Here is a 57671-nt window from a genome sequence, read left to right on the forward strand (position 1 = left end):
CTGAAGCGGTTGCGGACCACGTTGCGCCACGCGTACGAGAACGTCGGCCACTACCGGGCCGCGTTCGACAACGCCGGGGTGCACCCGGACGACTGCCGTACGCTCGCCGATCTCGCCCGCTTCCCTTTCACGGTCAAGGCGGACCTGCGGGACAACTACCCCTTCGGCATGTTCGCCGTCCCCGAGGAGCGTGTGCGCAGGATCCACGCGTCCAGCGGGACGACGGGCCGTCCGACCGTCGTCGGCTACACCGAGCAGGACCTCGACACCTGGGCGGACGTCGTCGCCCGCTCGATCCGGGCGGCCGGCGGCCGTCCCGGCCAGAAGGTCCATGTGGCGTACGGATACGGGCTGTTCACCGGCGGACTCGGCGCGCACTACGGAGCGGAACGGCTCGGCTGCACGGTCATTCCCGCCTCCGGCGGCATGACGTCCCGTCAGGTCCAGCTGATCCAGGACTTCCGGCCCGAGATCATCATGGTCACTCCGTCGTACATGCTGACGCTCCTCGACGAGTTCGAGCGGCAGGGCGTCGATCCGCGGACGACCTCCCTGAAGGTCGGGATATTCGGTGCCGAGCCCTGGACGGAGGAGATGCGGCGCGAGATCGAGGAGCGGTTCGCGATCGACGCGGTCGACATCTACGGCCTGTCGGAGGTGATGGGGCCCGGTGTCGCACAGGAGTGCGTGGAGACCAAGGACGGGCTGCACATCTGGGAGGACCACTTCTATCCCGAGGTCGTCGACCCGTTCACCGGTGAGGTGGTGCCGGACGGCGAGGAGGGCGAACTGGTCTTCACCTCGCTCACCAAGGAGGCCATGCCGGTGATCCGCTACCGGACGAGGGACCTGACCCGGCTGCTGCCGGGCACGGCCCGGGTGTTCCGGCGGATGCAGAAGGTGACCGGGCGCAGCGACGATCTGGTGATCCTGCGCGGGGTGAATCTCTTCCCGACCCAGATCGAGGAGATCGTGCTGCGCACACCGGGGGTGGCACCGCACTTCCAGCTGCGGCTGACCCGCGAGGGCCGCCTCGACGCGCTGACGGTGCGGGCGGAGGCCCGCGCGGGGGCCACGCCGGAGCAGCGGATGGCCGCCGCGGAGTCGATCACGGCGGCCGTCAAGGACGGGATCGGGGTGTCGGTCGGGGTAGAGATCGTCGACCCCGAGACGCTGGAGAGGTCCCTGGGCAAGTTCAAGCGGATCGTGGACGAGCGCGGCGGCCGGTAGCCTCCCCGCCCGGCTCGTGCCGGGCGGGGCCCGTTCGCTCCGGTCGGGCGCCTGCGCGGGGCCCGGACCGCCGGTCCCCCAAGGGCTGTCCGTAGTCCCTGGCGGGCGCGCGACGACAGCTGCGGCACCTTGCCGCGTTGTCGGAACGCCCGAATACATCCAGTAGTCGGGCGTCCCTCCGCCGTGCGATGCACCGCATCCGACGCCGCACGCCGATCCACCAGGGACTACGGACAGCCCTTACGCGAACCGTTCGCGCAGCTCCCGCTTGAGGATCTTTCCGCTCGCGTTGCGGGGCAGTTCGTCCACGAAGAGGACCTGCTTCGGGGCCTTGAAGTGTGCGAGCCGCTCGCGGGCGTGGTCGATGAGCTCGGCCTGCGTCGCCTCGCCGCGCAGGACGACCACGGCGGTGACCGCCTCGATCCAGCGGTCGTCGGGCAGGCCGACGACCGCGGCCTCGGCGACGGCGGGATGGGTGTAGAGGGCGTCCTCGACCTGCCGGGAGGCGACGAGGACGCCGCCGGAGTTGATGACGTCCTTCACCCGGTCGACGACGGTGAAGAATCCCTCCGTGTCGCGCACGGCGAGATCCCCGGAGTGGAACCAGCCGTCGCGGAAGGCCTCCGCGGTCTCCTCGGGCTTGTTCCAGTAGCCCTCGCACAACTGGGGCGAGCGGTAGACCACTTCACCGGCCGTGCCGTCGGGAAGCTCCGCGCCGTCCTCGTCGACGACCCGGGCCTCGACGAAGAGGACGGGCCTGCCGCAGGAGTCCATCCGGCCCTCGTGCTCGTCCGGTCCGAGCACGGTGGCGAGCGGGCCGATCTCGCTCTGCCCGAAGCAGTTGTAGAAGGCGAGCGCGGGCAGCCGCTCCCGGAGCCGTTCCAGTACGGGCACGGGCATGATCGACGCGCCGTAGTACGCCTTGCGCAGCCCGCCGAGTTCGCGGGTGGCGAGGCCGGGGTGCCGGGAGGTGCCGACCCAGACGGTCGGCGGGGCGAAGAGGCTGTCGGCCTGCCCCGCCTCGACGAGTTCGAAGATCCGGTTCGCATCGGGTGCGTCCAGGACGATGTTCTGTGCGCCGACCGCGAGGCAGGGCAGCAGGAACACGTGCATCTGCGCGGAGTGGTAGAGCGGCAGTGAGTGGACCGGCCGGTCGGTGGCCCGCAGATCGAGCGCCGTGATCGCGCTGACGTACTCGTGGACGAGCGCGCCGTGGGTCATCATCGCGCCCTTGGGGAGTGCGGTGGTGCCCGAGGTGTAGAGCAGCTGGACGAGGTCTCCGGCCTCTGGTTCGCGCTCCGGGGTGAAGGGGCGGGGCGTGGCGGTGGCGTCGAGGAGGGAGTCCGGTGCGTCGCGCAGCGGGCGTACGGAGAACGCGGCCGGAATACGGCCGGCGAGGTCCGGGTCGGTGAGGACGAGGCTGCTGCCGGACTGTTCGAGGATGTAGGCGAGATCGTCGCCGGTGAGGTTCTGGTTGACCGGCACGTGGACCAGGGCCGCGCGGGCGCAGGCGAGGAAGCCGATCAGATACGCGTCGGAGTTGTGCGCGTAGCAGGCGACCCGGTCGCCGGGGCGCAGCCCGTGCTCGCCCGTGAGGAACGCCGCCGCGGTACTGACGGCCGCGTCGAGTTCCGCGTACGTCCAGGACCTCTCCGCGTACCGCAGGGCGGTGCGCTCGGGGGTGCGCCGGGCGCTTCGGGCCACGACACCGTCGACTGTGCTGCTCCGTACACCTGTCATGGCGTGATCCTGTGCGGCCGGAACCCGGTGGTCAAGGGGCCGGGTCCCGGTCGTGATGCCGGCAGGGGTGCGGGGTGCCGGCGGGGTGCGGGGGCCGGGGGTTCGTTCACGCGCTGCGGGTGCGGGTGGCGAGCAGGGCGGCGAGGGCGCAGGGCACGAGCAGCAGCCCGAAGGCAGAGCCGTAGCCTGCGTGGTCCGCCACGCCGGCTCCCAGGCAGGCGTTGAACACGGCGGAGGCGATGCCCAGAACCGTTATCTGGCCCAGGTTCTGGTTGGTCTGCATCGCGCTGCTGGCGTAACCCTGCCGGCCGGACGGGGCGTGGGAGAGCGACAGCACCGTGAGGGACGGCGAGAGCAGGCCCATGCCGACGGCGGCGGCGACCATGGCCGACGCGGCGGTGAACGCGGGCAGCGCGGGAAGCGTCCCGACGGCGGCGACGGCGACCGCGGCGGACAGCACCAGCGCACCGGCCACGACCAGGTGGTGCCGGGGGCGGCGCTCCAGCAGGCGGCCCTGGACCCAGGAGGAGGCGGCCCAGGCGACGGCGGCCCCCGTGAAGGCCAGACCGATCGAGACGGGAGGCACGCCCCGCTCCGTCACGAGCAGCAGCGGCACGAGTGCCTCCAGTGTGAAGAACACCCCCGAGCCCATGCCGCACAGCAGCACCGTGGCCGGCAGGCCGCGCGCGGCACGCCAGGTGCCCGGCGGCAGCAGCCGTGGCGCGCACACCACCAGCAGGGCGAGCCCTCCCCCCGCGAACAGCAGGTGGCGCGGGTCCCAGCCCGAGACGCCGTACTGCCCCGACGCCGCGCCCACGCTCACCGCCGTCGCGATCAGCAGCGCGGGACGGGGCGGCCCGTCTCCCGACGGTGCGGGGGCCACCGGCCTGAAACGCCCGCGCAGCACAGCCACCACGGCCAGCGCCGGCAGCACGGTCAGCGCGGCCAGACCGAGGAACACCGCCCGCCAGGACCACCATTCGGCCACCACGCCCGCCAGTGGCGGACCGACCAGCGACGGAACGACCCAGCAGGCACTCATCAGCGCCAGGACGCGCGGCCGCAGCCGGTCGGGGTAGGCCTGCCCGATGGCGGTGTTGATCGACACCGCCACCATCCCGCTCGCGAGTCCGTCCAGGAAGCGGCCGGCCGCCAATTGCCAGATGGAGGTGCTGGCGGCCGAGACCAGCAGGGTGACCACCGCCAGCACCATGCCCGCCGCCAGTGGGCGGTGCGCCCCGGAACGGTCCGCCCAATGGCCGCCCAGTACCCCTCCCAGCAGGCCGGCGGCCACGAAGCACCCCGCCACCAGCGGGAAGAGCGACACCCCGCCCAGGTCCCGTGCGGCCGTCGGCAGAGTGGGCACCACGGCCAGTGCGGCGAGCCCGGTCAGGAACATCACCGCGGCAAAACTGGCGGTCGCGGCCGCATACGTTCCCGAGAACAGTCCCCCGGCGGAATCGGAACGCACCGGCGGACGGTCGGCCGTCGCCGCCGAGTCGCCGGAGACGGACGCGGCCGGCCGCGTGGATGTCGCGGGCGAGCCGCTGGACGGGCGCTTGGGGGCATCGGTCACGAGCGCACAAGGTAGGTGGAGTCCGCATCTGCCCGCCACTTGTTTTCTCGGGCCGACTCGCGAGACCCCGGCGCGGGCCGACGGAGCGTCAGAGCCCCGCGGAGGTGGGGGTGCCGAGGTTGCCCAGGGGGCGGTCCCGGTGGGTGATCAGCTCCGTCAGGGTGTCGGCCCAGCGGGCGAGCAGGAGGTCCAGGCGGGTCTGGCGCACCAGGCGTCCCGGTGCGGTGGCGCGCAGCCGAAAACGCCCCTCGGTTCCGGTCAGCGAGCAGTGGACCGCGTCCGCCACCAGGCAGGTCCACGACTGGAGGAGCCAGCCGTCCGGCACCGCGGGCGGGCCAGGGTAGTCGTACACGAACGCCGGGTGGGGCGGCGCGGGGCGGTCCTGGAGGTGGCGGTGCTCCCGGTGCGGGCGGGCCAGTGCCTGCGCCCCCGTGACGGACGGGCCGAGGTCGAGTGGGTCGGCGACGAGGCGCGGTTGTGACCGGGCCGCGGTGGTGTCCGCGCCGGTGGCGCCGTTGTCGGTCAGAATCGCGAGGCCGCCGCCGGGGCGGAGGTCCGGGGCGCGGAGCATCACGTGCAGGGCGGCGTGGGCGGCGTGGGCGGCCTCGGCGGGTGAGCGGATGACGCCGTGCGCGCAGAGCCCGGACGGCAGGCGGTACGTGGCCGACACCACGGGCGCGGGGGACGGTATCCGGGGAATCAGGGCGTTGCCGCCGGCCGTCCCGGCAGGTGGCGTGGACGGGGCAGGGCGGGGCCGGTGCCGCGGTCCGCCGGGCAGCCGTCGGGCGATGTCCGCCAGCAGGCGGGTGACCGCCGCCGGTCCGGCCGTGTCGACGCTGCCCGCGATGCGCAGCTCCGGGCCGTCCCAGGGCACGCTGAGCTCGGCCCGCAGCCCGCCCGCCGCCAGCCCCCAGTCCCCGCAGGTGGTGCGGTGCCACTCGGCCGCTGCCGGGGGCGCGGACGGGGCGTGGACGGCTCGCACGGCTTCGCGCACGGCATCGCGCAGGTCGGCGGGGCGTGCGGCGGGTATGTGCACCCGGGCCTGCGAGGAGCGGGGGTTTCCGGGAGGTGTGGCGGTGTCGGTCATGGGCGGCGCTCCTCGGTGCGGGGTGGTCGTGTCATCGGTGCCGGACCGCGAGGTCGCTGTCGTGGCCCACCTGGTCCCCGACGCGGATCGGTCCGCCGTGGACGATTTCGGCGCGCAGTCCGCCCCGGTGGAGGAGACCGCGCACCAGGCCGGGGCGGGTCAGCTGTTCGAGCCGGGCACAGGGTTCGCTCAGCCGAAGCCCGCGGAGCGTGACCCCGCCGACCTGGAACTCGGTTCCCACCAGCGGATTGAGCCGTATGCCCCGGCATACGACGTTGCGCCTGCACTGCGCGGGGGTCAGCTCGATGCCGGTGTCCCGGGCGAGGGCCTGAAGTGCTTCGAGCTCGATCAGGGTGATGTCGCAGACCCCGGACGCGCGGCCGGTGCCCCGCTGTCCGGGACGCGGCCCGGCCCCTGCCCAGTAGTTGCGGTCACCCTCCAGTCCGCGCCCCGCGACGGCGCGGGCCTGCGTGACGGGAAACGTGGCGGCACCGGCGACGGGAGCCAGGTGCAGGGAGACGACCTGTCCGTGTTCCACGATGTGACCTCCGGCCGGGAGCCCTGGCGTACTACGGGGTGTGCTCCGCGACGGCCGGAGCCGGCGGAACCAGGAAGTTGTCGTGGATCGCCCGGAGCGAGCGGAAGCGGTCCACGTCCAGTTCCTCCAGGGGGAGCTCGCGGCCGACGAGGTCCTCCAGCATCAGGATGAACTCCATGAAGCCGAGGGAGTCGACGAGCCGGTTCTCGATCAGGTCGAGATCGGCCGGGATCTCCCCGGCCTCCGGATTCCTGGCCCGCAACCAGTCGGTCACCGGCTTGAGCGCTTCTTCCATGGCCCACCTTCCGTGGATGTCTCGCGGGACTGGCCGGCCGCCTCGTACGTGCGGCGGAATTGCTCGACGACGGCGGCGGCCGGGTGCTGCCCGGCGACCCGGGAACAGGACCGGCCGCAGTACATGGCCATCTCCTCGACACGGCCCACCGTCGCGGCCACCGGAACGGCCGCGCTGTAGCGGGGGACGGGCAGCCGGCTGCCGCCCGCCCGGGTCGTCGCGATGAAGGTCGCGGGGCGGCGGGGTGCCTTCCCGGTCAGGGAGTTCCGCAGTACGCGATGCGGCCGGCCGGGCCAGCCGATGTCGAATCGCGTGGTGACGACGGTGTCGTCCGCCGACGCGTCGGCCACGCGCTGCTTGTAGTACGGATGGGCGGCGGACTCCGCCGTGGGGACGAACAGGGTTCCCGCCATGGCTCCGTCCGCGCCCCGGGCCAGCATCCGCGCCAGATCAGCACCGGTCGCGACGCCGCCCGCCACCGCCAGCACGGCGTCGGAGTACCGGGCGCGGGTCTCGTGCAGCAAACGCGCGGAGGGCAGTTCACCGAGAAGGTGCCCGCCCGCCCCGGTGCCCTGGAGGACGAGGACACCCGCCCCCAGTCGGAGGGCCGCGTCGGCGTCGTGGAGCGTGCCGACCTGGATCACCAGTACGCGGCCCGACCGTACGACGTCGTGTGCCGCCCCGGCGTCCGGCAGTCCGAAGCTGGTGACGAAGGCGCGCGCGGGCAGTTCCTCCAGGGCGGCGCGGAGCTGGGCCCGGCAGAGGGCCGGGCCGCTCACCTCGGGGATGACGTTCACCGCGAAGGGGCGGGAGGTCGACGCCACCACGGCGCGTACCAGCTCCCGCGTCCGTTCCGGAGGCTCCTTGTACAGCGCGAGGGCTCCTCCGGCCCCGGCCCGGGAGACCGCGGCACACAGTTCGGGCCCCGCGATGCCTCCCATGCCCGCCTGGAGCAGCGGGAGTTCGAGGCCGAGGACGGACTGGAGGCGGTTCATTCCTCCTCGCCGGCCTTCCGTACGGCCGCCGCCGCGGCCCCGAGGTCGCCCTCGAAGCGTTCGTTCAGCACATGTATCCAGCGTTCCAGCCCGAACGCGACACAGCCGGTGAACGCGGGCTTCCCCGCGTGGGCGATGGAGCGGCGTTCCCCGAAGAAGTTCCGGTGGTTGTTCATCGAGGCCACGGCGGTGCCGTCGGTGTGGACGTACTCGTCCTTGACCGGGGCGAGCAGTTGCATGACGGTGCGCGCGCCCTCCTTCTCGAAGAAGGGATCGGTCGCCGGCTGCCGGGAGAGGGACAGGCCGAGACCGGCGGCGAAGGCGGCGAGCCGCGCATGGTGGTGCCCGAGGTGGTCACGGACCTGCTCGGCGGAGCCGATGCAGATGATCTCCCGCATGGTGAAGCCCCAGAGTCTGCGCAGTCCGTCGTAGTGGTCCTCGTGACGGAAGCACCGGGCGGCCGTGGTCACCCGCAGAGGGGTTTCCGTCATGGTTCCGGAGAAGTGCAGAAAGCAGCCGTAGCAGGCGGCGGAGGGCAGCAGGTGTCCGGCGTCCGCGAGATCCCCCGCGGGCACGGGGCCACCGGCCCTCCCGCGGCTGTGGGCATCGAGGCGGTCGGGCCGGATGCGGGAGACGGGGCTGCCCAGGTGGGGGAAGTTGCGGAAGTAGTCGAGGGTGCGGAGGTCGTCGGCGGCGAGCAGGGGCGGGAACGTCATCCGTACGGCGCCCGCCCGGGTCCCCCAGCCGGTGAACACCTCGTCCAGGGTGTGCAGCAGCACGGTCGCGGGCTCCCCGAAGGAGGCGAGTCCGTCGCGCACGGTCCAGGGGCCGGTGCCTGCCGCGGATTCAGTACCCGGCATCGAGTACTCCGATCCGGGTGAGGAAGTCCGTCGTCTTGTGCAGCACCCGGGCGTGGGCGGCCTGCCGCGCGGGGTGGGCGAGCAGCCGCTGCCGGAGCGCGTAGCCGTCCGCGATCCCCGCGTCGCGGTAGACGGCGGGGTTGTAGAACGACTCCATGCTCGTGGTGATGTAGCGGCCGACGTAGCTGCCCGTCTCGCGGCGGGTCCGTTCGTCGATGCCGGCCTGCGCGAGCCGGTCCCACAGCAGTTGCACCAGTCGGCGTCCGAAGGCGATGTGGCGGGATTCGTCCTGGTGGTGGAGGCGGTTGAGGTGGCGGATCGTCGTGTGCAGCCGTTCGTCGGCCGCGAGCCGGACGTTGTAGTGGTCGACGATCTGCTCGAAGACCAGGATCCGGACGAACACCAGGAAGTTCTCGACCGCCGCGTCCCGCGGGGTCTCGGGCAGTTTCAGCTTCTTGTCGGGGTAGATCCTGCCGGCGTACTTGAGGCAGAACGTGGCGAAGAACCACATGTGGTCGTTCTCCTCGCCGACGAAGTGGTGGAAGAACTCCGAAGGAGTCTCGAAGCCGGGCGTGTGGATCCGCCGCATGACCTCGATGAGCAGTTCCCTGATGCCGTGCACGTTCAGGCTGTAGAAGTGGACGCTCTCCCACCGGCTCAGGGCGCGCAGTTGCTCCGGGCTCAGGGTCTCCATCGCTTCGGTGCCGTGGACCGTCAGCAGTTCCGGCGACATCCAGAAGTCGTCGGTGGGAATCGTCCGGGGCCAGTCGAAGGTGGTGTACGGGTTGTAGTAGTCGGCCGTCGCCTTGTCGGAGAGCCGCTCCAGGAGTGCGCGGAACTCGGCTGTGTCGCCGGAAGCGGGGGCATGCGTGTCGTGTCCCTGCCGGGTCAGGCCCTCCACCGGATCTCCTCCAGCAGCGCCTTGTGGAGTTCGGGGGTGGAGGCGGCCACGCAGGAGCGCTGGTTGTCGACGCCCAGGTCGGTCAGCGCGGTCTCCCCGAGCGGCTCGCCGTAGCCGTCGGTGATGACGGCGCCTGCCTTCTCGGCGAGGAAGACCGCCGCCGCGATGTCGTAGGGGAACAGGTGGAGCACGCTTCCGTTGCCGACCCGCTCGAACTCGGGGAGGAGCGCGGGGTCGTCGCGGAGCAGCCGGTTGCCGATGTCGACATAGGCGTCGAGCTGACCGGTGAGGAGCCGGGAGATGGAGTACGTGGCGCTGTTGAAGACGAACACGCCGCCGGTGTTGGCGGAGCGGTCGATGAGGTGGCCGTAGGCGTCGGTCATCAGCCGTGCGGGATGACCGTTGAATTCGAGGGACCAGAACATCCGGGAGAGGTCGGTGGTCGTGGTCAGGGACGGTACGGGGTGCGTGTAGCCGTGGGCGGTCACCGCGTCCGAGCCGCGCTCCCCGTAGAGGTAGGCCCCTGTCCTCATCTCCATGAGCAGCGCGTGTTCCACGTCCGCGATGCGGGGGCGGTCGGACAGCCGGGCCACGGCCACGGAAACGGTGGCCGATTCGAGTCCGGCGACGGCGGGCCTGGTGCCGTCGATGGGGTCGACGACGAGCAGGTATTCGGGTGCGGCACCGTGGAATTGCAGCCCCCGGTCCTCGGAGTAGACGGCGACCGGTACGCCGCCGTCGACGACGTGCTTCCAGACGGCGGCCTCCGCCACGTCGTCGAGGCCGAACTGCGCGTCGCCACCGGGCGAATGGCCTCGTACAAGCCGGCTGTCGAGCCGGTTCTGTGCGGCCAGCACCGCGCCGCGCACCGCTGAGGCGAGCTGTACGACGTAGTCCTTCATGCTGTCTCCGTGGTGAAGAGTGCGTCGAGCCGGTCGCAGAGCAGGTCGGCTTCGGCCCGGGTGATGACGAGCGGCGGCCGGATCTTGATGACGTTGCCGCGGCCGTAGCGCGAGGTCCGCAGGATCAGGCCGTGCTCCATCCCCCGCCGTGCCAGGGCCTGGGCCCGGTCGCTGTGGGGGCGGCCGTCCTCGTCACCGATTTCGATGCCGATCATCAGGCCGAGTCCGCGCACGTCCACGATGGACGGATGAGCCGCGGCGAGGGCCCGTAGCCGGTCCATGATGTGCGCACCCACCTCGCGTACGTTCTCCAGGAAGCCGGGGCGGCCGATGACGTCGAGGGTCGTCGCCGCGGCTGCCGCCGCCAGGGTGTTGCCGCCGTACGTGAAGGAGTGGTGGTCGCTGCTGAGCCCGGACATCCGTTCGTCGGCGACGATGGCGGCGACCTGGGCGCCGGAGCCGCCGAGCCCCTTGCCGGTGGTCAGGATGTCGGGCCGGACGCCGTAGTGTTCGGCGGCGAACATCCGGCCGACCCGGCCGATGCCGGTCTGTATCTCGTCGAAGATCAGCGCGATGCCCCGCTCGTCGCAGAGGGTGCGCAGCGCGGCGAGGTACCCGTCGGGCGGCACGATGTTCCCGCCGCTGCCCGAGACCGGTTCGACGACGACACAGGCGACGCTGCCCGAACTGGCGTGGTCGAGGAAGTCGTTGATCCGCTCGACGCAGAGCAGTCCGCAGCTGTCGGGGGTCTGCCGGTAGAAGCAGCGCAGGCAGTAGGGGTCGGGGACCTGGAGCACGCCGGGCATCAGATGCGGGAACGGAGCCTTGCGGAAGGATTCGCCCGACATGGTGGTCGTCATCATGGTCTGGCCGTGATGGCTGCGGAAGAGCGTGATGACATCGCGCCGTCCGGTGCTGATCTGGGCCATCTTGACCGCGCCCTCATTGGCGGTGGATCCGCCCGAGACCTTGAGGTGCACCTTGGTGAGGTTCTCGGGAGTGACCTCGACCAGGCGTCGCACCAGGTCGTTGACCGGCTCGGTCTGGAACGTCGACGTCGCGTGCACCAGCCGTTCGATCTGGTCGCGCATCGCCTTGACCACTTCGGGGTGGCTGTAGCCGAGGCTGAGGTTGAAGGTGCCGGACGCGCAGTCGATGTACTGATTCCCGTCCGCGTCGTACAGATAGATCCCTTCGCCGTGATCCATCAAGTAGTCACTGACCGGGTAATAGATCAAATTCTGGGCGTGCGTCAAGTCGACCATGTCTCTCCCGCTGCTCACGACGTGGCATTTCGACGTGCCCTGCACGGGATCTTCGGCGGGGGCAGCTCCGTCCGTACAGAACGGCCCCCGCACATCAGGGTTCCCGCGCGAGGGAATCCCTGTGCCAGAATTTCAGATGTCCAGCACGAAGGTGAACGCGGCGTCCCAGCCGTCCTCGGTCCGGCGGACATCCATCAGGCACTCCGGCCGGAAATATTTGTCCAGGTGATTGCGCCGTTCGTCCGGGAAGTACAACATCGTGGTCAGCACCTCGCCGCCCGGGGGCTGCACCTTGACGTGCACGTGGCGCGTGCGGCCCGGGTACATGGCGGGCAGCACGGTCCGCAGCCGCCAGTTCCCGTCGCTGTCGGCGAACAGGTGGCCCCGGAGCCGGAACCCCTCCTCGTCGTAGACGCCCTCGTCCCCGACCTGCCAGAAGTCAAGGAGCGCGCCGCCGACGGGCTTGCCCTCGGGGGTGACGATGCTGCCGTGGAGCAGCATCGGCGTACCGTCTTCCACATCGCCCCTGAAGTCGGGCTTGTAGGGGGTGTCGGGCTTGTAGAAGGGCCCTTCCGTCTGCTCGGGAGTGGGCGGCGTCCCATTGCACCTGACCGTCGGCGTCGGCGTCAGCCTCCCGTCACCGGATTCCAGAAATGCTTCCCCGGAAGCGGGGCGTGAGACACTTTCCGGCCTCGTGTTCTCCACAGCGAAATTCTCCCTTGTTCAAGGATCTTTCGGCTCACGGAAGCATAACGGCCCGACTTTGCACTGAACAGAATGTATCGGCCTGTTGAGGAGTCTTTATCGGCCAAGAACATCAAGGATTCGGATGACGATCTTCGTATTCCCGGATACGGAATTACCCCTGGCATAGGCGGTAGCGTCCGCATCGCTTCATCGCGTGGTTTCCCGCATCTGAAGCCGGCCGGTCCCCGTGAAATCCGGCGCAGGCCCGTGCGAATCCGTGAACGTTCGTGAAGGTCCGCGGACTCAGGCGGTAGGGTGCGTCGCCGGTCCTGGTTCGTCCGACAGGTGGCGGAGCAGCACCGTCCGTGCCTGGGCGAAGCAGTCGGCGTCCGGCGGCGCGGTGAGCATGTCCGCCAGGGTGAACAGGTCCAAGGTCCGGCTGAGTTCGCGCCAGTCGCGCGGCAGCGGACCGCCCGTGTCCCTGTAGCCGGAGACGAACCCGTCCACGAATGCGGGCGGATACAGATGGGCGAAGCGCAGCATGTTGCCGATGTCGTAGAGGGGCGAGCCGCTGAACGCCTGCTCCCAGTCGAGCACGGCCGCCACGTCCCACCGGCCGCTCTCCCGCGTGACCAGCACGTTCTTGGGGTTGAAATCGCAGTGGACCAGTCGGCTCTGTCCGCTCACTTCGGCGACCCGGGGCCCGGTCCGCGCGGCGAGTCCGCGCAGCGCGTCGGCCTCGTCGGGCGTCAGGGCGTTGCCGTCGCCGCTGGTGGCCAGGCATCGCTCGACGAACCCGGGCAGGTCGGCGGTCTCGTCACCACCCGGGGCCGGTACGAGGGTGGTGTCGTGGAAGGAACCCGGCCGGGGCAGCCGTACCGCGGCGATCCGGGCCAGGACCCCGCCCACCGCGGCGCCGAGTTCGGACGCGTCGGCCGCGGTCGGCCGCTCGGCGAGCGCCCGGCCGAGCGGAATGCCGTCGGTGAAGCGGTAGACCAGCGTGGGCCTGCCCGTGGCCGTCCCGAACGGATCGGACGCGACGACGTCGACCACCGGTACGGTCGGCGCCGCCCGCTCCAGGACCGCTCTCTCCACGGCGCAGGTGTTGCGGCGCATCCTGGTTTCGCTGGAGAGGTAGCGGCGCAGGACGTACCGCTCCCCCTGCCGTGTCGTCACCAGACGCATGTCGTTGGTGAACCCGCCGGGCAGCGGGCTCACCTCCGACAGGCTCAGGCCGGGCAACGCCCGTTCCGTCAGCCACGCACGGGTCGGGGCGTCGAGACGGACCTGGTCACCGATCGTCATGACCGCGAGCCTTCCCGTTCGCGGCTCCGCTCATTCGGGCTGCGCCGCCATTGGCGGTGCGTCCGCGCTCGTGCCGTCCGCGGACGGTCGCGCCGCCGCGCCGCCGGCCGCGCGCCGCGCCTCCTCGGCGGCCCGCTCGGCCAGCACCAGGCCGCCCGCCGGTCCGGCGAGCCGGCCGAGGGCGGCGGGGACCACGAAGTCGTCGGCGGCGTGCTCCGGCAGACCCGGGTAGCCGGCCAGTGACCGGGTGAGTTCGGCCCGCAGCAGGGGGAACAGTCCGGGCAGTACGGCCATCCCTCCCCCGATCACGATACGTTCGGGCGCGGTGGTGTAGATGATGTCGCGCAGGCCGGAGGCGAGATAGGCCGCCTCCAGGTGCAGGGCGCGGCGGAGCGTTTCGCCGCTCAGCTCCTGGGCCAGTCGCCCCCAGCGGGCGGCGACGGCCTCGCCGCCCGCCATGCCTTCCCAGCAGTCCCCGTGGAAGGGGCAGGATCCCGGGAAGTCGTCCCCCGGTACGCGGGGGACGCTCAGATGCCCCATCTCCGTGTGGACCAGGCCGTTGATGACGCGTCCGCCGATCACCGCGCCACCGCCGATGCCGGTACCGACCGTCAGGTACACATAGGTGTCCCGGTCCCGCGCGGCGCCCCAGCGGCCCTCGCCGAGCGCCGCGCCGTTGACATCGGTGTCGATGCCGACCGGCACGCCGAGCGCCGCCGCGACCGTCCCCGCGACGTCCACCCCGGTCCATCCCGGCTTCGGCGTCGCTGCGAGGCGGCCGTACGCGGGATGCGAGCGGCGCAGTTCGAGCGGGCCGAACGACGCGATGCCCACGGCGTCCAACGGCCCCTTCACCGCGGCCTCCTCGAAGAAGGCGACCGCCCTGGCCAGTGTCGGCTCCGGATCCCCCGTGGGGAAGCGGATCTCGTCCTCGATCCGGTCGGGCGTCGATCCCACCAGGCAGACGAACTTCGTCCCGCCGGACTCGATCGACCCCAGCCGCGGCCCGTTCACGCGCCCACCGGCCAGCCGTCGGCGCCGGCCGGGCCGGTGTCGGAGCGGATGACGACCTTCATGGCGTCGTACCGGCCGCCCGCCCCCTCACGGCCGACTCCGCCCAGCGCGCCGAGCGCGTCCTCGTACGCCTCCAGCGGGAATTCGTGCGTCACCAGGCGCTCCAGTCCCAGACCGCCCGCGAGGTCGACGGCCACGGGGAAGGTGTCTCCCCGGAAGTCACCGGCTCCGATCAGCCGGATCCCGCGATTGGTCAGCTGGAGCGGCCGCAGCGGCACGCTGTAGCTGTCGTCGAAGCCCATGAGCACCACCCGTCCACCGTCGTCGACCAGGCGCAGGGCATCGTCCAGGCCGCTCCCCGTGGTGTCGAACACGACGCCGGGCCGTTCGCCGCCCGCCGCCTTCACGAGGGCCTCGGCCGCGTCCGTTCGGGACACGTCCACCACATGCGTGAACAGGTCGCGTGCGCGGGACAGCCGGTAGTCGTCCGTCTCTGCCACCGTGACGCACCGCGCGGTCCGGGCGGCCACCAGGGCGACGAGCATGCCGATCGGTCCCGCGCCCAGCACGGTCACGGTGTCGTCGACCGTCAGCCCGGCCGCCCGCACGTTGTTGAGGACGCAGGCGAGCGGTTCGATGAGCACCGCACCGCGGAAGGGCATCCCGTCGGGAACGCGCCGTACGAACCGCTCCGGCAGCACCACACCGTCGGCGTACGTCCCGTCACGGTCCACGCCGACCTCCGTCCCGGCCTTGTTCCGGCAGAAGTTCGTCGCCCCGCGCATGCAGGGCACACACCAGCCGCAGTACAGGGTCGGGTTGACCACCACCCGGTCCCCCACCGCGAGCGACCGCACCCCGGCGCCCACCTCCTGGACCAGACCGACCGATTCGTGGCCGAGCACCACGCCCGGCCGGGCCGGGAAGCGGCCGAGCAGAATCTTGCGGTCGGTCCCGCAGATCCCGGTGCCTACGACCTTCACCACCACGTCGTCGTCGGCACCGACGCGTGGCGCCGGACGCTCTTGGAGCTCGACGGAACCGGGGCCCAGGTAGACGAGTGCGCGCACAGGTACCTCCCTATCGGTGTCGCGGCAGCGCCCGCTGCCGACGCCGTGCAAGGCGAAGCTGTGTTCGGTCATCGACGTTAACCCAGGGGCCCCTGCTGGGAAACAGTGCTTCTGAGCCGTTGAACGCACCATGGGGACGGCGCTCTCAGGGCCCCGGCCGGAACAACTCACAGAGGCCCGCGGCCGGGACGACGCTCACAGGGCCAATGCCGGGACGGTCGCCGGAACCACCGCGAACGCGCTGCCCGCGGCGGCGGTCGGGGCTCTGGCGCGGCGCGGAGGGAAGGGCGGCCGTGGACGGCGTCCCCGTCGGCCGGGGCCGCGGGCGGCGACCGCGGGGCGGGTGTCACAGGGCCCGTCGTCGCCCTTCCCAGTACGGGTCGCGCAGCCGGCGTTTGTACAGCTTGCCGTTGGGATCACGGGGCATCTCCGCGATGAAGTCGATGCTCCTGGGACGCTTGTACCCGGCGAGACGGTCTTCGCAGTGGTGCAGGATCGCGGCGGCGAGCGCGTCCCCCGCCTCGTGCCCCGGGGCCGGTTCGACGACCGCCTTGACCTCCTCGCCCCAGTCGGTGTGCGGAATGCCGAAGACCGCCGCGTCGGCGACCGCGGGGTGGCCGAGGAGAGCACCCTCGATCTCGGCGGGGTAGATGTTGACGCCACCGGAGATGATCATGTCGATCTTGCGGTCGCGGAGGAAGAGGCAGCCCTCCTCGTCGAGGATGCCGAGGTCGCCGACGGTGAAGAAGTCACCGATGCGGTTCTTCCTCGTCTTGGTCTCGTCCTTGTGGTAACTGAAGCCGCCGGTGTTCATCTTCATGTAGACGGTGCCGAGTTCGCCGGGCGGCAGGCGGTTGCCGTCGTCGTCGAAGACGGCGAGTTCACTGATCGGCCAGGCCCTGCCCACGGTGCCCGGCTTCGCCAGCCAGTCCTCGGCGGTGGCGAAGGCGCCGCCGCCCTCGCTGGCCGCGTAGTACTCCTCGACGCACCTCCCCCACCAGTCGATCATGGCCCGTTTGACGTGGTCGGGGCAGGGGGCCGCGCCGTGGATGGCGTGGCGCATGGCTGTGACGTCGTATGCCTCCTTCACTTCGCCGGGAAGGGCGAGGAGGCGGTGGAACTGGGTCGGAACCATGTGCGTGTGGGTGCAGCGGTGGGTGTCGATGAGCCGCAGCATCTCCTCGGGCGTCCACTTGTCCATGAGGACCAGGGGGTGCCCGATGTGCAGGGACGCACCCGCGAACTGGAGGACGGCCGTGTGGTAGAGCGGCGAGCAGACCAGATGGACGTTGCCGTCGAAGGGCCTGATGCCGAAGATGGCGAGGAATCCGCCGAGATGGCTCTCCTCGGGGGGTTTGCCGGAGAGCGGCCGCCGGATGCCGCGCGGCCTGCCCGTGGTGCCGGAGGTGTAGTTCATGACCCAGCCGAGGGTGCGGTCCTCGGGGGGTTCGCCGGACTGTCCTTCGAGCAGTTCGGCGTACGGGCGGAAGCCGTCGACCGCGCCCACGGCGTAGCGGTGGGCGGCCGGGAGCTTCGCCTCGTCGGCGGCCGCGGTCGCCGCCTGCGCGAACCGCTCGTGGGCGATGAGCACCTTGGCGCCGGAGTCCGAGACGATCCAGGCGATCTCGGGGCCGACGAAGTGGTGGTTGACCGGTACGAGATAGAACCCCGCCTGGGTGGCCGCGAGGTAGGCGGTGAAGAACTCGGGACCGTTGGGCAGGACGACCGCGAAGGCGTCCCCCCGCCGGAGCCCGGCGGCGCGCAGCCCGTGGACCAGGCGGTTGGCCGCGGCGTGCAGCCGGCCCGCCGTCCAGCTCTCGCCGTCGGGTGCGGTCAGGACCGTACGGCCGGGGTCGGCCGCGGCCTGGGCCCAGAAGCCGTTGGGCTGCCGGTTCATGAGGCGCTCCGTCCGGCGATGCGGTCGATCCGGTCCACGGCACGCTCGAAGCCGCGGGTCAGGTCGTCGAATACGGCCTGCACGCTGCGCTCGGTGTTCATCCGGCCGACGATCTGTCCGACGGGGGTGCCGAGCAGCGCGCCGGTCTCGTACTTCTGTATGCGGGACACGGCGTCGGCCACCAGCAGCCCCTGGAGCGGCATGGGCAGGGTGCCGGGCCCCGACGGGTCGTCCCACGCGTCGGTCCATGCGGTACGGAGCTGGCGTGCGGGTTTACCGGTCAGCGCGCGGGAGCGGACGGTGTCGCCGGAGCCCGCGGCAAGGAGCTTGCGGGTCAGCGCGCGGGAGTGCAGGTCGGCCTCCTCCGTCGTCAGCCAGAGGGAGCCGAGCCATACGCCCTGGGCGCCGAGGGCGAGCCCGGCGGCGATCTGCTCGCCGCTGCCGATGCCGCCGGCGGCGAGGACGGGGAGCGGTCCCACCGCATCGACCACGTCCGGGACCAGGACCATGGAGGCGATCTCACCGGTGTGGCCGCCGGCCTCGTACCCCTGGGCGACGACGATGTCGATGCCCGCGTCCGCGTGGTGGCGGGCGTGCTTGGCGCTTCCGGCGAGAGCGGCCACGAGGACGTCCTGGTCGTGGGCGCGCCGGACGACGTCCGCGGGCGGTGAGCCGAGGGCGTTGGCGAGGAGTCCGATGGGGTGCTCGAAGGCGACGTCGAGCTGGTTGCGCGCGACTTCCTCCATCCATCCGGTGATGCGCCAGCCGGACGCCTCGCCCTCGGCGAGTTCCGGTACGCCGTGCTCGGCCAGGGTGTCCTGGACGAACCGGCGGTGTCCGGCCGGGATCATCGCCTCGACGTCGGCCTCGGTCACCCCTTCCACCTTCTTCGCGGGCATCACGACGTCGAGGCCGTACGGCTTGCCGCCGGCGTGCTCCTGCATCCAGTCGAGGTCACGCGCCAGGTCGTCCGGGGCGGTGTAGCGGACCGCGCCGAGTACGCCGAACCCGCCCGCCCGGGAGATGGCGGCGGCCACCGCGGGGAACGGCGTGAAGCCGAAGATGGCGTGCTCGACCCCAAGTTTCTTGCTCAGCTCCGTCTCCATGGGCCGCAGGATGCCGCAGTCGGATCTGCGAGGGAAGAGATTTTCTGATGCAGTGTCAGATTCTTTGTGACGCCGGGGGCCTCCGCGACGGCAGAGGTGACAGTAATCTCTGCCCCGGAAAGAAGTTTCACCTTCGGGCACTAATTCGAAAGTTTCTTTCACTCGACAGGGAACGGCAGGAAGGGGCTCCGCATGACCGAGGACGCGGCCGGGAGAGGGATCAGCCGACGCAGGCTGGGCGGTGGGATGCTGGCCCTGGGCGGAGCACTCGCCCTGGCGCCGATTCCGTTCGCGGAGCGGGCGTCGGCCATGGAGTCGGAGGCGGAGTCGTCGGGTATGCACTCAGGGACCGGGACGAACGCGGCGTCCGCGCAGGGCCGGCCCACGCTGCGGCGCGGATCCGCCGCCCGCGCCGGGTTGCTGCAGGGTCCTCTGGATCAATTGGTCGCCGATGCGGAGAAGTTCCTCTCCGACTCCCCCAAGCACCCCTGGTACGCCGGCGCGGTGCTGCTCGCCGGGCGAGGCGGCACGGTGGCCCTGCACCACCCGATCGGCAAGGCCGTGCGCTACGCGGCGTACGACGAGAAGACCGACACGGGGGTGGAGTTCCCGCCCGATCAGCAGATCGCCATGGCCGAGGACACGGTCTTCGACCTGGCCTCGGTGTCCAAGCTGTTCACCTCGATCCTCGCCGTGCAGCAGATCGAGCGCGGCAGGCTGGAGCTGGAGGCCGAGGTCGCCTCGTATCTGCCCGAATTCGCCGGCGGCGGCAAGCAGGGCATCACGGTCCGTCAACTCCTCACGCACACCTCGGGTTTCCGCGCCTGGATTCCGCTGTACAGCGCGCCGACGCGGGAGGGAAAGCTGGAGCTGCTGTGGAACGAGGTGCCGGCCAACCCGCCCGGCACGGCGTACCTCTACTCCGACCTGAATCTGATCTCGCTGCAACTGATCCTGGAGAAGATCACCGGCCGCACGCAGGATGTACTGCTCCGCGAGCAGATCACCGCTCCGCTCGGCATGCACCGCACCCGGTACAACCCGCCGGCCTCCTGGAAACCGAAGATCGCCGCGACCGAGGACGCCCGGCTCCCCTGGTCCGGCCTCGACCGCGGACTGGTCTGGGGCGAGGTGCACGACGAGAACGCGTACAGCCTGGACGGTGTGGCGGGCCACGCGGGGGTCTTCTCCTGCGCCTGGGACCTCGCGATCCTCGCCCGTACGCTGCTCAACGGCGGGGTCTACGGCCGCGCGAGGATTCTCTCCGCAAAGTCGGTGGACCTGCTGTTCACGGACTTCAACACGGCGTTCCCCGGCGATGCGCACGGTCTGGGCTTCGAGCTCTACCAGCACTGGTACATGGGGGCGATGGCAACACCTCGTACGGCGGGCCACACCGGGTTCACCGGCACCAGTCTGGTGCTCGACCCGAGTACCGACTCGTTCCTGATCGTCCTCGGCAACTCGGTGCATCCGGTGCGCAGTTGGCGCTCCGGCAGCGCGCCGCGCGTCGCCACCGCCAACCAGATGGCGCGCGCCGTCGCGGTCCGTCCCGCGCGTGGCCGCACGGCATGGTTCTCGGGGATGGCGAGCTCCGCCTCCGCCACGCTCACGCTGCCGGCACTTCGTCTCGCCTCCTCGCACGCCCGGCTGAGCTCGGCCCTGTGGTGGGACACCGAGCCCGGGTCCGACCTCCTCTTCCTGGAGGCGTCGGCGGACGCCGGGGCGACCTGGCAGCCCGTACCCTTCACCACCGTACCGACGGCGGGGACACGAAGCCCCCGGCCCGAGCCGCACCCCACCGGCACGGTCTCCGGCTGGTCCGGCCGGGTCTGGCACCGTCTCGACGCCGACCTCGCCGCATGGCGCGGCAAGGAGGTGCGGCTGCGGTGGCGGTACGCCACGGATCAGCTCTACGTCGGACGCGGGGTGTACGTGGACGCCGTCCGGGTCGAGGACGGCAACCGGACGGCCTTCGACGAGAGCCGGTCCGGCGACGCCGCGCGCATCGAGGCGCTGGGGTGGACGGCGTCGGCGGACTGAGTCGCGCCGGGCCGATGAGACGCCGTGCCGGGGGAAGGACCGTCCCCCTTCCCCCGGCACGGGCAGTCGCACGGCGCGTCACCCACGGAGGGAACGGGCGGCGCCGCACCGTCTGAGCGTGCGGGCGCGTACCCGGCGGCGCACCGGGTACGCCACCGTCTCAGACCGGCCCGGAGTCGTCCGGCTGGATGCCGGCCCGGCGGGACACGTCCTCGCTGTGCGCCAAGTGGTCGCGCCCCTCCTCTCCGAGCTGCCTGAGCACCCCGGCGAGCACCGTCTCGACGGTGGCGAGCGTCGGGACCATGCTGTCGTACGGCGAAGGCGCGGCGACATGGCTGGGCAGGACGACGTCGGCGAGGCTGGTCACCGGCGAGAGCCAGGCGTCGGTGAACAGGACGACCTTGCTCCCGCACTGCGCGGCCATCTCGGCGATGACGATCTTGTCCGGTTCGTAGCGCCGGTAGTCGAAGACCACGAGGACGTCCTGCCGCCCGAGACCCGCCAGGACGGCGGTCCGCTCGACGTCACGGTCCGGCAGGATGACCACGTCGCCGCGAATCTGCATGAGGTGCAGCCCCAGGTACTGCGCCAGCAGATGCGTGAACCGGCCACCGGCCAGGATGATGCGGCGCTTGGGGTGGCAGAGCAGCGAGATCGCCGCCTGCACGTCGTGGGGCGGCAGTTCCCGCAGCGTACGCGCGACCTCGGAGCTGAACACGTCCTGTCCGCCTCCGGGGTGCGCGGTGTCCCGGCCCTCCTCGTCCGGTACGGCGCCGTATCCCCGTGAGCTGTAGAGCTGCAGAGGTGAGGCACTGCGTTCCTCCAGCTCCCCCCGCAGCGCCGCCTGGAAATCGGGGAACCCCTTGTAGCCGAGCCGGTTGACGAAACGGATCACCGTGGGCGCGCTCACCGCGGCGCGTTCGGCGAGCGTGGCCACCGTCTCGAAACCGGCCGACGGGTAGCCGGCGAGCAGCACCCGGGCCACCTTGCGTTCGGCGGGGCTGAGGTCACCGAACCGTTGCCGGATCTCTTCGGCGAGTGAGGACATGGGCCAGCGCCACCTTTCTGAAGGGGTTCAGATTACGCGGACCGGCGGCGTGCTCCGGATGTCCGGGTCAGCCGTCGTCCCGGCCGAGGGCCGTGATCAGCGCCGCGAGCAGGGCAACCCGGTGCGGGACCGTCGTCACGTCCAGCCACTCCTGCGGGCTGTGGTCACCGCCGCCGACCGGGCCGAGGCCGTCGAGCGTCGGCACCCCGGCTCCGGCGATGGTGTTGGCGTCGCCGACGCCCCCGGTGGCAGCGGCGCCCAGGTCGAGGCCGAGCTCCGCCCCGGCCTCCCGGGCGCGGGCGAACACGGCGCGCGCCGCCGGGGCGTCCTCCATCGCCGGGCACGCTTCCGTCTGCCGCACGGTGGCCGTGGTGCCCGGTACGGACAGCTGGGCGGCGGCCACGACGATGGCCTGCCTGGCCTGCTGGATGCCCGACTGGGTCGAGGACCGCACCTCCACGTGCAACTCGGCCTCGGGACAGACGATGTTGATACGGCTGCCCGCCCGGACCATCCCCACATTGATCGTGACGTCGCCCCAGCGCCCGTTCATCTCCTGGCAGGCGATGAGCAGATGAGCAGCGGCCAGTGCGGCGTTCGCCCCGCGTTCCGGTTCGATGCCGGCGTGGGCGGCCCGTCCTGTGACGGTGATCAGGAAGTCCGCCACCCCCTTGCGGGCGATGACGAGGTCGCCGTTCTCCCGGGCGCACTCCAGGCCCAGCCCGTAGTCGACGGCCCCGGCGAGCTCCGCGGTCACCCGGCGGCTGGCCGGGGAGCCGATCTCCTCGTCGGGGGTGGCGAGGAAGACGATCTCCGCGAAGTCCGTCATCCCGCGGCGCACCAGGATCTCCACGGCGGTGAGGCCGGCCAGCAGGCCGCCCTTGTCGTCGCTGACTCCGGGGCCGTGGGCGAGCCGGCCGTTGCGGGTGAAGGGGCGCCGCGCCGCCGTCCCGTCGTCGAAGACGGTGTCCATGTGTCCGGCGAGCAGGATGCGCCGTCCGCCCTGTTCGACGGGGAGCCGGCCGCACAGCCGCCCCACGACCAGGTCACCGAAGCGCGTGTCGTGGCCCGGGGCTATGACGGGCGACCGGTCCACCTCGAAACCCAGGCCGGTCAGGCGCCGCACGGTCCAGTCCGCGATGCGATCGACTCCTTGCGGGCTGTACGAGCCGGAGTCGATGGACACCAGATGCTCCAGGTCCGCCAGGTAGCGGGGCTGGAGGGCGAGGGCGTCGGGGAGCAGCAGGGCCGCCGTGCCCCGCTGCCGTACTTCGGGCATCACAGGACCTTCGACAGGAAGGTGCGGGTGCGTTCCTGCTGGGGATCGCCGAGCACCTGGCGGGGGTCGCCGGCCTCGACCACGACACCGCCGTCCATGAAGACGGCTGTGTCCGCGACCTCCCGGGCGAATCCGATCTCGTGTGTGACGACGACCATCGTCATCCCTTCCGCGGCCAACTGCCGCATCACGTCGAGCACTTCCCCGACCAGTTCGGGGTCCAGGGCCGACGTCGGTTCGTCGAAGAGCATCAGTTTGGGCTTCATGGCGAGCGCTCTGGCGATCGCGACGCGTTGCTGCTGGCCGCCGGAGAGCTGGGCCGGATAGCGTTCGGCACGGTCGGCGAGGCCGACCCGTTCCAGCAGCCGCAGGGCGTCGGCGCGTGCCTCGGCCCTGGTGGCGCCCGCGACCTTCACGGGTGCCTCCATGACGTTCTCCAGCGCTGTCATGTGCGGGAACAGATTGAACCGCTGGAACACCATCCCGATGTCGCGGCGGGCGCGGGCGATCTCGCGTTCCTTCAGCTCGTACAGCCGGTTGCCCTGCTGCCGGTAGCCGACCGGGGCGCCGTCGACGGAAAGGCTGCCTCCGTCGATCTTCTCCAGATGGTTGATGCAGCGCAGGAACGTGGACTTCCCGGAGCCGGAGGGGCCCAACAGGCAGCAGACGCGGCCGCGTTCGACGGTCAGGTCGATGCCCCGGAGCACGGAGACCTTCCCGAAGTGTTTGCGCACGCCCTCGGCGTGCACCATCGGCGTTTCCACTCTCAGCCCTTCGTGTCGGTCGATGGGGCGGGGCCGGTCCGGGAGGTCCGGAGTGCGGCGCCCGCGACGAGGCGTCGCAGCGGCCCGGGGGCGGGGGCGGCGGGTGCCGTGCCGCGGCCGTAGCGGCGCTCCAGCCAGGACTGCGGCAGGCCCAGGGCCGTGACGAGGATCAGGTACCAGATGCTGGCGACCACCAGCATGGGGATGACCTGGTAGTTCTGGGCGTACACGTCCTGGATGTTGGACATCAGGTCGTGGGCGGAGATCACCGAGACCAGAGCGGTCATCTTGAGCATGTTGATCGTCTCGTTGCCCAGCGGAGGGATGATGACCCGCATGGCCTGGGGCAGCACGATGCGCCGGGTGGTGAGCGCCGGTCGCATGCCGAGCGACTGGGCGGCCTCCGCCTGTCCCGCGTCGACGGACTGGATTCCCGCGCGGACGATCTCGCTCGCGTACGCCGCCTCGTTGAGTCCCAGTGCCAGGAGGGCGGCGACCGCGGGGGTGAGCACCGCGTTGGTGTCCATGTCCAGGAAGGTGATGTGGGTGAACGGGATGCCGATGAGGATGTGTTTGTAGAGGGCGCCCGCATACCCCCAGAAGATGATCTGGACCAGGAGCGGGGTGCCGCGGAAGACCGAGACGAACGCGTTGGCCAGGGCGCGGAGTACGGGGTTGGACGACAGGCGCATCACGGCTACGAGAACACCCAGCCCGAGGCCGACGGCCATGGCTGCCGCGGTGAGCCACAGGGTGGTGGCCAGGCCGTCGAAGACGAGGTCGGCGAAGACGTAGTGCCCGACGATGTCCCAGTGCAGGTTCTCGTTGCCGGCGAGGGAACCGATCAGGCCGACGAGGGCGGTGAGGGCAGCCGCGGCGGCCAGCCATCGGCCCCAGTGGCGGATCGGTACGACGGTGAGGCCCGCCTCGGCAGGCGGTGCGGGGGCCTGGGCGCCGCGTACGGCCCCGGCGGGTGTGAGGGCGGCCATGTCAGGACACCGCCGCGTTCTTGGTGGCCTGCTTCACCGCGATGGAGGCGGCGCCGTACTTGTCGCAGATCTTGCCGAGTGTGCCGTCGTCGACGAGTGCCTGAAGGGCCTTCTGGATCGCGTCGGTCAGCCCGGGAAGCCGTTTGCTGACACCGATGCCGTTGGGGGTCGCCTCGTAGCCACCGCCTGCGGCGGGGTCCTCGACGGCCTCGAAGGCGCGGCCGCCGTCGGCGGTCTTCGCCGTCCAGCCGGCGCCGGGCTTCGTCACCAGATCGGCGGCCACCTTCCCCGAGCGCAGGGCGAGTTGGGCGTCGGAATCCTTGGGGAACGTCTGGATGGAGACCGCGTTCCTGCCTGCTTCTGCACACGTGGACTGGTGCCTCTTCAGCACCTCCAGCTGGTGGCTGGCCGCCTGGGTGGCGACCTTCTTGCCGCAGAGATCGTCGAGCCGTGCGATCCGGTCCGGGTTTCCCTTGACCACGAGGATTCCCGAGCCCGATACGGAGTAGTCCACGAAGTCCAGGACCCGCTGGCGTTCCTTGGTGTCGGTCATGGCCGACATGACGGCGTCGAACTTTCCGGCCTGGATGGCGGGCACGATGCCGTCGAACTTCTGGGCGGTGAAGGCGAATCGCACTCCCAGCTTGGCGCCGAGCGCCTGGCCGAGGTCGTAGTCCAGCCCGGTGAGCTCGGGCTGCCCCTCGGTCTTGAACATGACGAACGGCGCATACGGTACGTCGGTGGCCACCCGGACCGTGCCGCCGGACCTGACGGCCGCGGGCAGGGAGGCGTGGAGTTCCGCGTCGCGGGTGACGTGCACACCCGCGACGGCGACATCGCCCGCGGGAGCGCCGGCACCATCGGAGGCGCCGTCTTTTCCGCATGCGGACAGCGCTGTGGCGGATGCGATCAACAGTGCGGTGGCCGCTGCTGCGCGGCGGACTGGGCGGGTGTGCAACACAAACCCCTCTCGCGGAACTGCCGTGCGGCTGGTTCACCGCCGACCGGATGCCCGCACGTTACACGTGATGCATGTTTTCGCCATACCGTAACGCTCATTACGGATCAATAACGACTGAACTCGATGATGAAGCAAGCCATAGGCTGCACATTTCCCGCCCTGCGACGCGCCCCTCGCACCGCAGCCTTCGACCCGGCCTCGTTTCAGACCATCGATTCGTGAGGCGATCTGTAACGTCCTGGATCGGCGTCCGGTCGACCTCGCTCACTGCGACAAGCGATGCCACCGGAGGGACCACACGCCGCCGCGTGGTCACATTCCGAAATATTTCGATGGTTCAGTGCCTCATCTGCCATGCAAGACCGTGCGACTGCGGCACATGACAGCAACCGCCTCGGGCCGACCTACTCCCGGATGCCATCGAAGCCGACCGGCGCACCGGACCTACTTTCGTAGATCTTTCGTAATATCCACATGCCGCGACACGCGTTGCCGTTGAGGCCGAACGGCAACGGCAGCCTGGCAGCCGGGGCATCGACGACCTGCGGGTTCACCGTCATGACCAACGGCAACGCCTCCGCATCCACGATCGGCGCCTGCACCGCCTCCTGACCCGTCCGGTACCGGACGAAGACGCGAGGGCGCGGCGAAACCCGATCGCCGCGCCCTCGCATGTCACGTCGACGGCCAGGTCAGTAGGAGTGGTCGGCGGTGACGTCGGCGGAGAGGCCCCCCGCCGTGACCACGACGCGGGGCGCGGCGGCCGCGGCGAGCGGCCGGTCGGCGGTCAGCGTGGTGGCGAGGTCGTCGAGGGCTTCGCGGGAGGCATGGATCGTGTCGGCCAGGGCGCGGGCGGCCGGGTCGTCGCGGGGGTCCGGTGCCGGTGCGCGGGTGGGGCCCTGGCGGGCTGCCGCGATCTTCAATTCCTGGTAGCCGCGGAAGCCGAGGCGCTGGCAGGCGCGGACGACCGATGACGGCGCGGTGCCGGCCAGGGCGGCGACGTCACAGACGCTGAGCCCGACGAGGTCGGCCCCCTGGTCGAGGATCACCTGCGCGACACGGGCCTCGGTCTCGCGGAGCTCCGGCAGCTTGGCCCGTACGTGAGCGCCGAGCCGGTACGGGGGTCCACCGGTCCCAGACCGTGATCGACTACATCGCGTGGCTCTTCCTGTGCCAGGGCCCCGTCCTGCCGCTGCTGGCACTCGCCCGACGCGGCCGCCCCCTGTTCGCCCAGCTCAAGCCGGTCTGCGGGATCGGCCTGACGGGCGGCGCCATCTCGTTGCTCGCCTACGGCCTCGTCATCTCGGCCCAGGCCCACGGCGACCTGGCGACCGTCGCCGCCCTGCGGGAAACGAGCATCCTGATCGCGGCACTGATCGCCACGCTCCTCTTCCATGAGCGCTTCGGCCGTCTGCGCCTCACCGCCGACGCGGTCGTCCCCGCGGCATCACCGTCCTCGAACTCGCCCACCCCTGAGCTTGTCTTTTAACCTCTGGTGGCTGAGCGTCCCAGTCGGCCTTCGAGTGCTCCGGTTGGCCAACGTGACGTTCACCGGCACGGTGCGTGATGAGCCAGCACTGTGTCGGTGGGATATCGGCCGTCTGGCGGGACTGTCGTTGATCCATAGGCGATGTGTCGGCGGCCGCTGAAACCGTGGGTGTCGAGCTGCCGGCAGAGCAGCCACAGCCGCCTTCAACAGCAAGGGAGTCCCGTCGCCATGTCGTCCGCATCCTCCACCCCGCCCTGGAATGTCCAACGGCTGCCACGTGCCGACGGCAGCATCTTCCTGGTCACCGGCGGCAACGCCGGCATCGGGTACTTCGTCGCGGAGCAGTTGTCGGAAGCCGGAGCGACCGTCGTACTCGGCAGCCGGAATCCTGCGAAGGCCGAGGTCGCCACGGCCTCGATCCGTGCGCGCGTTGCTGGTGCGCGGGTGCGGTCCGTACGGCTGGACCTCGCCGACCTCGGTTCGCTGCAAACGGCGGTGAAATCACTGGAGGTTGAACGCCTCGACGCGGTGGTCCACAACGCTGGCGTCGCGCTTGACGACCCGCCGCGCAGGGAGACCGAGGACGGTCACGAGCTCATGTTCGGCACGAACCACCTCGGGCACTTCGCGTTGACCCAGTGGCTGATGCCGCTGCTGTCGGCTGCGCCGGCGGCTCGCGTTGTGACCATGGGCAGCTTCGCAGCGAAGTCGGAGCGGCTCGACCTGGACGACCTGCAGTCCTGGAATGACTTCCAGCCCAAGCGCACCTACGGACGTTCCAAGTTGGCGCAGATGTATTTCGGTCTCGAACTCGACCGCCGCCTGCGCGCTGTCGGCAGCACGGTGACGAGCGCGGTGGTCCATCCCGGCGGCGCGCTGGACTCCCTCACGCCGTCACGGCCGCCGGTTCATGTGAGAACCATCAGCGCACGGCTGAGCGCGGCGCCTGCGGCTCTCCTCGTCCAGGGCAAGCATGCCGGCGCATGGCCCGCGGTCCGGGCGGTGCTCGACCCGGCCGTGCATGGAGGCCAGCTGTGGGGACCGCGCGTCTTCGGCCTGCGCGGCGAGCCCCGACGTGAACCGATATGGAACCACCTTGCCGACACCTCCGTCGCGGCGCGGTTGTGGGACGCAAGCTGTGACCTGACCGGCGTCGACCCCGGCGCCATCCCTGGATAGCCCAGGCACGCGCGCTTGCGGACAAGCGTGCCCAGGTTGGCCCGACTGCGGCGCTCGAGTACACCCCTGGCCTCGAACGATGCCCCGAACGTGATCGCTCGAACGGAGATTGCGGGGACGTGAACACGGCCTCCGCCTGATCCTGTGCTCCGACCAAAGAGGCACGTGACCAGTACGAAGGCTGTGAGGGATGGGTCTGCTGCATCACGATGTCCGGCGGGAACCATTCGCGGGGGCGTCACACTTCCGGGACGACTTCTTCGACTGCCTGCCTGTGCGCGGGGGCGCACTGTTCGAGCTGACCGACGCGTTGCTGTGCGCGGATGGGCCGGTGACCACGCCGGTGGACCTCACCCTGACGGCCGAGCACCGGCGCGGGCACGGCGCGATGTACGACGCGCTGAACAGCGGGAACGTCGATGTGGCGCGGCTTCGGCAGGTGCTGGCCGGGCTTCCGCAGCCCAAGGCCGCGTACGGGCGCCTGGTCTTGGCAGTGGACGTCACCCACTGGCTCCGGCCGGGCGCGCCGACCAGTGCGGACCGTTCTGCCAGGTCTACGGCCGTAGCGGACGCTCGTCGGACCAGTTCATGCCCGGCCGGCCGTACTCGTTCGTCGCCGCGCTGGAGTCGGGCCGGACCTCGTGGTGCCAGATCCTGGACGCGCTGCGGCTCGGGCCGACCGACAATGTCGCCGAGGTTACCGCGGCCCGGGTCCGCCGTGCGGTCGGGGACCTCATCGACATGGGCCGTTGGCAGGCAGGCGACCGCGACATCCCGATCGTCTTCGACGCCGGCTACGACGCCCCGCGCATGGCCCATCTGCTGGAAGGACTGCCGGTGGAGGTCCTCGGGCGGATGCGCACGGACCGCGTGATGCGCAAGCCCGTCCCGGTGCCGTGGACCTCACCGCCGCAGGGCGGACGACCGCCGAGGCACGGCAAGGAGTTCCGCTTCGCCAAGCCCGACACCTGGGGCGAGCCCGATGCCGCGACGGTGCAGGTCACCGACCCGCTGTGGCACCGCTCGCGCGATGGCCTGGGACCGCATCCATCCTCGTCTCACCACCCGCTCCGCATGGATCGACCACAATTGCGCAGGTTCGACCCTGAGCACACCTTCCGGATGATCATGCAGACGCTGGGCTGGGTCCGCCCGAAGCTCCGCGCTCCTGCGGCGGTGGACCGCTGGACCTGGCTGGTCGTCGCCGCCCACACCCAACTCCGCCTCGCCCGCCCGCTGGCCGCGGACCTCCGCCGCCCTTGGGAGAAGCGGGCCGAGCCCGGCCGACTCATCCCCGCCCGGGTCCGCCGGGGGTTCAGGAACCTCCGCCCCGACCTGCCCTGTCCGGCCCGCGCGCCGAAACCCAACCGGCCTGGCCCCAGCAGGCCCCTCGGCTCGAAGGACCGACACCCCGCCACCCGCTACGACGTGGGCAAAAAGGTCAGGCGGCCCGAGAGCATCGCCAAACGTGACCAGGTCAGACCATAGAGGACAAGCTCAGTTCGCGACGGACATGAATCTCGCCGACGCCGACGTCATCGAGATCCGGCGTGACATCGCGGTGGGTGGCGTTCCGCGCAAACGGTAGGGGGCCTGCCACAGACGGAGCATCGCTTCCGGGTGTGGCCGGCGACGTAGTACCCGATGGGCTGACGGCGTTCCCCAACCCTGGAAGGGGAACGGAGCGCCTGACGGCTTGTCAGTTCATGTGTGTCATGGGTCCCCATCCGCCGAATCCGTCCCTGCCCCGCACGTTCACCGACGTCAGCGTGCTCCACGACCTCTCACCGAAGGTGGCACTGTCACGTTGGCAAATGGCGTCGGAGAAACTGATCCGGTGGGCGGGCCTTCCTGCCGATGTCCTGGCCGAGGTGCTCGCCGGCCATAACGAGCGGCCTGGTAGCGAGCGGTGAGACCGTGTCCGGTGGGCAGCAGACACAGTCCGTGGTCTGTGGTCTGCGGTCCGTGGTCTGCGATTGATGCCGCATCGTGCGGTGCTGTGGTGATCGGAATGCCGGAACACAACCCGCACCTCTTCGGGGCCCACATCGTCCGTGGCCGGGTCAGGCCTCCGGCCGCGGTGCCGGAAGGCGGTCTTCAAGGACCGATCGCCGGTGGGCGTACTACCGTGACCAGGCCGCTCTCGTACGCGACGATCACCAACTGCGCGCGGTCGCGGCAGTCGAGCTTGGTGAGCAAATGGCCGACGTGGGTCTTCACGGTGGCGATGCCGAGGTACAGCCGTTCGGCGATCTCGGTGTTGGACAGGCCGCGGGCGATGAGGGTGAGGACTTCGCGCTGGCGCCCGGTCACACCGTCCAGGGTGTGCGGCAGTGATTGCGAGGGCTGTGGGCGATGCGCGAATTCCGCGATCAGGCGCCGCGTCACGGCCGGTGCCAGCAGCGCATCGCCTCCGGCCACGACCCGAATCGCCGCGATCAGTTCGCCGGGCGGCGTGTCCTTGAGCAGGAAGCCGCTCGCGCCGGCCCGCAGCGCGGCATAGACGTACTCGTCCAGGTCGAACATCGTCAGCATCAGCACCTTGACGTTCGCCGTGCCGGGAGAACCGCAGATCTGCCGGGTCGCCTCGATGCCGTCCATCCCGGGCATCCGTACGTCCATCAGGATCACGTCCGGCGGGTCCTGCCGGGCGCAGCGCACCGCCTCCGTCCCGTTCGCCGCCTCCGATGTGGTCACCAGGCCGGGTTCGGCATCGACGAGCACGCGGAGGCTGCCGCGCAGCAGGGCCTGATCGTCGGCGATCAGGACCCGGACCGGATCTCCGGACGGAACAGCGGGCGAGCCGGCGGGCCTGGTCATGTGCTCTCCTCGTACGGCAGGGACGCGTGCACCGCGAAGCCGCCCTCCGGACGCGGTCCGGTGGTGAGGGTCCCGCCGTACATGGCGACGCGCTCGCGCATGCCGACGATGCCATGGCCGCCGGTCGTCTTCGTCAGGGGCGCCCGGCCTCCGCCGTCGTCGGTGATGTCGATCCTGACGTCGCGGCCGTTCGCGACGACCTCCACCTGGCAACGGGAGTCCGGGACGGCGTGCTTGGCGACGTTGGTGAGCGCCTCCTGGACTATTCGGTAGACGACCAGAGCGACTCCGTCGGGCAGGTTCTCGACACCGCGCATCGTCAGCTGCGCACCGGCCTGCCCGACGAGTTCGGGAAGTGCGGCAGCGCCGGGGACCGGGCCGAGAGAGGCCGGCTGCCGCTCGCCCTCGGGGGTGCGCAGCACACCGAGCATCCGGCGCATGTCGTTCAGTGCGGTACGGCTCGTGCGTTCGATGACCTGCAACGCGTCGTGCGCCTCCTGCGGTCTGACGTGCAGGACATGGTTGGCGACTCCGGCCTGGACCGCGATCAGGCCCATGCTGTGGGTGACGACGTCGTGCAGTTCGCGGGCGACCCGCAGGCGTTCCTCCGTGACGGCTCGCTGCGCGAGCTGCTCCACCGCCCGAATGGCGAACGCGCGCCTCTGCCGCGCGGCCCGTCCCAGCTGCCAGGCGCCGAGCAGCGCGGTGAAGCCGAGCAGCAGCAGCCCTGGGCCGCCGCGCCACCAGTATGCGTCGCCCGCGTGCGTCGCTCCGGCGGCACCGGCCAGGGACAGGGCCGCCAGCGCCAGTCCGGGCAGCCACCGCTGCCACCAACGGTGTGACGGCACCGTGAGGGCGACGGTGTACATGGCGAACGCCGCCGCCAGGAACGGGTCCCAGGTGGCGTCCCGTACTACGGCGACGACGGTCACCGCCAGCACGAACACGAACACGGGCAACGGCCAGATCCGCCGCACGGCGACGGGCGCGGTGGCCGCCGCGATGAGTACGAGCCGCTCCCACGGCACCGGGGCCGGGGAGGGTGCCGTGGACGACGGCGCATCGGCCGTCGAGCCGGTCAGCAACAGCGCGGCCGCGTAGACGAATACGAACACGCAGTCCAGAGCGATGTGTTGGCGTCGGCTCAGCCGCCGGGCCAGGATCGGATGATAGTCCGGGTCCACCTCAGTAGTACTTGCTCGCACCTCTCGACCCTATCCAGGCGCAGGGCCCGCCACCTCCGTCCGGCAGTTGAACCTGGCGCTCCTCCCAGGGGCGGAGGCACAGGCTCCTATGCCGGCCCCCTCCACCCGTGGGTGGAGGAAAGGCGGTAGGCCCTGGGCCGGATGTGGCAGCGGCCTCTCGTCCCGGAACATCGCCGACATGATCGAAGCGACCGACCTGACCAAGCGTTACGGGAACACCACGGCGGTGGACGGGCTCAGTTTCCGGGTACGGCCCGGCCTGGTGACCGGATTCCTCGGCCCCAACGGCGCCGGAAAGTCCTCCACGATGCGCATGATGCTGGGCCTGGACCGACCGACCGCCGGCGAGGTGCGGATCGACGGCGCACCGTACCGACAGCTGCGCGATCCGCTGCGTACGGTGGGCGCTCTGCTCGACACCAGGGCCGTGCACCCCGGCCGGACCGCACTGAACCATCTGCGGTGTCTGGCCCGGAGCAACCGGATCCCGGCACGCCGCGTGCACGAGGTGATCGAGCTGGCCGGGCTGGCGGGCGCCGCGCGCCGACGGATGGGGACGTTCTCGCTGGGTATGGCCCAACGACTAGGAATCGCCGCGGCGTTGCTCGGCGAACCGGCCGTCGTGGTGCTCGACGAGCCGGTCAACGGGCTCGATCCGGAGGGCGTCCTGTGGATCCGGCGCCTCCTGCGGGACCTGGCGGCCGAAGGGCGCACCGTGCTGATCTCCAGTCACCTGATGAGCGAGGCGGCACTCACCGTCGATCATCTGGTCGTGATCGGCCGCGGCCGGCTCCTCGCGGACACCGGCATGACCGCGTTCGTCGACGAACACACGGAAGCAGGGGTGCGGGTGCGCACTCCGGAACCGCAGCGGCTGCGCGACGTGCTGGCCGGCGCCGGGATCGAGGTCACCGAATGCGCGGACGGGAGCCTGAGTGCGGCCGCCGGCCCGGAGCGGATCGGTGAACTGGTCGCGGCCCACGCGGTGCCGGTGCACGAGGTGGCACGGAGTCACGCATCGCTGGAAGAGGCGTTCATGCGGCTGACCGCCGACGCGGTCGAGTACCGGGCGGAGCAGCCGGGAGGAGCACAGCGATGACCAGCAACTCGCCCCGGGCGGTGCTCGCCGCCGAATGGACCAAGGTGTGGACCGTGCGCTCGACCGCCTACACCTTGCTGCTGGCTTTCGTGCTCAGCACAGGCATCGGCACGCTCGTCGCGTCCAACTGGCGCAACGACATCGAGCACGTCGTCAACTTCGATCCGCTGGTCGCCGCCCTGTACAGCGTGACCCTCGGGCAGCTCGCCCTCGTCGTGCTCAGTGTCCTGCTCGTCGGTGCCGAGTACTCGTCCGGATCGATCCGGACCTCGCTGGCCGCGGTGCCGGGACGTGGTCTGTTCTACGGCGCCAAGGTGCTGGTCGGCACTCTGACGGCCCTCACCGCCTCGACGGTGATCGTCCTCATCACGTTCGTCGCGGCACAGGCGGCGCTCGGCCCGTACGGAACCGACCTCACCGCGGACGGAGTGCCGGCCGCGCTCGCCGGGGCCGTCGTCTACCTGACCCTGATCTGCGCCTTCTCCATGGGGATCGCGACCGTCGTGCGCAGTTCGGCGATCTCGATGGGCATCCTGCTCCCGCTGTTGTTCCTCGGCTCCCAGGGGCTCGGCAACATCCCCGCTCTGAAGCCCGTCCTGCGGTATCTGCCCGACCAGGCCGGCCTGGAGCTGATGCACATCGCCGGGCCGGCCAACGACGGACGCTACGGACCCGGTTACGGATCGGGGGCGGCTCTCGCCATCCTGCTGGCCTGGACGGCCGCCGCCCTGATCAGCGGCTACCTGGTACTGCGCCGACAGGACACCTGACGGGACAATCAGCCGGTCCCACGCGGCCAGGTCCTGTGGGAAAGCCCATCGGCAGGCCGGCCGATACGACCAGGCCATCACCGGCCTCACCACCGCCACCGCCCGCCGGGCCAACCTGGCACAAACCGTATCCACCGGCCAGGTCGAGGACGTCATGAACCGCCGCAACTGCCGATGGTCCACACCCAGGCGCCCGGTCTCGTAGGCGACGATGACGGCCTGGACACAGTCACGGAGTCCGAGCTTGGCGAGGATGAGGATACGGGCGACGTGCGTCTTGACGGTCGCCTCGGCGAGGTGGAGGCGGGTGGCGAGTTCGGCGTTGTTCAGTCCTCGGGCCGGCAGGCCGAAGACCTCCAGTTCGCGCGGGGTGAGTGAGGCGAGGTCGCGGTGGAGGGAGGCGTCCCGTAGATCATTTACGGGACAACCCTTAGGCTGGCGCGGTGACTGATGAGCAGGAGCGGGTGCAGCCGTCGGGAGTGTGGGCCACGGCGGTGGGGGTGGCCAGGGTGCGGGCGCGGGAGACCGAGCGGGAGAACGCGCTGTTCCGCGACCCACTGGCACAGGCCTTCGCCACCGCCGGCGGCCTGGGGCCCTCCTCGCCGCCGCTGCCCGGTGACGAGGCCGCGCAACGCCGCCGGCTGGGCGTGGCGTTCTCCATCGTCATCAGGACGAAGTTCCTCGACGACCTGTTGCAGCAGGCCTCCGCGTCCGGGGTCCGGCAGGTCGTGCTGCTCGGCGCCGGCATGGACAGCCGGGCCTTCCGGATGGACTGGCCCGAGGGCACCCGGCTGTTCGAGGTCGACACCGCCGCGCCACTGGACTTCAAGGCTTCGGTGCTGCGCCAGGAGCGGGCCGTCGCACGCTGCGAGCGGATCACCGTCGCGGTGGATCTGCGTGAGGACTGGCCAGGCGCGCTGGCCGCCGCAGGGCACGACCCGGCGGTGCCGACCGTGTGGATCGCCGAAGGACTGCTGATCTATCTGCCCGAGGACGCGGTGGAGCTGCTGCTGGCCCGGATCGGCGCGCAGTCGGCGGCAGGCAGTCGGATGGGGCTGACGTTGGGCTCGCGCGGCGTGATCGAGCGCTTCGGCGCGGACGCCGTGCCGGGATCGGCGGCGTCCATGTGGGTCTCGGAGATGCCCGACGACCCGGTGGGCTGGCTGGCCGGGCACGGCTGGGAGGCCGGCAGCCACACCCTGCGCGAGCGCGCTGCCGGCTACGGCCGCCCGATCAGCACCCCGCCGCAGCACGAGGAGGGGCCCGGCGGACTGATCTCGGCGGTCCGCCAGTAGAGCGCCTCCCGGTTCCCTGGACGATCGATTCCAAGGGGCCTGATGAGTGGAGCCAGGTTCATGCGCGGCCGGCCGGTCATGCGCGCGCTGGCCGCCTACGACCTCTTAGAAAGTGGTACTGAGCGCAACGCCTCCTGCGAACCGCTCCCAGGACACCCCGCGTGCCGCCGCGGAAGGGCGACTCCCCGTACGCGGCACGGCCGCGGCACGCCCCACCGCACACCAGCACGGCGGGGGCGGGGGCCCGGCGTCGGGACCCGGAACATCGGCACCCCTAGGCCACCCGGCTACGCCCGGCCCGCCACCCGCTGCCCGGCTACGCTCAGCCCGTCGGCCGGCGTCGGTGCCGGGGCCGTCGACTCCCGTACGACCAGCCTCGGCCGGATGAGCAGAGACCGTCCCGCCGCGGGGGCCGAGTCGATGCGGGCCCGCAGCTGCTGGAACGTCTCCGCGGCCATCTCCGGCAGCGGCTGGCGGACCGTGGTGAGCGGCGGTTCGAAGAGGTCGGCGAGGAGGATGTCGTCGAAGCCGACCACGGAGACGTCCTGCCCCGCGCTGCGTCCGGCGTCCTTGGCTCCCCGGCAGATCCCGATCGCACACATGTCGTTGATGGCGACGAACGCGGTGGGCGGGCGCGGACCCCCGAGGAGCTCCCTGGCCGCGTTCCGCCCCAGTTCGGCGGCGTCCTTGTCGCCGAACTCCGCGGTGTCGGCGCCGGGCCACACAATCGCGTCGGCCGGGTCGAGGCCCGCCGCCTCCAGGGCGGCCCGGAAGCCGCGCAACCGCTCGCGGCGGTTGACGCTGTTGACCGAGCCGGAGACGAACGCCAGCCTCCGGTGGCCGAGTTCGACCAGATGGCGGGTGGCGAGCTCCGCACCCATCGCGTTGTCGACACTGATGGAGGCCAGCGACGGCGGGTCGCCCGCCTGCGCAGTGCGGTCGAAGGCGACCATCTTCAGTCCGCGGCTGAGCAGCGGCGTCACATGGTCGAGCGAGGGGAGCGAGGAGCAGAGCACCACGCCGCTGACCCCGTCCGCGAGCAGTTCCTCGCCGTACTTGAGCTCACGGGCCGGATCACGCTCGCTGTTGCAGAGCAGTACGTGATAGCCCTCGGCGAGCGCGATGGCCTCCAGCTCGCGGGCGAGCGCCCCCCAGAAGGGGTTGGCGACGGACGGCACGATGAGACCGATGACCTTGATGCGGCCGGTGCGCAGCATCCGGGCCGCTCGGTTGGGCCGGTAGCCGAGCTGCTCGATCACCTGCTCCACGCGGGCCAGCGTGGCCGCCTGCATACGGTCCGTACGCCCGTTGAGGACGTTGGACACCGTGCTCGCGGAGACCCCCGCGGCCTCCGCGACCTGATGGATCGTTACCCCGCTCATGCCACCTCCGGTTCGGAACCAGTCTGACCCTATCAGTGTATCGATTTACTGAACTCTGTTGACCGGTACACCCGTTAACATCGCCGAAAATTCATGCGCCTCAGCTGTTGACGTCTCTCTGACGGCGTTCCTAGCATCAGTGCATCGATTTACCAGCGCTTCTCAGCCATGGCCGGGATGCCATCGCTGGATCGATCCACAGCCTCCACCTCAAAAGGGGTGTCCCATGGAACTCAAAAGACGGTCGCTGCTTGCCGCCATCGGCGCCGGCACCGCTGCCGCCGCCCTCAGCGGGTGCGGTACCGGCACTTCGGCGGCCGGCTCCGCCAACGGCCCCGCCGAAGGTGAGATCACACTGCTCACCCCGATCTACGAAGGCGCCGACGGCAAGACGCTGCTGGAGAAGGAGATCCTCGGCGGGTTCCGGAAGAAGTACCCGGACGTCAAGGTGAACGTGGACTACACCACGTACGCGCAGCTCAACGAGAAGATCACTACAGGCCTCGCGGGCGGGCTGCTGCCCGATGTGCTGATGATGGGGGTGGGCTGGATCCCGCCGTTCGCCGCGAAGAAGGCGATCGCCGAGCTGCCCGAGAAGTTCGCCACCGCGCACGACTACGAGAAGCGGGTGCTGGAGCCGTCCCGGTACGACGGCAAGCTGTACGCCCTGCCGGTCGTCCTGGACACCCGCATCGTCGTCTACCGCAAGGACCACTTCGCCGAAGCCGGGATCAAGAAGACCCCGGCGAACTGGGCCGAACTGCGTGCCGTGGCCAAGCAGCTGACCAGGGACGGCCGGATCGGGTTCGACCCGTTCTCCATCGAACTGCGCCAGTGCTGGGAGGCCTTCCTCTTCGCCAACGGAGGCCAGTTGTTCAGCGCGGACGGCAAGAAGGTGCTGTTCACCGATGCCCGCGGGGTCGAGGCGCTGCAGTTCTTCAAGGACCTCGTCAAGGACGGCTCCGCCTCCTACGCCAAGAAGACGGAACTCGGCGCCCCGACCAATGTGCAGACCGGCAAGGCGTCGATGATGATGACGAGCAGCGCGTTGTGGAAGCAGGTCGGCGACCAGGCACCGGACCTGATCAAGGACGACAAACTCGGGGCGTTCGTCCTCGCCAACCGCAGGCCCGCGATGCTCCAGGGCGGCACCCTCGTCACCCAGTCCGCGAGTTCGAAGCATCCCGCGGCGGCCCGCGCACTCGTCGAATACCTCGCCTCGCCGGAGTCGATCCTCGGAGCGGTCAAGCAGCGCGGTTCGGTGCCCGGACTGAAGGACCTCAGCGACACCGGCTATGTGAAGGAGAACAAGTTCGTCGACCTCTCCCTGCAGAGCATGGGTGACGCGTGCTCCGAAGGCGGCACCGCCGCCTGGATGGAGATCCGCGAAAAGATCAAGCCCACGCTGGAGCCCGCGATCGTGGGCAACCAGTCCGCGAAGGACGCCATCGCGGAACTCGGCCGGCTCGCCGAGGCCGCCATCGGCCGGATGTAAGGACCCGTCACTGTGGGAGCGACATCCGCATGGAAAGCACGGCCCGCGCCGCCTCCGTCCCCGGCCGGGCACCCGGTCGCGAAGAAGCGCACCGGTCGCACACCGACGGGACCGGGGCGCCGCAGGCAACGCGCCGGCATGCTCATGGTGGCGCCCGCGCTGCTGCACGCCTCGCTCTGGATCGGCCTGCCGGTCGTCGCGTCGGTGGTTCTGGCCTTCACCAAGTACGACGTGCTGACGGCGCCGCAGTTCGTGGGCCTGGACAACTTCCGGGAGATGATGGGCGACGCGGTCTTCCGCAAGTCCGTCGTCAACACCGTCGTCTACACCTTCTTCACCGTCCCGTTCGGCATGATGCTGGGGCTGCTCGTGGCCCTGGCGTTGCACACGGGTCTCAAGGCGCGGGGCATCTTCCGTACCGCGGTCTTCCTGCCGCAGGTCACGGCGACCGTCGCGATCGCACTGGTCTGGCTGTGGATCTACAACCCGGGCAACGGGCTGCTGAACACACTCCTGTCGTTCCTCGGGATCGACGGTCCGGCCTGGCTCGCCTCGACCTCGTGGGCGATGCCGTCAGTGATCCTGGTCGGCATCTGGCAGGGCATTGGCATGAAGATGCTCATCTATCTGGCCGCGCTGCAGTCCCTGCCGAAAGAGCTGTACGAAGCCGCTTCGGTGGACGGCGCGTCCAAGGTGCGGCAGTTCTTCTCGATCACCCTGCCGCTGCTGAAGCCCGCGACGTTCTTCGTGCTCATCACGTCGATGATCAGCGCGTTCCAGGCGTTCGACCAGATCTACATCCTGACCGACGGCGGCCCGGCCAACAGCACCACGATGATGACGTTCGAGATCTACAAATCCGCCTTCCGGGAGTTCCGTGTCGGCTACGCCTGCGCGCAGTCACTGGTGCTGTTCGTGCTGCTGATGGGTTTCACCCTGGTCAACCGGCGGATCATGGGAGGCACCCGTGGCCACAACTGAGCTGCAGAGGCCGGGAATTGCGAAGAGGGCCCGGCGCCGGGCCGACGCCAGACCGCTGTCCGCCGGCCGGATCGCGCTCCATCTGACACTCGCCGTCGTCTCGCTGCTGATGGTGGCGCCGTTCGTCTGGATGGTGCTCACCTCGCTCAAGACTCCGGTCGAGATCGCCTCGCAGGATGCCGGAATCCTCCCGCAACACTGGGAGTTCGGGAACTACCTCGACGCGCTGAAGGCTGCACCGTTCGCGACATACGCGCGCAACAGCTTCATCATCGCGTTCAGTCACACCGCGATCAACGTGGTGGTGGCGTCGATGGCCGGGTACGCGCTGGCACGGATCAGGTTCCGCGGCAGCGAGGCCATCTTCTACCTCTTCATCGCCGCGTTGATGATCCCGACGTACACCAAGGTGCTGCCCGAGTTCCTGATCGTCCGCTTCATGCCGCTGGCCGGCGGGAACGACATCTTCGGCCAGGGCGGCAGCGGCTGGCTCGACTCCTGGTGGGCGCTCATCGTTCCCGGTGCCGTCACCCCGTTCGCCGTCTTCCTCTTCCGCCAGTTCTATCTCGATCTCCCGGTGGAGCTGGAGGAGGCGGCCAGGCTCGACGGTCTGGGCGAGTTCAGGATCTACGCCCGGATCATGACGCCGCAGGTCAAGCCCGCGCTCACCACGGTGGCGCTGCTGACCTTCGAGGCGTCGTGGAACAACTTCCTCTGGCCGCTGCTGGTGACCCGTACGGACAGCCTGCGGGTGATCCAGGTCGGACTCTCCGTCTTCAAGACGGAGAACGGCCCCCAGTGGCACTTCCTGATGGCCGGCACCACCCTGGCCACCCTTCCCATGGTCGTCCTCTTCCTCATCGGCCAGCGCTATTTCGTGCAGGGCTTCGCAACCGCCGGTCTCAAGTGACCGGTTCCGGTCCGAGCGGCCGGCTATCGAAAGGTTTCCACTCCATGTCTGCTGATCTCAATGGCTCTCGCGCGCTGGTGACAGGGGCGGGCCACGGAATCGGCCGCGCCATCGCCGTCGCTCTTGCCGAGGCCGGCGCCGATGTCGCCGTCCACTACCACTCCTCCGCCGACGAGGCCGCGAAGACGGTCTCCGCCATCGAGGCACTCGGCCGCAGGGCGAAGGCGTTCAAGGCGGACGCCACCGTGACCGCCGAGGTGGACCGGCTCGTCGAGGAGGCGACCGGCTTCCTCGGTGGTCTGGACGTCCTGGTCTGCAACGCGGGCCATCTGATCGGCCGGGCCACGATCGCCGAGATGTCCGACGACCACTTCGAGCAGGTGCTCTCCACCAATCTGACGTCGACGTTCCGCACCGTGCGGGCCGCGCTGCCGCACCTGACGAACTCGGCGGCCGGACGCATCATCACCATGTCCTCGCTGGCCGCGCACAACGGCGGGGGCCCCGGTTCGGTCGCCTACGCGGCGGCCAAGGCCGGGATCCGCGGCTTCACCAAGGGCCTGGCCAAGGAGCTCGGCGGCACCGGCATCACGGTCAACTCCGTCGCACCCGGCTTCATCAAGGGCACCGCCTTCCACGACACGTTCACGGCGCCCGAGGCACAACAGGCGATGGAGGCGGGCATCCCGGTCGGCCGGGCCGGCACCCCGCAGGACGTCGCCGCCGCGGTCGTCCATCTGGCGTCGCCGTCGTCCGGGTTCCTCACCGCCACCACGGTGGACATCGACGGTGGAGTGTGGCCGCGTTGAGGAGGATCGCCCGGGAGCGCGGCGGCTGGTGGCACGCGTACGTCTGCCCGGCGCACGGCGTGGAGCTCGACCACGGTGATCTGCTTGCCGGGGTCTTCCCGGCGGGCGGTGCGCGCTGCGCGTACGGCTGCCGGGTGGACGACGAGGCGGTGCGCGGTGCCTGGCTGGTGCTGTCGCACCAGGCGTGGGCGCGGCACCTGCGGGTGCTCGCCCACCGGGGCGAGCGCGCGGAGGCCGTGGCCCGGCTCGTCGAGTACGCCGGTCTGTACGCGGAGCTCGCCACCGAGCGGCACGGCGAGGCGCAGACCTGGATGCTCCGCGGCCGCCTCTTCCACCAGGCGCTGACCGACGCCATCTGGGCGGTCACCATCGGGCACACCGTGATCACGCTCGCCGAGGACTCCACGGAACACCTGGCGGCGGTGCTGCCGCTCCTCGACGACCTGGAGCAGGCGGCGCTCGACGCCCGGGACGTGCTCACCGGTCAGGGCCGTCTCGCCTCCAACTACACCGCGTGGCTCAACGCCGCCGGCGTGGCGACGAGCCGGGCCGCCGCCGCGGCGCGTGGCCGGGAGTGGGACGGTGGAAAGCGGTGGCTGGAGGGCGACCACGGGCTGTACGCCCATCTGCGGGTCGCGGTCGCCGACGACGGCTGGGAGTGGGAAGGCAGCACCTACTACCACGGGTTCGTGCTGCGGGCCGCGCTGCTCGCGCTGCGGGGCAGCGACCCCGCGGCCGTTCCGTCCGATGTGATGGACGTGCTGGCCGGCATGACGGATGTCCTGGCGGCGATCGCCACGCCGGGCGGCATCCTGCCCGCGCTGCACGACGGCCCGTATCTGCGCGGTCCGCTCGCCCTGGAGTGGCTCGAACTGGTCGCCCTCGTCCAACAGTTGGTCCCCTCCCCCGCCCTCGAAGCGGTGGCCGGCCGGGCCCGCGAGGAGCTCGGCGCGCACGACGACGGGCTCGACCGCGAGCTGGGGGGCTGGTTCGCGGGGCCCGCGTTGCCGGAGCGGCCGGCGCCGGGCCCGGTGACCGTGTTCCCGACAGCCGGATACGCGGTGCTCCACCACGCGGGCGTCCACGCACTGCTGGACTTCGGCCCGCACGGCGGCTCGCACGGACACCGCGACAAGCTGTCCCTCTACCTGTACGGGGACACCACCCCGTGGCAGCCCGATCCCGGTCAAGTGCCCTACGCACACGCCGAGTTCCGTGATCTGTACGCGTCGGCGGAGGCGCACCCCGCGTTCCGGGCAGACGGCGTGGAACAGGCCGAGTGCGCCGGGCAGCTGCTGGACTCGGACGGTTCGTCCGTCACCGCCGGGGTGACCACCGCGTACGAGGGTGTGCGTGCGGTGCGCCGGCTCGTGCTCGGCGACAGCTTCCTGGTCGATCTGCTGACCGTGAGCGCCGAGGACACACGGCGGTTCTCCGCACAGCTGCGCCCCGGCGTCGCGCTGGACATCCAGCTGCAGGCGGCGGGTCCGGTGCGCACCACCTGGTACGGCGACGAGACCCTGCACGGCTGGCACACCCACACCCCGGGGCGGCCGGTGCGTCCGGTCACCCGGCCCGGTCCCGGTCCGGCCGACGATCCGCAGCGCGTGCGTACCCGGGTCGACTTCACCGCGGAGGCCGACCGGATCACCTTCGCCTCGGTGTATCAGGCGGCTTCGGCGGGCCCCGCGGTGACCGGCGTACAGCTGGACGGTGACGGGGTGCTGACGGTCGCACTGACCGACGGCAGCACCGCGCGCTTCCGGACGGGGGGCTGACCCTTGCTGCTCTCGGCGACCCCACCGCCCGGCCCGCGCCCCGCGCAGGAGGTGCGGCTGTACGAGGAGGCCGCCCGCCACCGCGGGCTGACCCCGCCCCGTACGCACCCCCTGGCCAGCATCACCTGGCTGGGCCCGGCCGCCTCCAACCCGGCACTGGCCCACCGGGTCGGCGGCGACCCCGCCCATCTGGCGGAGAGCCGGCGCTGGATCGAGGCCGCGGTGCGGCTGCCGCACTGGGGCAGGGCCCATATGCCGGACCGCGATCTGGACGCCGGCTGGCTGCTGCACCATCTGTCACTCGCGTACCGGTGGATCGGTGACGAACTACCGGACGGTGTGCGGGCGCTGCTGCGGTACAAGCTGCTCCTCCAGGGGCGGCGGATGTACGAGTACGCCGTGGCGAGCGAGGGCGGCTGGTGGTCGTCGTCGTACTGGCAGAACCACAACTGGATCTGCTACGCCGGTCTGGCGACGGCCGGTTACGTGCTGGGCAAGGAGGAGTGGACCGAGCGTGCCAAGGAGAACCTCGGCACGGTGCTCGACCTGATGCCCGAGGACGGTTCGCACGCCGAGGGCGTCGTCTACTGGCGCTACGGCGTGCCCTTCCTCGCCATCCATCTGGATCTCCTCCAGGAGGCAGAGGGCATCGACTGGTGGGGGCGGGGCGGATTCCTCTCCCGCACCTTCGACTACCGGCTGCACCAGATGGCCCCCGGCTTCGCGTTCAACATCGACCACGGCGACTGCCACGACCGGCGCAGTGGGCACAGCGCCGGCCTGTACTACCGCCTCGCGGCCCAGTACGGCATCCCGGAGGCGCAGTGGATGGGCGACCTCGCCTCGGGCGAACTGCTGTGGCGGGAGGCCGCGGAGAGCGGGGTGCGGCCGGGGATCCTGCCGGAGGCCTACCTCGAATACCTCTGGTACGACCCGTCCGTGGCCGGTGCCCGCCCCACCCGGACGAGGGCATTCTTTCCGGACCTGGGTCTGCTCGCGGCCCGTACCGGATGGGACGACGACGCCACGCTCGTCTCGTTCAAGGCGAGCCCCGGCGGTGGCCACAAGGCATGGGAGACGTCGGCGGAGCACCGGGCCGAGCGGGGCTGGGACACCCTCGACCAGGGGCACCACCACCCCGATTCGGGCTCGTTCGTACTGGTCTCCCAGGGGGAGTTCCTCGCGGTCGACGAGGGCTACAGCAACCGCAAGCGGGCCGCGCACCACAACCTGCTGCTGGTGGACGGGCAGGGGTACGCGGACGAGGGCCGGTTCCACGTCTACAGGGACCTCCCGTACGAGCGGCAGGCCCGGCAGCGTGACGTACTGGTCACGCCCGACTGCGGCTGGGCGCACGCCACGGCGGAGATCGCCGCGATGTACGACCCCGGACTGGGGGTGCGGCGGCTGGACCGGACGCTGGTGTTCACCCCGTCGGGGCGGCTCGTCCTGCTGGATCTCGCCGAGGCGGACACCGGGCGGGAGTGGACGTTCCTGCTCCAGACCGACCGGCCGACCGAGCCGCAGCCGGACGGCGGCCGGCTGATCCGGTCCGGGACGGCTTCGGCGCTGGTGCGGCAGTTCGCGCCGCACCACGCCTCGGTCGTCTCCGAGGTCACCGAGGTCGAGGCCAATCCGACGTCCAGCACGCCGGAGCTGCGCCTCACCCGCACGCTGCACACGCTCCGTGCGACAACCGCGCGCTCGTCGCACGGTCTCTTCCTCACCGCGATCACCCCGGGCGCCGAACCGGTCGCCGCGGAGCGGGTCGTGTGTGCGGAGGGTGAGGGCGTGGCCTTCGGCGGGGAGACCGTGCTCCTCTCCCCCGCCGCCCGTCGCATCCGTACCGCGGGCGTCGCGGCAGACGCGGCGGCGGTGCTTCTCGGCGGCGACGGCTGCGCCCTGTACGTGGTGGCGGCCACCCGGCTGGAGCTGGACGGCCGCCTGCTGCTCGATGTCCCGGAGCCGTACACAGGAAAGGTCGGCTGATCATGCAGGCAACCCTCTCGTCCGGCTGGCCGACGCTGCTGCGGCGGCTGGAGTTCGTGGCCTACCCGGCCGCCGCCGGAGCCGCGTTCACCGTGCTGTCGCTCAGTGTCGTGACCTGGCTGCCGGCGCTCGCCGCGATGGGGTACGCCCTTCAGCGGTGGCGGGTGGAGGGTGACAGCCGCTGCTTCACCCATGCGTTCACCGCGTTTCCGCGGTACTGGCGGGCCCTGTGGCGGCACTCCCTGGCGTCCACCGCGGCGGGGCTCGTCCTGACCGCCGACATCGTCCATCTGCTGGGCCGTCCGGAGCCGTGGACGTTCGTGCTGCTCGCCGCGCAGGTGGGCATCGCGGCCGCGCTGGTCATCCATCATGTGGCGCTCGCGGCCGAGGCCGGCCGGTCGCCGCACGGCACGGTCCGCGTCTGGTCGCGCGGTGCGCTGGTCCTCGGCTTCGGGTCGGCGGCCCGCGGCACCGCACTGCTCGGCGCGGTGATCTCCGCCGCGCTGCTCTCCCTCGTCGTACCGCTGGGCCCCCTGCTCCTCGGCCCCAGCATTCCCGTACTGCTCGCTCTGTCCTTCGCAGACCCCAGGAGGCACACCTCATGAGCCGTGTACTGCGCACCACTCTCGTCGCCGCACTCGCCGTCGGCGCCCCGCTCGCCTTCCCCCCGGCGTCCGGGGCCGCCGAAACCGCCACCGCGTACTACGTGTCACCGTCCGGCAGCGACTCCAACGCCGGTACGTCGGCGGGCGCCCCGCTCGCCACGATCCAGCAGGCGGTCGATCTGGCGCCGACGGGCGCGGTGGTGAACCTCGCCGCCGGTACGTACAAGCAGGACGTCGTGACCAAGCGCGCCGGTGTCACCATCACCGGCCCGTCGAACGCCGTGGTGAAGGGGGCGGGCGACGCCCGGATCATCCAGGTGCGGCACGACTCGACGACGCTCAGCGGTTTCACCGTGGACGGGCTGCACGGATCGTCCACCGATGTGTCGGGGTACCGCCTCAAACTCATCTATGTCATGAGCACGACTCCCGGTAACGGTGTGGGCGGTCTGCGTATCACCGGGATGACGCTGAAGAACGCCGCCGACGAGTGTCTGCGGGTGCGCTATCTGGTGACCGGCGCCGACATCTCCGGCAACACGATCACCAACTGCGGTGTCAACGACTTCAAGTTCGGCGGCGGCGGCAAGAACGGCGAGGGCATCTACCTCGGCACGGCCCCCGAGCAGCAGGGGGCGAACGGCGCCCTGGACGCGGCCCCCGACATCAGCAGGAACAACCGCATCCACCACAACACCATCGCCACCCAGGGCAACGAGTGCGTCGATGTGAAGGAGAACTCGACGAACAATTACGTCGAGTACAACGACTGCAGCGGCCAGAAGGACTCCGGCTCCGGCGGGCTCGACGCCCGCGGCAACGGCAACATCTTCCGCTACAACACCATTCACGACAACGTCGGCGCGGGCATCCGGCTCGGCGGCGACACCGCGACCGACGGCATCGGTACCGGCGTCTACGGCAACACGATCACCGGCAACGCGGGCGGCGGCATCAAGTTCATGCGCACCCCGCAGGGTCCGGTGTGCACCAACACGATGAGCGGCAACACCGGCGGCGACGCGGTCGGCACCTACGGCAGCGAGTACGACCCGACCGGTGCGTGCCCCCAGTGAGCCGGCGCGGACCCGCGAGACGCGGGGTGCTGACGGCGGCGGCCGGTCTCGCGGCCGTCGCCGCGACGGCACCGGGGGCCCAGGCCGCCGGGGCGCACAGCGGCAACCGCTCGCGCTGGGCGACTTCCTGGGCGACCGCGCAGACCGCGCCGACCGCCGCCGACGCGGTGGCGAGCGCCGGACTCACCGACGGCACGTTCACCGCCGGCGTACGGCTGTCGGCGGGCGGAGCGGTCCGGCTGCGGTACGGGCACGCCTTCGGCACGGTCCCGGTCCTGATCGGCCCGGTGACGGCAGGCGGGCGGCCGGTGACGTTCGGCGGACGGCGGACGGCGTGGCTCGCCGCGGGCGCCTCGCTGACCAGTGACCCGGTCGCCGGTCTGCGTACCACCGAGGCGGCGGCTCTCACGGTGGAGACCCGGCTCCCCGGCCCCACCGGGCCGCTGTCCTTCCACCGCAACACCCATGCCTCGCACTCCGTCGACGGCGTGCGCACCACATCGGTGTTCCTGCTGACGGGCGTCGAGGTGACGGGCGCCCACGGGCCGGTGGTCGCGGTGCTCGGCGACTCGATGGCGGAGGGCGTCGGCACACCGGACGACGCCGATCTCCGCTGGCCCGACCAACTGGCCCGGCGGCTGCCCGGTTCGGCCGTCGCCAATCTCGGCATCAGCGGCAACCGGGTGCTGCTGGACGACGCCCGGTTCGGGCCGAGCGGACAGGCGCGCTTCGACCGCGATGTACTGGCGCTCCCGGGGCTGCGGACCGTACTCGTCCATCTCGGTGTCAACGACCTCCAGCAGCCGCCGAGCCAGACGGATCCGGCGCGCGTCCTGGCCGGCTACCGGCAACTGGTGCTGCGCTCCCGGAACGCCGGACTGCGGGTGGTCGGCGCGACCGTCACCCCGTTCGAGGGCTGGACCCGCTGGACACCGGAGCTGGAAACGGTACGGCAGCGGATCAACGCCGCCATACGGACGGGCCGGGTCTTCGACGCCGTCGCCGACTTCGACGCGGCCCTGCGCGACCCGGAACACCCGTCGCGGATGCTGCCCGCGTACGACAGCGGCGACGGACTGCACCCCAACCCCGCCGGTCACGCCGCGCTGGCCGCGGCCGTCGACCGCCGACACCTTCTGTGAGGGCCGCATCATGAACCCAGCAACCACCCCGGGCAGCACCCGGCGCACCGTTCTCGCGGGGGCGGCGGTGCTCGGCGCGGCCGCCGCCCTGCCGCTCACACTCGCCGCGGCCACCGCGCACGCGGCTGCCGCGGACACCGCCGTCGACGACGCCGCCTCCCTCCGTGCCCGATGGCACACCCTGCTCACCGGCGGTCCCGGTCTCGACCTGGCGGACCCGCAGATCGCCGCGGCCGTGGCCAGGATCGGCAAGGCGGCGACCACCTCGGTCAAGGGCCTGGACCCGACCCGTACGGACGGGCTGTTCCCCGACCTGACCAGCACCACGCTCTCCAACCACGTCACGACGTCGTTCAAACGGCTCGCCACCGTCGCGACCGCGTGGGCCGTCCCCGGCACTCCCCAGTACGCGGACACCGCCCTGCGCGACCTGCTGCTGGCCGGCCTCGACTGGATGCTGACGAACCGGTACGGCCCCGGCCACACCCGGTTCGACAACGACTGGGACTGGGAGATCGGCTCCGCGCTCGCCCTCAACGACGCGGCCGTGCTGCTCTACGACGCGCTCGGGACGGAGCGGCTGGGCCGGATCACCACGGCCGTCCGGCACTACACGCCCGACCCGAACCTCTGGCGGGCCGACCGGCAGATCGCCACCGGTGCCAACCGGGTGTGGATCTCCACTGTCGTCGCCGTCAACGCCGTGCTCACCGGCAACGGCGGTGATCTGGCCCGGGTCCGTGACGCTCTTTCGGACGTCGAGGGTTCGGGGGCCAACAGCGTCCTCGCCTTCAACGACACCAGTGCGGCGGCGGAGGGCACCGGCGAGGGCTTCTACTCCGACGGCTCGTTCCTCCAGCACTACAAGCACCCGTACAACGGCGGATACGGGAAGGAGCTGCTGAACAACCTGTCCCGGCTGCTGAACCTCCTCGCCGGTACGGCGTGGACGGTCACCGACCCCGATCTCGGCAACGTCCGCACCTGGGTCGACGACGGCTTCGACCCGCTGCTGGCCCGCGGCGACGTGATGGCGTCGGTGTGCGGGCGCGAGATCGCCCGCCCCAGCAAGCAGGGCCACGTCTCGGCGCAGACGGTCGTCGAGGCCGTGGTGCGGCTGATCCCGAGCTTCCCCGGCGAGACGGCCGACCGGTTCACCGCCCTGGTCAAGCAGTGGATCGCGGAGGACACCTACCGGGACTTCCTGGCCGTCACCGACCTCGCCTCGCTCGTCGCCGCCCGGCAGGTCATCGCCTCCCCGGTCCCCGCGCGCGGCCCGCTGGTCGCGCACAAGCAGCACCCGCGCATGGACAAGGCGGCGCATCACCGGCCGTCCTTCGCACTCGGCATCTCCGCGTACTCGTCCCGGATCTACAACTACGAGTCGATCCAGAACGAGAACCTGCACGCCTGGCACCTCTCCGACGGCATGGTCCTCCTCCACACCGACGACCTCGGGCACTACAGCGAGGACTACTGGCCGACCGTCGACCCGACCCGGCTGCCCGGCACCACCGTCATCGCCGGACGGCCCGCGGACGCGGCGGGTCAGCGCACCACCAGCACGGCCGACTGGGCGGGCGGCACGGCGCTGCCGGGAACGACGCTCGGGGCGTACGGCATGGAGCTGCGCGCATACGGAAGCTCGCTGCACGGTCTGAAGAGCTGGTTCTGCCTGGACGACGTGATCGCGTGCGTCGGTTCGGGGATCACCTCCGACGCGGGCACGGCGGAGACGGTCGTGGAGAACCGGAAGCTCCGCGACCCGCAGGCGGGCCTGCTCGTCAACGGTACGGCCGCGCCCGCCGGCACCGGCTGGTCGGCCCGGCTCGACGAGGTGCGGTGGCTGCACGTCGCCGGAACCGGTGGCTACATCTTCCCCGAGCCCGCCACGCTGCACGGTCTGCGCGAGGACCGCACCGCGACCTGGCGCGAGATCAACCTCAAGTACGGCACGGACACCCCGGTCACCCGCCCGTATCTGACGCTGTGGCAGGACCACGGCACCGCGCCGGTCGGGGCCGGCTACTTCTGGCTGCAGGCCCCGGCGGCCTCCGCCGCGCGCACGGAGCGGTGGGCGTCCGCACCCCCGGTGAAGCCGATCGCCCGCTCCACCGCGGTGCACGCGGTACGCCGGTGCGCGGACGGGCTGGTCGCGGCGAACTTCTGGACCGCCGGCACCGCCCAGGACCTGACGTCGAACGGTCCCGCCTCGGTGCTCGTACGACCGGACGGCAAGACGGTGAAGGTGTCGCTGTCCGACCCGACGCAGCTGCGGTCCTCCGTCGTGCTGGACCTGGCCCAGCGCGGCCTGACCGTCGTCTCCGCCGACCCCGGCGTGAGCGCCGCCCCCACCGGCGACGGCATCCGGATCACCGCCGACACCACCGGCCGCCACGGGGCGACCCTCAACCTCACCCTGAAGAGGAGCTAGACCCTTGCTGTTCGACATGGATCTGGACCGGCTGCGCGACTACCGGCCGGAACCGGAGGAGCCGGCCGATTTCGACGCCTTCTGGGAGAAGACACTCACGGAGACGGCCCGGCACCCGCTGGACGCCGGATTCGTCCCGTACGACGCCGGGTTCGCGACCGTCGACGTGTTCGACGTGACGTTCCGGGGCTGGGGCGGGCAGCCGGTGAAGGCGTGGCTGCTGCTGCCGAAGGCGCGCTCGGGGCCGCTGCCCGCCGTGGTGCAGTACATCGGCTACAACGGCGGCCGGGGCATTCCGTACTCCTGGCTCACCTGGAGCGCACTGGGGTACGCGCATCTGGTGATGGACAACCGGGGTCAGGGCGGCGGCGGCAAGAACACCGCGGACACCCCTGACATCGGCCCGGACGGCCACGGCTCCTCCTCCCCCGGCTTCCTGACCCGGGGCATCGAGGACCCGCAGCGCCACTACTACCGGCGGCTGATCACGGACGCGGTGCGGGCGGTGGACGCCGCGAAGGCGCATGCGGCGGTGGACGCCTCACGGGTGGCGGTGCTCGGGGGCAGCCAGGGCGGCGGGCTGGCACTCGCCGTGGCCGGGCTGCGGGACGACGTCGTGGCGGCCGTCGCCGATGTGCCGTTCCTCTGCCACTACCGGCGTGCCTCGCAGATCACGGACTCCGGACCGTACGCGGAGATCGCCCGCTGGCTGTCCGGCCACCGCTTCCGGATCGACGAGGCGATGGAGACGCTGTCCTACTTCGACGGGGTCAACTTCGCGGCGCGGGCGACCGCCCCGGCGTGGTTCTCGGTCGGTCTGATGGACCGGATCTGCCCGTCGTCCACGGTGTTCGCCGCCTATCACCGCTACGCGGGTCCGGCCGAGATCGAGGTGTTCACGTACAACGGGCACGAGGGCGGCGCGGAGTACGACCTGCCGCGCAAGCTCGACGCGCTCCGGGGCGTGTTCGGCCGGTAGCGGTGACGGTCACCGGCCCAGCGCCGCCATCGCGGCGTTGTGGCCGGGGACTCCGCTGACCCCGCCGCCGCGGACGGCGCCCGCCCCGCACAGCAGGACGTTGGCGTGCGCCGTCTCCACCCCCCACCGCCCGGTGGAATCGGTGGCGTACGGGAACGCGAGGTCCCGGTGGAAGATGTGGCCGCCGGGCAGCCGAAGGTCCTGTTCGAGGTCGAGCGGGGTCTTCGCCTCGATGCACGGTTCGCCGTTCTCGTCGCGTGCCAGGCAGTCGGCGACCGGCTCGTCCAGGTGCGCGTCGAGTTCGGCGAGCGTGGCCCTGAGCAGCTCGGCGCGGGCCGCCGCGTTGTCTGCGGCGAAGAGCCGGGCGGGGGTGTGGAGGCCGAAGAGGGTGAGGGTCTGGTAGCCGCGGGCGGCGAGGCCGGGTCCGAGGATCGACGGGTCGGTCAGTGAGTGGCAGTAGATCTCGGACGGCGGGGCGGCGGGCAGCCGGCCCGCCGCCGCGTCCCGGTAGGCGTCGGCGAGCTGTCCGTACCCCTCGGCGATGTGGAAGGTTCCCGAGAAGGCGGCGCGCGGGTCGACGGTGCGGTCACGCAGCCGGGGCAGCCGGGTGAGCAGCATGTTCACCTTCAGCTGGGCGCCCTCGGCCGGGACGGGCGGTGCTTCCCCGAGGAGGGCGGCGAGCGCCTGCGGCGAGGCGTTGACGAGGACCCGGTGGGCCGCGACGACATGTTCCGCCCCGGGTGAGCGGACGGTGATCTCGGCCCGGGTTCCGTCGGTCTCGATCCGGGTCGCCTCGTGCCGCACCCGGATCTCCGCCCCGGCCGCGCGGGCGGCCCCGGCGAGGGCGTCGGTGAGGGCGCCCATGCCACCGACCGGCACGTCCCAGTCACCGGTGCCGCCGCCGACGACGTGGTAGAGGAAGCAGCGGTTCTGGAGCAGCGACGGATCGTGCGCGTCGGCGAAGGTGCCGATCAGGGCGTCGGTGAGAACGACTCCGCGTACGAGGTCGTCGTGGAAGTTCTCCTCTACGGCGACGCCGATGGGCTCCTCGAAGAGCGCCCGCCAGGCCTCCCGGTCACCGATCCGTTCGCGCAGCGCGTCCCGGGCGGGCAGGGGTTCGGTGAGCGTCGGGAAGACCCGCTCGGCGACGCGCCGCGTCATGCCGTAGAAGCGCTGCCACGCCTCGTACTCCCGGTCCGACCCGGTGAGCGCGGCGAAGGAGTCCCGGGTGCGGTCCCCGCCGACGAGCAGCCCGGTGGCGCGGCCGCCGCGCACGGTCGGGGTGTACGAGGAGACGGTCCGCTTGCGTACGGCGAAGTCCAGGCCGAGATCACGGACGATCTTCCGCGGCAGCAGGGACACCAGGTACGAGTAGCGCGACAGCCGGGCGTCGACCCCGGCGAAGGGACGGGTGGAGACGGCCGCGCCGCCGGTGGTCGCCAGGCGTTCCAGGACCAGGACGGACTGTCCGGCGCGGGCGAGGTAGGCGGCGGCGACCAGACCGTTGTGGCCGCCGCCCACGATCACTGCGTCATAGCTGTCGGGTGCGCGCATGGCCCTTCGTAGCACGGGACGTTCCTCCCTGACCAGAGCCCGTGGTGCCCGGTCAGCTCGGCGGGACGTCCTGCCCGCGCCGCAGCGCCGCGACCCGGCGGTACAGCTCGACGGCCTCCGGTCCCCGGCCGAGCTGCTCCAGGCAGTGCGCCTCGTCGTTGCGGGCGGCGAGGGTGTCGGGGTGGCCGGCGCCCAGGACGCGCTCGCGGGCCTCGGCGACCTGGCGGTAGACGGTGAGGGCATCGGCCCAGCGGCCGAGCCAGCCCAGGCCGACGGCGATCTCGCGGCGGCTGACGAGGGTGTCCGGGTGGTCGGGGCCGAGGACCCGGTCACGGACCGCACACACCTCGCGCGCCTCGGCAAGTGCCTCCTCCCAACGGCCCAGGCGGCCCAGGTTGACGCCGAGGCCGTGGCGGGCGCGGAGCGTCTCGGGGTCGGCGGGGCCGCCCACCCCGGTCCGGTCGGCGACGAGGGCGCGGTACAGCTCCAGGGCCTCCGCGCTGTGGCCCAGGCGGCCGAGGCTGATGCCGACCTCGTAGCGGGCGGACAGCGTGTCGGGATGGTCGGCGCCGAGTGTCCGGGCGCGGGCGCGGGCGACCTCCCGGTAGGTCTGCAGGGCCTCCGTCCAGCGCCCCAGCCGGCCGAGCGTGTACGCCACCTCGTAGAGCGTGACCAGGGTGTCGGGGTGATCGGCGCCCAGCAGGCGGGTACGGGCCGACACCACCTCCCTGGCCATCCGGCAGGAGTCCTCCAGACGGCCGAGCCGGCTGAGGTTGAAGGCGAGGTTGTGGCGGCAGCGCAGGGTGTCGGGGTGGTCGGGGCCCATCGACCGCTCGCGGGAGGCGAGGACCGCCGCGTACACCTGATGGGCCTCGAAGTGCCGGCCCAGCTGGCCCAGGACGTACGCCATCTCCTGGCGGGCGGCGAGGGTCTCCGGGTCGTCGGGGCCCAGGGTGCGTTCCCGGCCCCGGGCGACGCGGTCGAACTCCCGCAGCGCGTCGGAGGCCCGCCCGGTGCGGCTGAGGGTGAAGCCGACCTCGTACCGGCTGGAGAGGGTGTCGGGGTGGTCGGGGCCGAGGGCGTGTTCGCGCTCGGCGGCGACCGCGCGGTGCACCTCGCCTGCTTCCTCCCAGTGGCCGAGCCGGCCCAGGTTGAGGCCCGCGCTGTGCCGGCCGGCGAGGACCGAGAGCAGTTCCGGCGACGGGGTCGGCCGCTCGGCCCTGGGCGGCGGCAGCTCTCCGGTGAGGTGCCGCATGTCGGTGCCGGTGGTCCATTCGCCGGTGAGGCCCGCGGAGTGGTCGGGCGGGGTGAGTCCGAGGCGGTCGCCGGCCGCCTTGTGACCGGTGGTCATGCCGCGGGTCCAGGCCGGCAGCTGCTGCTCCGGCCGCACGACGGGAACGGGCGGCGCGAGCCGTACCTGCTCCGAGGGCCGGAGCTGCGGCTGCTCACCGGTGCGGCCGACGGCGATCCGCTGCCGCAGGTCGCCCGCGTCGGCGGGCCGCTCCTCAGGGGTCTTGGCCAGCAGCTCCAGGACGACGCGGTCGAAGAATCCGGGGAGTTCGGCCCGGTGCGTACGCAGCGGCTCGGGCTGGGTGTCCCGGTGTCCGACGAGGACGGCCCAGGCGTCGTCGAGGTCGAACGGCGGTGCTCCGGTGGCGATCTCGTACAGGACGCAGCCCAGCGAGTAGAGGTCGCTGCGGTGGTCGACCTGACCGCCGCTGATCTGCTCGGGCGACATGTAGTGCGGGGTGCCCATGGCGATGCCCGTGCCGGTGAGGCGGGAGGTGAAACCGATGTCGTGGCCGAGTCTGGCGATGCCGAAATCGCAGATCTTCACCGTGCCGTCGGTCAGCCGCATGATGTTGGCGGGCTTGAGGTCGCGGTGGACGATGCCCTGCTGGTGGGTGTAGCCGAGGGCGTCGGCGACCTGTTCGGCGATGTCGACGATGTCGGGCACCGGCAGCGGATGCTGTTCGTTGTCCTCCAGGAGCTGGCTGAGGTTGCGGCCGTCGAGGAGCTCCATCACCAGGTAGAGGACGCCCTCGTGCTCGCCGAAGTCATGGACGACGGTGACGCCGCGGTGCTGGAGCGCGGCGGCGACACGGGCCTCGCGGCGGAAGCGCTCGCGCAGGACGCGGGTGAAGGACTGGTCGTGCTGGGGGCCCATCGGCTTGAGGCATTTGACGGCCACATGGCGGCCGAGCGACTCGTCCAGGGCGCGCCACACCTCGCCCATGCCTCCACGCCCGATCAGATCGAGCAGTCGGTACCGGCTCTGGATCAGCCTGGTGTCCGCCATCGCCTGCTGTCGCCCCCGTCGGTCCGCCTGCTTCTGTGCCCTCCCCGGCCCGTCCAGTATGGCGGCCCGGCTGCGCGGTTTGTACGGGGCAGGGCGGCTGCCGGGGCCGAGCCGGGCCATCGCGTTCGGAATGTGACCGGGTGGGAGTTGCCGGCGGAGCCGGGAGGGAATCCAGCGCAGAGCGGTTCCGGCGGTACGCGCTCGCCGGTCGACGGCGCCGACGGGCCCCACGGGTCTGCCGTAGAGCTCATGGGCGTACGGGGGCAGTGGCTCGTGGGCGAGGTCCGGGTGGTGCGGTGCTTCGGCGCACCGGACGGGACGAGACCGTCGTCACCTGCGCCGTGACCAGGATTCTTGGTCGGCACCGGACAACATTCGTGATCTGCCGGTCGTACCCGCGTGTCCGCGTCGACGGCGGCGGCCACGGAGTGGTCTCGCGGGCCGGGCCGGTGCCGCTGGTCGAGACGGTCCGCACGTCCGGTCCGGAAGCAGTCATCGCGGCGGCCGGGGCGGCGACGGCGGCTTCGAAGCCGCCCGCGGCATCGACGACTTCCTCGCCGCCATCAACGCCAACCGCGAACACATGGGTGTATACGGGCGTTCCGTCGACGCGGCGAGGTGCCGTAGCCGTCGCCGCACGCCCGCCAGGGATTACGGGACAGCCTTTGGCTTGCGAGTCGGGGTGTCGGGTGTGATCCACGGGCTGCCGCGCCGCTTTCATGAGCCGAAGCACATTCCCCAGCGGAACGCCGATAGGCCGGGCTCTGGGAGAGCACGGCCTATCGGGTGGTGACGTGGCGCTTACCAGTAGGTGCGCGTGATCGTGTCAGGCAGGCGCCCCTGCCGCTCCCTCTCCTGGAAGATCACCGATGCCGCGATCAGGAAAGCGCGGCGGAGTTTCGGGTCCGGGTCGGGCTTTTCCACATTCCCGACATTTCTGTCCAGGAGCATTTCTCCGAGGGTTATTCCCTCTGGAGTGCAGGGGCGGGCGACTGATTCCACCGGATCGATCAGAATGTTTCCGGTATCCCCTTCTGCGGTTTCCCAGGCGTAGACGGCCCCCGTTTCGAGGGAACGGGTCTTCGTGCACGTCAGTGATGCTGTCACGGGGATTTCCACCAGTTCGCTCGCGCCAGGGATCTGATCACCTGAACCCTATACCGTCCGCCGCGGGCGCATGTTCGTCCCAGGTGTGGCCGGCGTCCAGGCTTGCCTGATGGGCGCGGCGATAGTTCTGGTCGCCGTGCTGACGCATCCAGCTCGACTCGTACAGTTCATGTGCGAGCAGATCGAAATCACTAGGGTGCGGATTTCCGTTCTGAAGGCGTTCCCAGGCCCTGGCGATACGCGGATTGGCGTCGAATCGCAGCATTCCCGCATCGAGCTGATGCGATTCGACGAACAGGTGGTTGTAGATCTGATTGATGTCGGCTGCGGAATAGCCGTGCGATGCCGCGCTCTGCGCCACCCTGTCGAGCTGGGCGTCGGTGCGGATCGCGTTGTAGGCGTGGTCCGCCCATTCCAGCTCGAAGTCCATCTCGCTGCGCGGCCGCCGGAAGGACGAACCGCCGGACTGCAGCTCCCGCTCCGTGGCCATCGCGGTCCGCCGCCATCCCGTCAGCCCGCCGACCCCGGTGACGACGAGCTGTTGGACAAGTTCGTCGGCGGTCTCCGCGTACAGATCGGCGAGCGCGTCGCAGCCCTGCTGCCGGAGCATGTACTCGGCACGGTAGAGCCGGTAGGCGGGTCGGACGGGAAGATACTTGTCGATGAAAGCGCCCACGCCGCCGTTCTCACCGGTGAACGCGTCCTTCAGGTCCCCGAGGAACACGAAGGGGGACTTGGCGACGTCGACGAAGGCGTCGCCGAAGATGCCGAGCGTCTCGCCGAGGCTGTCGACCCGGTCGTTGTCCGGGTCGTCGGGGGTCAGACCGCTGGGGTCGGTGAGCACGCTTGGCGCGTTGTCGGCGTAGGCGTACGCGGAGACGTACGGCGTCGACAGGTCCCGGGCAGCCGGATCGGACCGTGTGAAGCGGCCGGTGGCGGTGTCGTACTGGCGGGCGTGCAGGTCGAGATTGCCGGTGCTGGTCTCGTACCGGGCGCCGGTGTACGACGGGGTGCTCGCGGGCGCGCCGCTGGTGGTGGTGTTCAGGACGCGGGTGCCGAACGAGTCGTAGGCCCAGCGCTGGTAGAGGGTCCCGGTGCTGTCGGCGACGTCGACCGGGGAGCCCTGGGTGTCATGGTGGTAGTAGAAGAGTGCCCCGGCGCCGGTCTTGGTGGCGGTGGGCTGGCCGAGCGGGTCGTACCGGTAGGACTGCTTGACCGCCCAGGCGCTGTCGTACTCGGTGGCCAGGATCGGCAGTGGCGCGTTGGGATCCCACTGGGTGCGGTTGGTGACCGCGCCGTCCTTGAGGGTGGCGACCTGGTTGCCGCTGGCGTCGTGGTCGTAGGTGTAGCTGCTGTCGCCGACGGTGGCTGCGGAGATCTGTCCGGCCAGGTCGTAGGTGTAGGTGTCGGCGCCGGCCTTGGTCCGGTTGCCCTCGGCGTCGTGGGCGTAGGCGGTGGTCGTGGTGCCGGTGGTGGTCGAGGTGAGCTGGTCGGCCGCGTCGTAGGCGTAGCCGGTAGAGGCGGTGCCCAGGGTGGAGGTCAGCCGGTTGCCGACCTTGTCGTAGGTGTAGGACGTGGTGCGGCCGGCGGCGCAGCCGGTGACCCAGGGCTGCGGTGCACAGCCGGAGGTGAGCCGGCCGGCCGCGTCATAGGTGAGGTCGTAGCCGCCGGTGCCGACGCCGGCCCGGGTGACGTCCACGCGTGAGGGCAGGCCCGCCGCGG

General features: G+C 71.0%; 48 protein-coding genes and 2 pseudogenes (2 of these 50 running past the window's edge). 19 read left to right on the forward strand and 31 right to left on the reverse strand.

The features are described from left to right. Positions 1–1230, forward strand: the 3' portion of a protein-coding gene (gene paaK / locus ACFVT1_RS13875) for a phenylacetate--CoA ligase PaaK (RefSeq protein WP_389794881.1). It extends 60 nt beyond the left edge of the window; the window shows 1230 of its 1290 coding nt (coding positions 61–1290); its start codon lies off the left edge, out of view; the stop codon is at positions 1228–1230. 240 nt (positions 1231–1470) lie between these two features. Here the strand turns inward: paaK and ACFVT1_RS13880 are convergent, their stop codons facing one another. From ACFVT1_RS13880 to ACFVT1_RS13955, 16 genes are all read right to left on the reverse strand, one after another. Next, complete coding sequence (locus ACFVT1_RS13880) at positions 1471–2970, reverse strand: acyl-CoA synthetase (protein ID WP_389794882.1); 1500 nt, start codon at positions 2968–2970, stop codon at positions 1471–1473. A gap of 106 nt (positions 2971–3076) precedes the next feature. Beyond that, positions 3077–4369, reverse strand: a complete 1293-nt coding sequence (locus ACFVT1_RS13885; protein ID WP_389795466.1) for an MFS transporter — start codon at positions 4367–4369, stop codon at positions 3077–3079. Between the two features lie 265 nt (positions 4370–4634). Next, positions 4635–5633, reverse strand: a complete 999-nt coding sequence (locus ACFVT1_RS13890) for a hypothetical protein (protein WP_389794884.1) — start codon at positions 5631–5633, stop codon at positions 4635–4637. Between the two features lie 31 nt (positions 5634–5664). Next, the gene (locus ACFVT1_RS13895) at positions 5665–6171 is read right to left on the reverse strand and encodes an MOSC domain-containing protein (RefSeq protein ID WP_389794886.1); all 507 of its coding nucleotides are present in this window, start codon (positions 6169–6171) and stop codon (positions 5665–5667) included. Positions 6172–6202: 31 nt separating this feature from the next. Next, positions 6203–6466 carry an acyl carrier protein gene (locus ACFVT1_RS13900; RefSeq protein WP_362198844.1) on the reverse strand — a complete coding sequence of 88 codons (264 nt, stop codon included), beginning with the start codon at positions 6464–6466 and terminating at the stop codon, positions 6203–6205. Beyond that, positions 6442–7461, reverse strand: a complete 1020-nt coding sequence (locus ACFVT1_RS13905; protein WP_389794888.1) for an NAD(P)H-dependent flavin oxidoreductase — start codon at positions 7459–7461, stop codon at positions 6442–6444. Before ACFVT1_RS13905 ends, ACFVT1_RS13900 begins: the two co-directional genes overlap by 25 nt. After that, complete coding sequence (locus tag ACFVT1_RS13910; protein ID WP_389794890.1) at positions 7458–8321, reverse strand: hypothetical protein; 864 nt, start codon at positions 8319–8321, stop codon at positions 7458–7460. Before ACFVT1_RS13910 ends, ACFVT1_RS13905 begins: the two co-directional genes overlap by 4 nt. Further along, the gene (locus tag ACFVT1_RS13915) at positions 8308–9222 is read right to left on the reverse strand and encodes a diiron oxygenase (RefSeq protein WP_389794892.1); all 915 of its coding nucleotides are present in this window, start codon (positions 9220–9222) and stop codon (positions 8308–8310) included. Before ACFVT1_RS13915 ends, ACFVT1_RS13910 begins: the two co-directional genes overlap by 14 nt. Then, a complete protein-coding gene (locus tag ACFVT1_RS13920) occupies positions 9210–10124 on the reverse strand; it encodes an inositol monophosphatase family protein (protein ID WP_362198831.1) in 915 nt (304 codons plus the stop codon). Before ACFVT1_RS13920 ends, ACFVT1_RS13915 begins: the two co-directional genes overlap by 13 nt. Further along, a complete protein-coding gene (locus ACFVT1_RS13925) occupies positions 10121–11389 on the reverse strand; it encodes an aspartate aminotransferase family protein (protein ID WP_389794894.1) in 1269 nt (422 codons plus the stop codon). Before ACFVT1_RS13925 ends, ACFVT1_RS13920 begins: the two co-directional genes overlap by 4 nt. A gap of 132 nt (positions 11390–11521) precedes the next feature. Next, positions 11522–12094 (reverse strand): hypothetical protein, encoded by a 573-nt coding sequence (locus tag ACFVT1_RS13930; protein ID WP_389794895.1) that lies wholly within the window; start codon positions 12092–12094, stop codon positions 11522–11524. 285 nt (positions 12095–12379) lie between these two features. Beyond that, positions 12380–13381, reverse strand: coding sequence for a phosphotransferase family protein (locus ACFVT1_RS13935; RefSeq protein WP_389794897.1), 1002 nt, complete (start codon positions 13379–13381; stop codon positions 12380–12382). A 30-nt stretch (positions 13382–13411) separates the two neighbouring features. After that, complete coding sequence (locus ACFVT1_RS13940) at positions 13412–14395, reverse strand: ROK family protein (protein ID WP_389794898.1); 984 nt, start codon at positions 14393–14395, stop codon at positions 13412–13414. Then, the gene (locus tag ACFVT1_RS13945; protein WP_389794900.1) at positions 14392–15465 is read right to left on the reverse strand and encodes a zinc-binding dehydrogenase; all 1074 of its coding nucleotides are present in this window, start codon (positions 15463–15465) and stop codon (positions 14392–14394) included. Before ACFVT1_RS13945 ends, ACFVT1_RS13940 begins: the two co-directional genes overlap by 4 nt. 346 nt (positions 15466–15811) lie before the next feature. Then, positions 15812–17362 carry an acyl-CoA synthetase gene (locus ACFVT1_RS13950; protein WP_389794902.1) on the reverse strand — a complete coding sequence of 517 codons (1551 nt, stop codon included), beginning with the start codon at positions 17360–17362 and terminating at the stop codon, positions 15812–15814. Beyond that, positions 17359–18468, reverse strand: coding sequence for an NAD(P)H-dependent flavin oxidoreductase (locus tag ACFVT1_RS13955; RefSeq protein WP_389794904.1), 1110 nt, complete (start codon positions 18466–18468; stop codon positions 17359–17361). Before ACFVT1_RS13955 ends, ACFVT1_RS13950 begins: the two co-directional genes overlap by 4 nt. Before the next feature lie 192 nt (positions 18469–18660). On the opposite strand from ACFVT1_RS13955, the gene ACFVT1_RS13960 reads away from it, so the two are divergent. Further along, complete coding sequence (locus ACFVT1_RS13960; protein WP_389794906.1) at positions 18661–20511, forward strand: serine hydrolase; 1851 nt, start codon at positions 18661–18663, stop codon at positions 20509–20511. A gap of 160 nt (positions 20512–20671) precedes the next feature. Here the strand turns inward: ACFVT1_RS13960 and ACFVT1_RS13965 are convergent, their stop codons facing one another. The 7 genes from ACFVT1_RS13965 to ACFVT1_RS13995 all read right to left on the reverse strand — a co-directional run bounded on the left by ACFVT1_RS13965 (position 20672) and on the right by ACFVT1_RS13995 (position 26754). Then, positions 20672–21559, reverse strand: coding sequence for a MurR/RpiR family transcriptional regulator (locus ACFVT1_RS13965; protein WP_389794908.1), 888 nt, complete (start codon positions 21557–21559; stop codon positions 20672–20674). Between the two features lie 67 nt (positions 21560–21626). Further along, complete coding sequence (locus tag ACFVT1_RS13970) at positions 21627–22838, reverse strand: M20/M25/M40 family metallo-hydrolase (RefSeq protein WP_389794910.1); 1212 nt, start codon at positions 22836–22838, stop codon at positions 21627–21629. Then, the gene (locus ACFVT1_RS13975; protein WP_389794912.1) at positions 22838–23590 is read right to left on the reverse strand and encodes an amino acid ABC transporter ATP-binding protein; all 753 of its coding nucleotides are present in this window, start codon (positions 23588–23590) and stop codon (positions 22838–22840) included. Before ACFVT1_RS13975 ends, ACFVT1_RS13970 begins: the two co-directional genes overlap by 1 nt. A 14-nt stretch (positions 23591–23604) precedes the next feature. Further along, positions 23605–24591 carry an amino acid ABC transporter permease gene (locus tag ACFVT1_RS13980; RefSeq protein ID WP_389794913.1) on the reverse strand — a complete coding sequence of 329 codons (987 nt, stop codon included), beginning with the start codon at positions 24589–24591 and terminating at the stop codon, positions 23605–23607. 1 nt (position 24592) lies between these two features. Then, positions 24593–25549, reverse strand: coding sequence for an ABC transporter substrate-binding protein (locus ACFVT1_RS13985; protein ID WP_389794915.1), 957 nt, complete (start codon positions 25547–25549; stop codon positions 24593–24595). Positions 25550–25956: 407 nt separating this feature from the next. Continuing rightward, entirely contained in the window at positions 25957–26154 is a 198-nt protein-coding gene (locus ACFVT1_RS13990; RefSeq protein WP_389794916.1) for a hypothetical protein, read from the reverse strand. A gap of 90 nt (positions 26155–26244) precedes the next feature. Further along, positions 26245–26754, reverse strand: coding sequence for a MurR/RpiR family transcriptional regulator (locus ACFVT1_RS13995; protein ID WP_389794918.1), 510 nt, complete (start codon positions 26752–26754; stop codon positions 26245–26247). Between ACFVT1_RS13995 and ACFVT1_RS14000 the strand changes: the two genes are divergently transcribed. The 3 genes and pseudogenes from ACFVT1_RS14000 (at position 26694) to ACFVT1_RS14010 (ending at position 29708) form a co-directional block, all read left to right on the forward strand. Continuing rightward, positions 26694–27041, forward strand: a complete 348-nt coding sequence (locus ACFVT1_RS14000; RefSeq protein WP_389794920.1) for an EamA family transporter — start codon at positions 26694–26696, stop codon at positions 27039–27041. The two genes, ACFVT1_RS13995 and ACFVT1_RS14000, sit on opposite strands and share 61 nt — an antisense overlap. 228 nt (positions 27042–27269) lie before the next feature. Beyond that, on the forward strand, positions 27270–28220 hold the full coding sequence (locus tag ACFVT1_RS14005) for an SDR family NAD(P)-dependent oxidoreductase (RefSeq protein ID WP_389794922.1): 951 nt from the start codon (positions 27270–27272) through the stop codon (positions 28218–28220). Positions 28221–28410: 190 nt separating this feature from the next. Beyond that, positions 28411–29708, forward strand: a pseudogene (locus tag ACFVT1_RS14010) (transposase). 609 nt (positions 29709–30317) lie between these two features. Here ACFVT1_RS14010 and ACFVT1_RS14015 read toward each other — a convergent pair. Further along, positions 30318–31040 (reverse strand): response regulator, encoded by a 723-nt coding sequence (locus ACFVT1_RS14015; protein ID WP_389794924.1) that lies wholly within the window; start codon positions 31038–31040, stop codon positions 30318–30320. Next, positions 31037–32245: a sensor histidine kinase gene (locus ACFVT1_RS14020; protein ID WP_389794926.1), complete on the reverse strand. Its 1209-nt coding sequence runs from the start codon at positions 32243–32245 to the stop codon at positions 31037–31039. The genes ACFVT1_RS14015 and ACFVT1_RS14020 overlap by 4 nt, the downstream gene beginning before the upstream one ends. A gap of 178 nt (positions 32246–32423) precedes the next feature. Between ACFVT1_RS14020 and ACFVT1_RS14025 the strand changes: the two genes are divergently transcribed. Both ACFVT1_RS14025 and ACFVT1_RS14030 read left to right on the forward strand, forming a co-directional pair. After that, complete coding sequence (locus ACFVT1_RS14025) at positions 32424–33344, forward strand: ATP-binding cassette domain-containing protein (RefSeq protein WP_389794928.1); 921 nt, start codon at positions 32424–32426, stop codon at positions 33342–33344. After that, positions 33341–34114, forward strand: coding sequence for an ABC transporter permease subunit (locus tag ACFVT1_RS14030; protein ID WP_389794930.1), 774 nt, complete (start codon positions 33341–33343; stop codon positions 34112–34114). Before ACFVT1_RS14025 ends, ACFVT1_RS14030 begins: the two co-directional genes overlap by 4 nt. A gap of 180 nt (positions 34115–34294) precedes the next feature. Here ACFVT1_RS14030 and ACFVT1_RS14035 read toward each other — a convergent pair. Then, positions 34295–34516: pseudogene (locus tag ACFVT1_RS14035) on the reverse strand (response regulator transcription factor); the annotation flags it as partial. Between the two features lie 77 nt (positions 34517–34593). On the opposite strand from ACFVT1_RS14035, the gene ACFVT1_RS14040 reads away from it, so the two are divergent. Beyond that, positions 34594–35409 carry a class I SAM-dependent methyltransferase gene (locus tag ACFVT1_RS14040; RefSeq protein ID WP_389795468.1) on the forward strand — a complete coding sequence of 272 codons (816 nt, stop codon included), beginning with the start codon at positions 34594–34596 and terminating at the stop codon, positions 35407–35409. A gap of 287 nt (positions 35410–35696) precedes the next feature. Here the strand turns inward: ACFVT1_RS14040 and ACFVT1_RS14045 are convergent, their stop codons facing one another. Next, complete coding sequence (locus tag ACFVT1_RS14045) at positions 35697–36791, reverse strand: LacI family DNA-binding transcriptional regulator (protein ID WP_389794931.1); 1095 nt, start codon at positions 36789–36791, stop codon at positions 35697–35699. Between the two features lie 226 nt (positions 36792–37017). Between ACFVT1_RS14045 and ACFVT1_RS14050 the strand changes: the two genes are divergently transcribed. The 11 genes from ACFVT1_RS14050 to ACFVT1_RS14100 are packed head-to-tail and all read left to right on the forward strand — an operon-like array spanning position 37018 to position 50989. After that, entirely contained in the window at positions 37018–38286 is a 1269-nt protein-coding gene (locus tag ACFVT1_RS14050) for an ABC transporter substrate-binding protein (RefSeq protein ID WP_389794933.1), read from the forward strand. A 12-nt stretch (positions 38287–38298) separates the two neighbouring features. Next, entirely contained in the window at positions 38299–39267 is a 969-nt protein-coding gene (locus ACFVT1_RS14055) for a carbohydrate ABC transporter permease (RefSeq protein ID WP_389794935.1), read from the forward strand. Then, positions 39254–40177 (forward strand): carbohydrate ABC transporter permease, encoded by a 924-nt coding sequence (locus tag ACFVT1_RS14060; RefSeq protein ID WP_389794937.1) that lies wholly within the window; start codon positions 39254–39256, stop codon positions 40175–40177. Before ACFVT1_RS14055 ends, ACFVT1_RS14060 begins: the two co-directional genes overlap by 14 nt. Positions 40178–40221: 44 nt before the next feature. Beyond that, positions 40222–40986 (forward strand): SDR family NAD(P)-dependent oxidoreductase, encoded by a 765-nt coding sequence (locus ACFVT1_RS14065; protein ID WP_389794939.1) that lies wholly within the window; start codon positions 40222–40224, stop codon positions 40984–40986. Then, positions 40974–42764: a heparinase II/III family protein gene (locus ACFVT1_RS14070; protein WP_389794941.1), complete on the forward strand. Its 1791-nt coding sequence runs from the start codon at positions 40974–40976 to the stop codon at positions 42762–42764. The genes ACFVT1_RS14065 and ACFVT1_RS14070 overlap by 13 nt, the downstream gene beginning before the upstream one ends. Positions 42765–42767: 3 nt before the next feature. After that, entirely contained in the window at positions 42768–44753 is a 1986-nt protein-coding gene (locus tag ACFVT1_RS14075; RefSeq protein WP_389794943.1) for a hypothetical protein, read from the forward strand. Between the two features lie 2 nt (positions 44754–44755). Then, positions 44756–45358, forward strand: coding sequence for a DUF624 domain-containing protein (locus ACFVT1_RS14080; RefSeq protein ID WP_389794945.1), 603 nt, complete (start codon positions 44756–44758; stop codon positions 45356–45358). Beyond that, a complete protein-coding gene (locus ACFVT1_RS14085) occupies positions 45355–46434 on the forward strand; it encodes a DUF1565 domain-containing protein (RefSeq protein WP_389794947.1) in 1080 nt (359 codons plus the stop codon). The genes ACFVT1_RS14080 and ACFVT1_RS14085 overlap by 4 nt, the downstream gene beginning before the upstream one ends. Further along, complete coding sequence (locus tag ACFVT1_RS14090) at positions 46431–47576, forward strand: SGNH/GDSL hydrolase family protein (protein WP_389794949.1); 1146 nt, start codon at positions 46431–46433, stop codon at positions 47574–47576. The genes ACFVT1_RS14085 and ACFVT1_RS14090 overlap by 4 nt, the downstream gene beginning before the upstream one ends. A 10-nt stretch (positions 47577–47586) precedes the next feature. After that, complete coding sequence (locus tag ACFVT1_RS14095) at positions 47587–50010, forward strand: polysaccharide lyase 8 family protein (RefSeq protein WP_389794951.1); 2424 nt, start codon at positions 47587–47589, stop codon at positions 50008–50010. A 4-nt stretch (positions 50011–50014) separates the two neighbouring features. Then, positions 50015–50989 carry an acetylxylan esterase gene (locus ACFVT1_RS14100; RefSeq protein ID WP_389794952.1) on the forward strand — a complete coding sequence of 325 codons (975 nt, stop codon included), beginning with the start codon at positions 50015–50017 and terminating at the stop codon, positions 50987–50989. Positions 50990–50998: 9 nt separating this feature from the next. On the opposite strand, the gene ACFVT1_RS14105 is transcribed toward ACFVT1_RS14100, so the two are convergent. The 4 genes from ACFVT1_RS14105 to ACFVT1_RS14120 all read right to left on the reverse strand — a co-directional run. Further along, complete coding sequence (locus ACFVT1_RS14105; RefSeq protein ID WP_389794954.1) at positions 50999–52543, reverse strand: phytoene desaturase family protein; 1545 nt, start codon at positions 52541–52543, stop codon at positions 50999–51001. 52 nt (positions 52544–52595) lie between these two features. Continuing rightward, positions 52596–54842 (reverse strand): tetratricopeptide repeat protein, encoded by a 2247-nt coding sequence (locus tag ACFVT1_RS14110; protein ID WP_389795469.1) that lies wholly within the window; start codon positions 54840–54842, stop codon positions 52596–52598. An 801-nt stretch (positions 54843–55643) separates the two neighbouring features. Beyond that, on the reverse strand, positions 55644–55949 hold the full coding sequence (locus ACFVT1_RS14115) for a hypothetical protein (RefSeq protein ID WP_389794955.1): 306 nt from the start codon (positions 55947–55949) through the stop codon (positions 55644–55646). Between the two features lie 37 nt (positions 55950–55986). Next, positions 55987–57671: the final stretch of a DUF6531 domain-containing protein gene (locus ACFVT1_RS14120; protein WP_389795471.1), read on the reverse strand. It continues 3490 nt past the right edge of the window; 1685 of the gene's 5175 nt are visible here — the last part of the coding sequence; the start codon falls outside the window, past its right edge; the stop codon is at positions 55987–55989.

The sequence above is a fragment of the Streptomyces sp. NPDC057963 genome, assembly GCF_042887155.1.
GTDB lineage: Bacteria > Actinomycetota > Actinomycetes > Streptomycetales > Streptomycetaceae > Streptomyces.

Excerpts from the sequence above, each read along its gene's own strand:
- ACFVT1_RS14045 (WP_389794931.1), bottom strand. The coding sequence starts at position 36,791 with ATGAGCGGGGTAACGATCCATCAGGTCGCGGAGGCCGCGGGGGTCTCC.
- ACFVT1_RS13900 (WP_362198844.1), bottom strand. The coding sequence starts at position 6,466 with ATGGAAGAAGCGCTCAAGCCGGTGACCGACTGGTTGCGGGCCAGGAAT.
- ACFVT1_RS13885 (WP_389795466.1), bottom strand. The coding sequence starts at position 4,369 with ATGTTCCTGACCGGGCTCGCCGCACTGGCCGTGGTGCCCACTCTGCCG.
- ACFVT1_RS14105 (WP_389794954.1), bottom strand. The coding sequence starts at position 52,543 with ATGCGCGCACCCGACAGCTATGACGCAGTGATCGTGGGCGGCGGCCAC.
- ACFVT1_RS13910 (WP_389794890.1), bottom strand. The coding sequence starts at position 8,321 with ATGCCGGGTACTGAATCCGCGGCAGGCACCGGCCCCTGGACCGTGCGC.
- ACFVT1_RS13975 (WP_389794912.1), bottom strand. The coding sequence starts at position 23,590 with ATGGTGCACGCCGAGGGCGTGCGCAAACACTTCGGGAAGGTCTCCGTG.
- ACFVT1_RS13920 (WP_362198831.1), bottom strand. The coding sequence starts at position 10,124 with ATGAAGGACTACGTCGTACAGCTCGCCTCAGCGGTGCGCGGCGCGGTG.
- ACFVT1_RS13880 (WP_389794882.1), bottom strand. The coding sequence starts at position 2,970 with ATGACAGGTGTACGGAGCAGCACAGTCGACGGTGTCGTGGCCCGAAGC.
- ACFVT1_RS14110 (WP_389795469.1), bottom strand. The coding sequence starts at position 54,842 with ATGGCGGACACCAGGCTGATCCAGAGCCGGTACCGACTGCTCGATCTG.
- ACFVT1_RS13905 (WP_389794888.1), bottom strand. The coding sequence starts at position 7,461 with ATGAACCGCCTCCAGTCCGTCCTCGGCCTCGAACTCCCGCTGCTCCAG.
- ACFVT1_RS13960 (WP_389794906.1), top strand. The coding sequence starts at position 18,661 with ATGACCGAGGACGCGGCCGGGAGAGGGATCAGCCGACGCAGGCTGGGC.
- ACFVT1_RS14050 (WP_389794933.1), top strand. The coding sequence starts at position 37,018 with ATGGAACTCAAAAGACGGTCGCTGCTTGCCGCCATCGGCGCCGGCACC.
- ACFVT1_RS14030 (WP_389794930.1), top strand. The coding sequence starts at position 33,341 with ATGACCAGCAACTCGCCCCGGGCGGTGCTCGCCGCCGAATGGACCAAG.
- ACFVT1_RS14065 (WP_389794939.1), top strand. The coding sequence starts at position 40,222 with ATGTCTGCTGATCTCAATGGCTCTCGCGCGCTGGTGACAGGGGCGGGC.
- ACFVT1_RS13955 (WP_389794904.1), bottom strand. The coding sequence starts at position 18,468 with ATGGAGACGGAGCTGAGCAAGAAACTTGGGGTCGAGCACGCCATCTTC.
- ACFVT1_RS13950 (WP_389794902.1), bottom strand. The coding sequence starts at position 17,362 with ATGAACCGGCAGCCCAACGGCTTCTGGGCCCAGGCCGCGGCCGACCCC.
- ACFVT1_RS14080 (WP_389794945.1), top strand. The coding sequence starts at position 44,756 with ATGCAGGCAACCCTCTCGTCCGGCTGGCCGACGCTGCTGCGGCGGCTG.
- ACFVT1_RS14025 (WP_389794928.1), top strand. The coding sequence starts at position 32,424 with ATGATCGAAGCGACCGACCTGACCAAGCGTTACGGGAACACCACGGCG.
- ACFVT1_RS14085 (WP_389794947.1), top strand. The coding sequence starts at position 45,355 with ATGAGCCGTGTACTGCGCACCACTCTCGTCGCCGCACTCGCCGTCGGC.
- ACFVT1_RS13965 (WP_389794908.1), bottom strand. The coding sequence starts at position 21,559 with ATGTCCTCACTCGCCGAAGAGATCCGGCAACGGTTCGGTGACCTCAGC.
- ACFVT1_RS13980 (WP_389794913.1), bottom strand. The coding sequence starts at position 24,591 with ATGGCCGCCCTCACACCCGCCGGGGCCGTACGCGGCGCCCAGGCCCCC.
- ACFVT1_RS14005 (WP_389794922.1), top strand. The coding sequence starts at position 27,270 with ATGTCGTCCGCATCCTCCACCCCGCCCTGGAATGTCCAACGGCTGCCA.
- ACFVT1_RS13970 (WP_389794910.1), bottom strand. The coding sequence starts at position 22,838 with ATGCCCGAAGTACGGCAGCGGGGCACGGCGGCCCTGCTGCTCCCCGAC.
- ACFVT1_RS13935 (WP_389794897.1), bottom strand. The coding sequence starts at position 13,381 with ATGACGATCGGTGACCAGGTCCGTCTCGACGCCCCGACCCGTGCGTGG.
- ACFVT1_RS13890 (WP_389794884.1), bottom strand. The coding sequence starts at position 5,633 with ATGACCGACACCGCCACACCTCCCGGAAACCCCCGCTCCTCGCAGGCC.
- ACFVT1_RS14015 (WP_389794924.1), bottom strand. The coding sequence starts at position 31,040 with ATGACCAGGCCCGCCGGCTCGCCCGCTGTTCCGTCCGGAGATCCGGTC.
- ACFVT1_RS14095 (WP_389794951.1), top strand. The coding sequence starts at position 47,587 with ATGAACCCAGCAACCACCCCGGGCAGCACCCGGCGCACCGTTCTCGCG.
- ACFVT1_RS13925 (WP_389794894.1), bottom strand. The coding sequence starts at position 11,389 with ATGGTCGACTTGACGCACGCCCAGAATTTGATCTATTACCCGGTCAGT.